The organism is Streptomyces sp. NPDC000941, from assembly GCF_053599555.1.
The window spans coordinates 1-57,300 of record NZ_JBSFMM010000050.1 but is presented as its reverse complement, the minus strand read 5'-3'; the positions used below and the strand labels follow the sequence as shown (position 1 = coordinate 57,300).

Here is a 57,300-nt window from a genome sequence, read left to right as displayed (position 1 = left end):
CCCGAAGAGGCGTACCGCTCCTTGAACCGGGCCACCTGCCGGGGGTTGATCGCGTAGACCTGGTAGCCGGAGGCGATCAGGGCCTGCACCCACGAACCTCGGTCGGTCTCGATGCCGACGACCACCTCGCCCGGCTCCAGGCCCTCGCCGCCGTGGCGGGCGACGAGTTCGTGGAGTCTGGCGATGCCCGCCACCCCTTCGGGCAGGTTCACGGCGGCCAGCTTGCGGCCGGTCTCGTCCTGGATTTCGACATCGTGGTGATCTTCGGCCCAGTCGTCACCGATGAGCAGCAACACGTCCTCCCCAAGTGCGTTCCCCGTTCTGCGGCGCAGCCTGCGGAAGGCACGGCACGCGGCCTAATGGATCCAGTGCTCACGCCCAGCGGGGCAGGCACGCCACCCCATCAGCGGTCTGGCCTCCCGGCCACCAGCAGGGGCACGGTCTGACCTCAGAAGTCAATGCTTCCGGCGGCCTGAGTGCTCACCTGCTGGCGGCTACGGAACCAAGCATTCCCCGGCTCCGTAGCTCCCATTAGGTCGGCCGGGGCTTGCGGTCGACCTTCACGGTCCAGCCGCCGCCCGTGGTGCGCCCGGTGACGCTCACGCGCACGTTGTCCTGGCGCGCGGACAAGGTCTCCCCGACACCCAGCGGGGCGTCGGCAAGTTCGGGGTAGACCGACTCGTTCCAGCACGCCCCGCTGCCGGGGTGGCCGTCCAGCACCTCGATGGGGCCGTCGCCCGAGGCGGTGTCATTGCGCACGCGGTAAATCAGCACGCCCTCGGTGCAGGTGGCGGCGTCGTTGCCGTAGGCGCCGCGTGCCTCGATGGCCAGCGCGGTGGTGGCGCCGGTGCGCACCACGACGAGGCGGGTGCGGCTGTCGTCGACCGGGCTGCCGCCCGCCATGGGCGCGTCGACGGGTTCAAGGGTGTGCAGGGTTGCGCCGGGGGCGCGCACACATTGGACCTGGCGCGGGCGCAACCATCCGAGCTTCCATTTGTGCCACCCGAAGGGATCGGGAGCCAGCCCGAATTGGCTGCCCATCAGGTCCCAGTCGCCGACATAGGTGTCCCAGTCGCCCTCGCCGTCGGAGCTCTTCGGCCGGTGGTAGAGGTCCGGGAGGTCGAAGACATGGCCGGTCTCATGGGCCAGCACATTGCGGTCCGGCGGGTGGTTCTCGAATACGGTCACGAGGCGGCGCAGCTCGACGCCGTCGGCGCGCAGCGGCTGCTCGAAGTTGACCACTTTTGTCGCGTCGGCGTCCACGCCTGGGGCGTCGGGGTCGGCGACGAGGTAGACGACGTCATAGCGGCCGAAGTCGATCGAGGGGTCGGCGGCAGCGATGGCATCGCGCAGATACGCGGCCCGCCGCCCGGCGTTCCAGTCGCGCTTTATGTCGTACGAGGTGGACGCCTCGGGCATGGTGATCCATCGCTTCGCGGCGTGCACCCGCAGCCTGAACTGCCCGTATGAGGCGCGCCGGAAGAATGCCGTGGTCGCGGGGATGTGATCGGCGGCCAGCCGTCGCGGAGTCACCTTGGGCGTGGCGTCCGGGAAGGAGAGGAAGACCATGGCCGCGTGGAGCGTGCGGGCGGGGCGGGGGTAGCCGGCGTTCCAGGTGTCCACGCCCTCGGAGTGGTGCGCCCCGGTGCGTTCGAGCGTGCACGGCCCGCCCGCGCCCGCCGCGAAGGCGGGGCCGGACACCACGGTGGTGGCGATCATGGCGCTGAGGGAGGTGAGCACGGCCCCGGTGCGGCGCAGCCGAGGCGGGCGCCCCACACCCTCGGGGAGTCGGCCCACCCCCGCGGGGAGTGGGCCCACCCCCTCGGGCGGCTGAGGACGCGCCATGTCGACCTCCCAGACCTGAACCGACCCACCCCATCCACCCTGAGGCGGATGTATGCGGTACGCCCTGTTCGGCTGGCCCAGTCGAGTGAACCGGCCCCGATGCGGGTACGTAACAGACGGTCACAGTCGGTCGTGAGGGCAGTGGGTCCGTGCAGAGTCGAACAGATACGACCAAACACATGTACAAGGCAACGATGGTCGCGATCGCATGGTTGGAACGGCCGGAGCATGAGCCTCTATGATCGGCACATTTCCAGCGGGGACTTCCTATTCGGGCAGGCATTCAGGGCCCGCCCGGCACCCGGTGTGAGACATGCACAAGATGTGTACGACAGACCTGTACGAGACGAGCGCCACGCGGGAGCGAGCGGTGAGCGGATCCCCTGACGGCCAGGGCCGCGCGCCCGGCGCGACTCTGCCAACGATCACGGAACGTAACGCGGCGCCCAGCGCGGGGCCGCCCGGCGGCACGCCACCGCCCGGCCCCGCGCCGAGTGACTACCGCGCCGCGTTCAGCGCGGCGCGGCTCGCCATGGCCGTCATCAACCGCGAGGGCATAGTGCTCGACGCCAACCCCGCGCTCGGCGCGCTGCTGGGCGCCGAGCCGGGCCGGCTGATCGCGCGCAGCGCCGCGGACCTGGCCGATCTGCGCGAGGATCCGCGCGTCTGGAGCGAGTACCGCGATGTGTTGCACGGCCGCCGCGGGCGGCTGTGCTGCACCCGCCGGCTGCAGCGCCCCGACGGCCATGCCCTATGGGCGGAGATCACCGTCGAGCCGGTGCCGGACAGCTGCAGTGTGCTGCTGTCGATGGCCGACGTCAGCGAGCGGCGCGATCTGCAGGGGCGGCTGCGCCATCTGCAGATGCACGATCCGGTGACCCGGCTGCCCAACCGCAATCTCTTCTTCGAGCGGCTGGCCTCCGCGCTGGAGGCCGCCGCATACGACCGGGGCGGCACCGGGCGGATCGGGCTGTGCTATCTCGACCTCGACGGCTTCAAGGCCATCAACGACACGCTCGGCCACCGCGTCGGAGACCGGCTGCTCGGCGCGGTCGCCCAGCGGCTCACCGAATGTGCCGCGCCCGACGGCCATCTGGTGGCGCGGCTCGGCGGCGACGAGTTCGCCCTGCTGGTCCGGGACTCCACCGGTACGGAGCAGCTGTGCGAACTGGCCAAGTCCGTACTGGCGGCGCTGCAGCAACCGTTCGACGTGGCCGGGCAGCGGCTGTCGGTGTCGGCCAGCATCGGCGTGGTGGAGCGGCCCGCCGCCGGGACGCACACCACCTGGCTGATGCAGGCCGCGGACACCACGCTGTACTGGGCCAAGGAGGACGGCAAGGCGCGCTGGACACTCTTCGACCCGGAGCGCAACGCCCACCGGATGACCCGGCAGGCGCTGTCCAGCACGCTGCGTCCGGCGGTCGAGCGGGAGGAGTTCGTGCTCGACTACCAGCCGTTGGTCGGGTTGGTCGACGGCGTGGTGAAGGGCGTGGAAGCGCTGGTGCGCTGGGAGCATCCGCGCTTCGGCAGGCTGTCGCCGAATCGGTTCATCTCGCTGGCGGAGGAGAACGGCGCGATCGTCCCCCTGGGGCGCTGGGTGCTGCGGACGGCCTGCCGCCAGGCTCGCGAGTGGCAGTTGGCCCACCCCCTCAACCCGCTGATCGTCAGCGTCAATGTGGCGGTCCGACAGGTCTGGGACTCGGATCTGGTCGCGGAGGTCGGCTCGATCCTCGCCGAAACCGGACTGCCGCCGCATCTGCTGCAGTTGGAGCTGACCGAGTCCGCCGTGATGGGCTCGGCGGGACGGCCGCTGCAGGCGCTGCTGCAACTCAGCGAGATGGGGGTGGCCATCGCCATCGACGACTTCGGCACCGGCTACTCCAACCTCGCCTATCTGAGCCGACTCCCCGTCTCCACGCTCAAGCTCGACGGATCGTTCGTCCAGGGGTTCCGGGCGGAGGAACACCCGAACCCGGCAGACGAAACGATCGTCCAGGCGCTCGTCGAGCTCGCGCACCGGCTCGGTCTCACGGTGACCGCCGAATGCGTGGAGAGCGCCGAGCAGGCGGAGCGACTGGCCCGGATCGGCTGCGACACCGGACAGGGCTGGTTCTACTCCCGCCCGGTGCCGCCGGACCGTATCTCCGCCATGATCGGCGGCCATCCGGCGGCCACGGGCGCGCAGTGAGCAGTGAGCAGTGAAGTCGCGCGGTAAGGAGTGAAGCAGGGGTGAGCGTCGGTCAGGCTGTGGCCGTCGGCAGATCGTAGGCGTCGGCGATCAGCTCGTACGAGCGCAGCTTGGCCTCGGGACCATGGACGTTGGCCGTTATCTTGATCTCGTCCACACCGGTCCGCTTGATCAGCCCGTCAAGCCCCTCGCGCACCGCGTCCGGGGTGCCGTACACGACATTGGTCAGCCAGCTGTTGACGAAGTCCTCCTCAATGACATTGAACTCATGCGCCTCCGCCTCCTCGGGGGTCGGTATCAGACCTGGCCGCCCGGTGCGCAGCCGCACCATCGACAGCGCACCGGTGAGCACCTGGCGGCGCGCCTCCTTCTCGTCCTCGGCCGCGAACGCCGAGACCCCGATCGAGGCATACGGCCGGTCGAGGATCGCGGACGGCCGGAAGGACTGGCGGTAGAGGTCGAGCGCGGGGACGGTGTTCGCCGCGGAGAAGTGGTGGGCGAAGGAGAAGGGCAGGCCGAGCGCCCCGGCGAGCCGGGCGCTGAACCCGCTGGACCCCAGCAGCCACACCGAGGGCCGGTCGGCGGACTGCACCCCGCCGGGCGCCGTGCCCTGCACCGGCCCGGGGACGGCGTGGATGCGCGCGTAGCGGTGGCCGTCCGGGAAGTCGTCGTCGAGGAACCGGAGCAGTTCGGCGAGCTGCTGCGGGAAGTCGTCGGCGCCCTCGTTCAGCCGCTCGGTACGGCGCAGCGCGGCGGCCGTGGCCCCATCGGTCCCCGGCGCCCGCCCCAGCCCCAGGTCCACCCGTCCGGGCGCGAGGGCCTCCAGCGTCCCGAACTGCTCGGCGATGACGAGCGGTGCGTGGTTGGGCAGCATGACCCCGCCGGAACCGAGCCGGATCCGCTCCGTATGCGCGGCCAGGTGGGCCAGGATCACCGCCGGGGAGGAGCTGGCGACGCCGGGCATGGAGTGGTGCTCGGCCACCCAGAACCGGTGGAAGCCCCGCCCCTCGGTGAGCTTGGCGAGCGCCACGGTGCTCCGCAGCGCCTGGGCGGCGGTCAGCCCGCTGCCGACGGTCGCCAGGTCCAGCACCGACAGCGGGATGGGGGCGCTGCCCTGGGCCGTGGCATAGACGCCATGGTGCTGTGCCCCGCCCTGCTCACCCTGCGGGTCGCGCCCGCCCTGTGCGCTTGCTCGTCCTTCCGCGCCTTGCTGCTGGTTCCGCTCGCCCTGCCGGTCCTGCTGCTCGCCCTGCCGGTCCTGCTCGTCGGCCACGGTTGCCCGCCTCCCTGTCGCCCTGTCTGCGCCGCTCAGTGTGCGTCGTTCCGCACCGCAGACTGCCAACCGGAGAATGGCTCCGCTTTATTCCCGTGGGTCTCCTGCTCGTCTCAGCGGGGCTCCTGCTCGTCTCACGCCGCGCGGAAGAGCTCCCCGAGCCGGTCGGACGGCACCTCCCTCCCCAGCAGCCGCAGCCCCTCCCAGACCGTGACCTGGTTCGCCGTGAGCACCGGCTTGCCGACGGCCTCCTCCAGGTCGGGTATCCAGGCGGCGGTGTGCAGGGCGGTATCCGGAAGGAGCACCGCCTGGGCGTCGGGGTGGTCGCCGACTCGGGCCAGCCGCAGCACCTCTTCCCGGCCCCAGGTGCCGACCTCGGCGGCGGTGATGATCCCGCTGCCGCGCATCGCGACGACCTCCGCGCCCGCCGCCTTGAGAAAGGCCCTGAAGTGATCCGCGACATCCTCCGGATAGGTCGCGGCGATGGCCACCCGTTCCACCCCGAGGGCCCGCACGGCGCGCGCGAAGGCGAAGGATGTGCTGGAGGCGGGCAGCCCCGCCCTCTCCGACAGCTCGCGCACCTGCTCATGCGCGCCGTCCCAGCCGAAGACGAAGCTGGCGCTGGTACAGGCCCAGACCACGGCCTGGGCGCCGCGCGCCTTCAGCTCCTCCACTCCGGCGGCGAGCCGGGCGGCCGAGCCCATCTCCAGCAGGGCGTCCACCCGATGGGCGTCCTCACCGATGTCGGTATGCACGAGAGGAAGCCGAACACCGGCGCCACCGGCATCGAGGATGGCTTCGAGCCGCGGATAGTCGTCCTCGGCGGAATACCCCGGGTAGAGGAAGCCCACGGTGTCGCCCACCGACTCGCCCTCAGCCCTGCCCGTCGCCGCTTCCACCATGGCTGCCTCCCTCTCAAGCGACCCCCACCGGCGCCGCCCCGTTCGCCTGACACTTCTCATACACCGCGGCCGCCCATCGCGTTCCCTCACACCATCGGCGGATTACCTCCCGACTCGTCCCGGTACGGGGCGTCCCCCATCCCGGAGCCGGACGCCGAGTCCGGGCCGCCACCAGGGCTGCCCGGCTCCCCGTCCGGCGCCGACGGCGGCCCGGCCAGCGCCGCCTCGGGCTCCGGCAGGGGCAGGGGCAGGGACGGGGCGGGATCGGTCAGCGGCACGGAGGGAATCACCACCGGCTCCACCGGCCCGACCAGGTGGTCCATCGCCCCCGCGACGGGTCCCACCGGATCGACGCCCGGACCGCCCGGACCCGCCGGCCCCGACGTACTCGCCAGCCCCGCCGTATCCGCCGCACCGGCCGAGTCGGCCAGCCCGGCCGGACCCGACATCCCCGCCGGGCCGCGCCGCGCCGCCAGGTCCAGCAGGGCCTGGTACGGCCCGACCGCCCGTTCGCCGATCCCCCGCAGCGCCGCCCACATCGTCACCTGGTTCGCCGAGAGCACGGGCATCCGCAGCTCGGCCTCCAACTGCGGGATCACGTCGTACGTGGGGAGGTTGGTGCAGCTGATGAAGAGCGCGTCGGCCGCGCCGACCACCGCCTGCCGCGCCATGTCGACCACGTCGCGGTAGGGCACCCTCCAGATGTGCCTGGTCAGCCCCAGGTACGCCCGCCCGGTGACGGTGATCCCGGCCTCGCCCAGGTACTCCTCCAGGGAGTCGGTCACCGACTTCGTATAGGGCGTCACCACGGCGATGCGCCGGGCGCCGATCTCCCGCAGCGCGTCGAGCAGCGCCCCCGACGTGGTGAGCGACGGCAACTCGCCCGCCTGCGTCATCGCCGCGCACATGGCACGCTCACCGGCGACGCCGCCGACGAAGCTGCCCGAAGTGCAGGCATACGCCACCACCTCGGGCGCGACCGCGCACAGGGCGCGCACCGCATCGTGCAGAGTTTCATGCTCGCTGACGAGCCGCGCCAGATCGAGGCTCACCTCGACCGGCACGAACGGAGTGCGCGTCAGATGCAAGGAGACCTGATCGGGCACCCAGCGCCACAGCTCACGATCAAGTGCGAAATCGAATGGTGCTACGACGCCCACGCCGCGCTGCGGCTGTGGGCCACCCAGAAAAGAGACGTCCATGAGCGAGCCCCAATACACAACGGAGGGCTGGACCATTGGCCAGAGGGAAAGAGCCGGCCTGAATGCCGGGACGTCGGGACAGATGCCGGAGCGATGCCGTTATTGACGACGGTAGTTTCCGCTGCCTAGCGTGGTCAATCCTCGCTCTGAGGCGACTTCCCGACACCCTCGACAGCCAAGCGCACCTACGTTTCGAAACGGTTTCTCGCCCATGACCGAAAGCACTGTGGTCGTCTTCGGCGACGACCCTCCTGTCCGTCTCGACCGGCTGGCCGGCCGCGCCAAGATCCTTGTGTGCGACGAGTCCTCGCTGCCCGAACTGCTCCCCTTCGCCGACGCCCTGCTCGTCTGGGACTTCACCTCCGACGCGGTACGCGCCGCCTGGCCCGGCAGCGGGCCCAGGCCGCGCTGGGTCCACACCGCGAGCGCGGGCGTGGACCGGCTGATGTGTCCTGAACTGATCGAAGCCGACACGGTGCTGACCAACGCCCGGGGCGTCTTCGAACAGCCGATCGCCGAGTATGTCGCGGGGATCGTCATCGCCATGGCCAAGGACTTCTACGGAAGTTGGGAGCTCCAGCGGCAGCGCCGCTGGCGCCACCGCGAGACGATGCGGCTCGCCGGGACCCGGGCGGTCGTCATCGGCGCCGGCCCGATCGGCCGGGCCATCGGCCATACGCTGGCCGCGCTCGGCATCGTGGTCGACCTGGTGGGACGTACGGCGCGCGCGGGTGTACGCGGCGCCGACGAGCTGAACGGGCTGCTGTCGGAGGCCGACTGGGTGGTCTGTGCGGCACCGCTGACCGACAGCACCCGCGGCATGTTCGGGCGGGACGCCTTCGCCCGGATGAAGTCGAGCGCCGTGTTCATCAATGTGGGGCGCGGTCCGCTGGTTGTCCAGGACGACCTGGTGGCGGCGCTGGTCGCGCGGCATATCGCGGGCTCGGTACTGGATGTGTTCGAGCATGAGCCGCTGGCCGCCGACGACCCCTTGTGGGACGTTCCGGGGCTGTTCGTCTCACCCCATATGAGCGGCGACACGGTCGGCTGGCGGGACCAGCTCGCCGAGCAGTTCCAGGACAACTACGACCGCTGGGCCGCGGGAGAACCGCTGCTCAACGTGGTCGACAAGCGCCTGGGATACGTACCGGTCGACTAAAAGGAGAGGGTGGATGACCGATATCCACGATCTGACAGCCGTTCAACTCCTCGAGCGGTACGCCTCCGGCGACCTCTCCCCCGTCGAGGCCACCCGCGCCGCGCTGGAACGGATCGAACAGATCCAGCCAGAGGTCAACGCGTTCAGCCGGGTAGACGCGGAGGCCGCGCTGCAACAGGCCGAGGAGTCGGCCGAGCGGTGGCGGCGCGGCGAACCCGCCGGTCTGGTGGACGGGGTGCCGGTGTCCGTGAAGGACATCCTGCTGCAGCGCGGCGGCCCCACGCTGCGCGGCTCGCTGACCGTCGCGGCCGACGGCCAGGCGTGGGACGAGGACGCGCCCTCGGTGGCCCGGCTGCGCGAGCACGGCGCGGTGTTCCTGGGCAAGACGACGACCCCGGAGTTCGGCTGGAAGGGCGTCACGGACAGCCCGGTGTACGGGGTGACCGGCAACCCGTACGACCCGCGGCGCACCGCGGGCGGCTCCAGCGGGGGCAGCGCCGCCGCGGTGGCGCTGGGCGCGGGTCCGCTGAGCCTGGGGACGGACGGCGGCGGTTCGGTGCGTATCCCGGCATCCTTCTGCGGCATCTTCGCGTTGAAACCCACCTATGGGAGGGTTCCGCTGTATCCGGCGAGCGCGTTCGGAACGCTCGCTCATGTGGGCCCGATGACCCGCGACGCGGCAGACGCGGCGCTCCTGATGGATGTGATCTCCGGCGCGGACTGGCGCGACTGGTCCCAGCTCGCGCCCCCGGAAGGCAGCTTCCAAGAGGCGATCACGGCGGGCGGGGGCGGTGTGGACGGGCTGCGCGTCGCCTACAGCCCGGCGCTCGGCGGATCCGCGGCGGTCGACCCGGAGGTGGCGGCGGCGGTACGGCGGGCGGTGGACCTGCTGGCGGACCTCGGCGCGTCCGTGGAGGAGATCGATCCGGGGATCGAGGACCCGGTCGAGGCGTTCCACACGCTGTGGTTCAGCGGGGCGGCGCGGGTGGTGCAGCCGCTCGGGCAGGACAAGTGGGAGCTGCTTGACCCGGGGCTGCGCGAGATCTGCGCCCAGGGCGCCGCGTACAGCGCGCTGGACTATCTGGCCGCCGTGGATGTGCGCATGGCGCTCGGGAAGGCCATGGGCCGGTTCCACTCCGCGTACGACCTGCTGGTCACCCCGACGCTGCCGATCACCGCCTTCGAGGCGGGGGTCGAGGTGCCGAAGGGGTCCGATCACACGCGGTGGACGGGCTGGACGCCCTTCACCTATCCCTTCAACATGACCCAGCAGCCCGCGGCGAGCCTGCCCTGCGGGCTGTCCGCGGACGGGCTGCCGATCGGGGTGCAGCTGGTGGCCGCCCGCCATGCGGACGCGGTGGTGCTGCGGGCTGCGCACGCGCTGTACGAGGCGGGTCTCGCGGACGGCGTCAGGCCGCCGACAACGGCCGGCTGACGAGGGCGTTCGGCTGACGACGGACGACTCAGGACGCCCGTCGGCCGGCTGACGACGGCGGCCGGCTGACAACCGACCGGCGGGGCCGCCATCCGCCCAACGACGGCGACCCCCGCCCCTCCCGTCCCACCCGGGCCGCACAGCCCGGATGGGACGGGACCGGCCGCCTACACGCGCCGGAAGCTCAGCGTCTCCCCCAGCGCCCCGGCCCGCCACAGGTCCTGGCAGGCGTCGGCCATCCGGTCGAGGCCGTCGACGACCGCGCCCCAGACGATGCCCGGCACCCACCCCGCGTCGCCGTTGATCAGCAGGTTGTTGCGCTCGTAGAAGAGCGCGAGGTCGACGACCCGCTGCTGCCCCTGGTGCTTGGCCTGCTGCTCATAGCCGTAGGAGGCGGTGCCCAACTGGGTGTCGGTGAAGCTGAAGTAGCACAGGTCGCCGGGGATGGGGGTGATGGTCGGGTTCTCCAGGGGCGGCTCCTCGGGGGCGAAGGGAGGCAGCAGCGCGTAGATCTCGTTGCGCGCGTACTTGGCGTGGTAGACGTCGCCGCCCAGAGGCAGCGCGTTCCACACCGCCTCGCAGGTGATGGGCGCGCGGTCGTCGAGGAGTTTCGCCGTACAGCTCACGCCCCGCTTAGCGAGCGAAACCTCGATAAACCGGTCAGCCATGACATTCCTCCCACTCGTTTCCGGACCAGTTGCCGGGAGCCCCTACCCAGACCGGCCAAGCGTCAAGGGCCGAAAAGGATCTGCATATATTCCGCGCGGTCGGGTAGCCGCGCGCCCATGGCTCCACCACGAGGGATACACAAGGACATCAGCGGAAGACGGCTGAACCGCCGCGCGCTTCTGGCGGGCGGGGCGGCCATGGGTCTGCTGGGCGCCACGGCCTGTAGCCGGGTGTCCAGCGCCGATTCCAAGGACGGGGGAAACCTGCTGAATCGCCTGCGGTCGCAGGGGACGGTACGTCTGGGTATCGCGGGTGAAATCCCGTTCGGCTACATCGACAAGAACGGCGACTTCACCGGCGAGGCGCCGGAAATCGCGAAGGTGATCTTCAAACGGCTGGGGGTGGCACATGTCCAGCCGGTTCCGACCGAGTTCGCGTCGCTGATACCGGGGCTGCGCTCGCAGCAGTTCGACGTGGTCTCCGCCGGTATGTACATCAATCCGGACCGCTGCCAGCAGGTGATCTTCTCGGACCCCGACTACCGCGTCGGTGACTCGTTCATCGTGCGCAAGGGGAACCCCAAGAACCTGCACAAGTACGAGGATTTCGCCAAATCGGGGGCAAAGCTCGCCAGCGGCTCCGCGTACGCCCAGATCGGCTACGCGGTCAACGCCGGGGTGAAGGAGAGCGACATCATGGTGCTCCCCGACCAACTGGCCGGGCTGCTCGCGGTCGAGCAGGGCCGCGCGGACGCCTTCGCGGGTACTGCGGTGACGGTGCGCAATGTGATCCGGCAGAGCGGGGGCCGCCGGGTCGAGGCGACCGAGCCGTTCCAGGCGCTGCTCGACGGCAAACCGGACATCGGCGCGGGCGGTTTCGCCTTCCGCCCGGAAGAGACCAAGCTCCGGGACGCCTTCAACGTCGAGCTGCACAAGATGAAGAAGAGCGGCGAACTTCTGCGCATCGTGGGCCCGTTCGGCTTCACCAAGGCCGAGATGACGGATCTGACCGCCAAGGAGCTGTGCCGATGACGTCCGGACTGTGGGAGAAATGGCTCCTTCCAGGGATCTGGATCACCATCCAGCTCACCCTCTACAGCGCGCTCTTCGCCACCGTCGTCGCCTTCGGCGTCGGCATCGCCCGTAACTCCAGGCTGTGGATCGTCCGCTTCCTCACGGGCTTCTACGTCGAGATCTTCCGGGGCACCTCGGCCCTGGTGCTGATGTTCTGGCTGTTCTTCGTGATGCCGCTGGGATTCCAGTTCCAGCTGCTGCCGATGTGGGCGGCGGTGCTCGCCCTGGGCCTGACGTACGGCGCGTACGGCTCCGAGATCGTGCGCGGCGCGGTCGCCGCCGTGGCCCCGGCGCAGCGCGAGGCGGCGATCGCACTCAGCTTCACGCCCGCGCAGCGGATGCGGCGGGTGATCCTGCCGCAGGCGATCCCCGAGATGATCCCGCCGTTCAACAACCTTCTGATCGAGCTGCTGAAGGCGACGGCGCTGGTCTCCGCGGTGAGCGTCGCGGACATCACCTTCGCAGCCCAGCTCTCGCGGCTGGCGACCGGTGACAGCCTGGAGATCTACTCGATCATCCTCGTCCTCTACTTCGTGCTGGCCTTCGTCCTCACTCGCCTGATGCGACTGCTGGAGCGGCGCGCCAAGGCAAGCATCGGGCAGGCGCCGGAACGGCGCAGGAAGGGCCCGCTGGTGACCTGGAAGCTGTCCGCCGCCCAGGAGACCGAGCAGTCCGCCAATCTGACCACGGTGGGAGGTGCGCAGTGAACTGGGATTGGGACGTCGCCAAGGACTTTCTCCCCCAGCTGGGCGACGGGCTGCTGATCACCCTCGAGGCGACCGTCCTGGGCTCGGTGCTCTCGTTCGCGCTCGGCCTGGTGTGGGCGCTGGCCTTCCGCTCGCCGACGCGCTTCGTACGCTGGCCGGTGGCCGCGGTGGTGGAGTTCATCCGCAACACCCCGCTGCTGGTCCAGCTGTTCTTCTTCTACTACGTGCTGCCGACCTGGGACATCAAGTTCTCCGCGCTGACCACCGGGGTGATCGCGCTCGGCCTGCACTACTCGACGTACACCGCCGAGGTGTACCGGGCCGGTATCGACGGGGTGCCCAAGGGCCAGTGGGAGGCGTGCACCGCGCTCAGCCTCTCGCGCGGCCGCACCTGGATCTCGGTGATCCTGCCGCAGGCGATCCGCCGTGTGGTGCCAGCCCTCGGCAACTACGTGATCGCGATGCTCAAGGACTCGCCGATGCTCGCCCTCATCGGAGTCGTCGACATGCTCCAGAAGGCACGGGCGCACGGCGCCACGTCCTTCGAGTACATCGAGCCCTACACGATGGTCGGCATCGCCTTCATCCTCATCGCCTATCCGGCATCCCTTCTCATGCGAGCCCTGGAGCGTCGCCTTGGCCACTGAAACCGAGCACAAGAACCCTGCCGTGGACGGCAGTGAACTGATCCGATTCGACCGGGTGACCAAGCGCTTCGGCGACAACACGGTCCTCGACGACCTCGACTTCTCGGTGTCCTCCGGGAAGCATGTGACCCTCATAGGCCCGTCCGGGTCCGGCAAGACCACGATCCTGCGGCTGCTGATGACGCTGATCAAACCGGACCAGGGCAAGATCCAGGTCGACGGCGAATGTCTCACCCACGAGAACCGCGGCGGGAAGCTGGTCGAGGCGAGCGAGAAGCACACCCGCGAGGTGCGCAAGAAGATCGGGATGGTCTTCCAGCAGTTCAACCTCTTCCCGAACATGCGGGTGCTGCGGAACATCACCGAGGCCCCGGTGCATGTGCTGGGCCTGAGCAAGGACGAGGCCGAGGAGCGGGCCCGCGAGCTGCTGGACCTGGTCGGGCTCGGCGACAAATGCGACGCCTACCCGACGCAGCTGTCGGGCGGGCAGCAGCAGCGGGTGGCGATCGCGCGGGCGCTGGCGATGCGGCCGCAGGTGATGCTGCTCGACGAGGTGACCTCGGCGCTCGACCCGGAGCTGGTGGCCGGGGTGCTGGACGTACTGCGTGATATCGCTCACACGACGGACATCACGATGCTGTGCGTCACGCACGAGATGAACTTCGCCCGGGACATCTCCGACGAGGTGCTGATGTTCGACTCGGGCCGGGTGATCGAGGCCGGGCCGCCGGAGAAGATCTTCACCGAGCCGGAGCACGAGCGTACGCGGGAATTCCTGAGCGCCGTGCTCTAGCGGCGCTCTAGCGGGCGCGAGGGAGGCGGACCGGCGGCAGCCCCGCCGGTCCGCCTCCCACAGAGCATGCCTATGGCATATGCCAGGGTGGTGCACCGCTGTTGAGCGGGCCCGTCGCACACCATCAATATGCTCAACACCCGCACCGAATCGCCCGCTTGGCGGCTATCGTGGTACGAAGCCGCGCCGCGTAAAGCTGCCATTCGGTGACCCTTGGGCCGATCCCAAGGTGCTGACCCTATGGCCATGACCTGCGGCGACGGCGCCGACGCAAGCGGTCACAACCTGCTAGGGGGGAAACCGTGGCGCTCAAGCCCGAGTCGACCGCGCCGTTCCACTCGGTACGGCACGCCCTCCGGGTCCTCGAAGTCGTCTCCCACCACACCAACGGCGTGACCGACGCCGGCATCGCCCGCGAAACCGGCCTCCCACCCGCGCACCTCGCCCAGCTGCTGCGGATGCTGCGGCGCGAGGGCTATGTGGAGCAGGTCGCCGACGGGGCCTATGTCGCCGGCACCTCCCTGTCCCTCCTGGGCTCCGCCGGCCCCGACCGCCAGACCGCGGTCGAGCACAAGCTCCAGAAGTCGCTCGCCGCCCTGCGCGACTCGGTCGGCGCGGCGATCTACCTCAGCCGCTATATCGACGGCGAGGTCCGGATCACCCAGTACGCCGACAGCCCCCACACCCCCAAGGTCAACGAGTGGGTCGACTTCCGCTCCGCTGCCCACGCCCTTGCCGTCGGCAAGTGCCTGCTCACCCAGCTCGACCATGACGGCCGCCGCGACCATTTCTCCCGCCACAAGACCGTGCGGTTCACCTCCCGCACCACGACCAACGAAAAGGTCCTCTTCCACAAACTGGAGAGCCAACCCGCCACGGTCCCCGTCCTCGACCTGCAGGAATACGCCGTCGGCACCGTCTGCGCCGCCGTCCCCATAACCGCCGGCCGCGCCGCCGGCTGCCTGGCCCTCTCCCTCCCCCTGGAGCACGCCCACCGCCTGCGCCAGGCCGCGTACACCCTGAACCGGGAGGCGGCGCCGGTGCTGCTGTCCCTCACGATCTGAGGGGCGGGCGGTGGCCGGATGGTCAGGAGTACCCCTCGAGGGCGGGTAGTATTTATGACGTCAGCAGGCGCCGCTAGCTCAGTTGGTTAGAGCAGCTGACTCTTAATCAGCGGGTCCGGGGTTCGAGTCCCTGGCGGCGCACCTTGGCTTTCAGAGCCACTGACCTGGGGTTTCTCGGTTCTCCGAGAAACCCCAGTCTTGTTTTCGGCCACGGTGGTGAATCTCTGTTGCCTCGGACCTGGGGCACGGCGATGATCCCCGTTTATGTCCGAGTTCATGTTCGACATCGCGTCTGATGGCGCTGCGTGAGTTGCTGGGCGATGACGGGCTGGACGGTTTCTTCGGCGTCAGCAGGATCTGGCCGGCGCTGTCGGTGGCGGCGGCCCGGTTCGCCTCGGTGCTGCGGGCCACGTGGGGTGCTGCCGCGGTGGTGACGGTCTACGGGGAACTGGCCGGCGGGTGCTATCCACATCCGGATGTTCCCGCCGCTCCCGGCGTCGAGCCGGTGCGGACCGGTGTGTGGTACGCGCCGGGCCTGCACTGGCTGCTGTTCGACGCCTCGGTCGACACCGCGGAAGGCCGCTGCTGGATCTCCGACCGTGCGCTGCGCGATGCCGCTGCTACTGCCGGGCTCACCTGCGTTCCCGCGCTCGGGCAGGGCCCGCTGAACAGGATCCAGGACCTGCCCTGCGCCTTTCCCACCAGGGTGCCTGCTCTCTTCGGGCTTCCCGAGCTGGCCGACAACCTCGCCGAGGGCTATGTCCTCAAGCCGGGCGGGGAATGGTGGGACTCGGGCCCTTCGGGCGCTCGCGGGCGTCCGGTGGCCAAGGTGAAGCAGAAGGCCTTCGCCGAGGACGAGCGCTTCGACGGCTCACGCCCCTATCTGGCACCGGCGGAGGGAGCGGCCGGGGTGCCGGCCTGGCTACTGGTCCAGGCCTCGGCACTCCTGACCCCCGCCCGTGCGGCCGCCGCGGTGAGCAAGCTCGGGTCTGATGCTTCCGCCGACGACGTGGCAGAAGAGATCACGCGGGATGTCGCGGAGGAGATCTCCGAAGCGGTGGGGGGACTGGAGGACTCGCTCCTGCGCTGCCTGGACCAAGCCGTCCGGCCCGGGGCACGGTCCCTGGCGGTGTTCGACGCCGCGGACCGCCAGAGGGCCCGGTCCACTGGGACGCGCGTCACCGACTGATATCGAACAATCACTCGTGGGAGTGATCCGCCAGGGAACGCACCCCCGTCGTGCATACATCCGGAAACACTGGCTTCCACCAGGAAAGGGGTGCAACATGACGGTTATGACCGAGCGCACGTCACACATGCTGGTGGAGGAGTTCGAGGAGATCGCCTCCGCCGCGCCCGAAACCGTCAGGTTGGAGTTCATCAACGGACGGATTCAGGAGAAGCGCGTGGCCGACGGGGATCACGAGACGATCATCATGTGGCTGCTCAGGCAATGCATGCAGAGTCGCCCGGAGCTCGACCTGCATACGTCTCAGGGTCTGAAGGTCGAGAAGTACCGCGAAGGCCGGGCCCGACCGGATGGCTCATTGGCCCCCGTCGCACACTTCGCAGGGCAGGGCGAGTGGGCCAAGCCCGACGGAGTGCTGATGACCGTCGAGGTCACGTCGTACGACCGGGACACCGAACGCCGGGACCGCGTCGAGAAGCCCGCTGCCTACGCGGCCGCGGGCATCCCCGTCTATCTCCTCGTAGACCGTGACGCTTGCGCGGTCATGGTCCACACCAACCCCGACCCCAAGAGCGGCCGCTACCGCGATATCCACGAGGCCCCCTTCGGGGAGCAGGTCGTACTCCCCCAGCCGGTCGGCATCACGCTCGTCGACACGGACACCCTGAAGAGCTACGTGCGCTGACGCGCCCCCGCCGCAGTCGGCCCGACCGGTCGGCTGTCCGACCGGTCGGGACCTTGGCTCAGCCCGCCTTCTTCACGAACTCCGTGGTGTACGTCTTGTTCAGGTCCACCGTCGCGTTCTTCAGGTTCGGGTTGAAGGACTTCAGGACGCGCTCGACCGTCGCCGGGCCGTCCGCCGGCATCACGCCGTCCTTGGTGAACATCGGGAGGGTGGACTTGATCGCCTGGGCGTAGAGCTCCTTGCCGCCCTGGGCGTAGTCGGCCGGCATCTTGGCGGCGATTTCCTCGGGGGTGTGGGTGGACATCCACTTGAGGGTCTTCACGAAGGCATTGGCCAGCTTCTGGACCGTGTCCTTGTGGCTGTTCACCCAGGACGTGTTCATGTAGAGGCTGGAGGAGGGGTACGGGCCGCCGAGGGCGGCCTTGGAGCCTTCGGGGGTGCGCATGTCGAGGAGGATCTTGCCGAGCTTCTGGTCCATGATCTGGGCGACGGTGGGGTCGGTGGTCATACCGCCATCGATCGCGCCCTGCTTCAGGGCCGCGATGAAGGTCTGGCCCGCGCCGACCGCGACCGGGGTGAATTCGCTGGTCTCCACGCCGCTGTTCACGGCCAGGTACTTGGTGAGGAAGTCGGTGGAGGAGCCGAGGCCGGTGACGCCGAGCTTCTTGCCCTTGAAGTCCTTGGGCGAGGTGATCTCCCCCGCCGCCTTGTTGGAGACGATCTCCACCTCGCCGGGTGCGTGGGAGAACTGCACGACGGACTCCACCTCCTTGCCCTTGACCTGGAGGTCCAGCGTGTGGTCGTAGAAGCCGACCGCGCCCTGCACCTCGCCGGCCACCAGGGAGGTTTCGGCCTGGACGCCGGCCGGTTCGCTGAGGAGCTGGACGTCGAGGCCCTCGTCCTTGAAGTAGCCGAGTTGCTGGGTGAGCATCGCGGGCAGGTAGATGACCTTGTCCAGGCCGCCCACCATGATCTTGACCTTGCCGTCCTTGCCGTCCCCGCCCGAGTCGCTGCCGCATGCGGTGAGGGTGGTCAGGGAGAGCGCCGCGGCGACGGCCACCGCGGAGATCTTGGCGTAGCTGCGCATGTCACACGTCCTTGGGTGAAAGAGGGATTCAGAAGAGGGAGAGGGAGGGGAGGGAGAGGGCGAGAGGCGCGTCAGTGGTCGGCGCCCGGCTGGGCCGGCTTCCAGCGGAACAGCCGCCGCTCCAGGAAGGTCAGCACGCCCTCGGCCAGCAGGGCCACGACGGCGAGGATCACCATCGCCGCGTACACCCCGGCCGCGTTGAACGTGGACTGCGAGGTCGCGACCAGCAGCCCGATCCCCTTGGTGGCGCCGATGTACTCGCCGACGATCGCGCCGATCAGCGCGAAGCCGAAGCTGACATGCAGGCTGGTGAAGATCCACGAGGTGGCGGAGGGGATCACGACCTGAAGGGTGACCTGGCGGTTGCTCGCGCCGAGGATGCGGGAGTTGGCCACCAGGTTGCGGTCGACCTCCCGTGCGCCCTGGAAGGCGTTGAAGAAGACGGGGAAGAAGACCAGCACGACCGCCGAGGCGACCTTGGAGGCCGGTCCGAGGCCGAACCAGATGAGGAAGATCGGGGCGAGGACGATCCGGGGCAGTGCGTTGAGCACCTTGATGTAGGGGCCGAGTACATCGGCGAGGAAGTGGGCCCGGCCGAGGCCGATGCCCAGGACCACGCCGGCGGCCACGCCGATGGCCCACCCGATCAGCGCCTCCTGCAGCGTCGTCCAGACCTGTTCCCAGAGCGGGCCCTGGGCGGTGCCGTTCTGGATCCAGTCCTTCAGCTGGTCCCAGACCTTCGAGGGCATCGAGAAGTTGAACGGGTCGATGACCGAGGTACGGGCGAACCACTCCCACAGCCCCAGCACCGCGATCAGCACCAGCGCGCGGGTGCTCTGGACGAGGATCGCGCGCTTGCGGGCGGCCCTCGCTCTCGCTGTCGTACGGCTCGTGCCCTCTTTGGCCGCGTTGTGCTTGCGTACGGCAGTCGTCGTCGCCTCAGGCATTCGAGGCTCCTCTCTCGCGGGTGATCCGTACCTCTTCGCCGAGCGAGGCCCAGATCTCGCGGTAGATCTCGATGAACCGGGGCTCAAGACGCACCGACTCGACCTTGCGGGGCCGTGGCAGATCGATCTCGAACACTTCCTTGACGGTGGCCGGGCCGGCCGTCATGACCACGACCTTGTCGGCGAGGGCGATCGACTCCTCGAGGTCATGGGTGACGAAGACGACGGAGGCGCCGGTCCCCGACCACAGCTCGAGCAGTTCGTCGGACATCAGCGCCCGGGTCTGGACGTCGAGGGCCGAGAACGGCTCGTCCATGAGGAGGATCTCGGGGTCGTTGACGAAGGTGGCCGCGAGCGCGACGCGCTTGCGCTGGCCGCCGGACAGCTGGTGCGGATAGCGGTCCTCGAAGGACGTGAGCCCGACCCGGGCCAGCCATTCGCGCGCCCGTTCCTTGGCCTCCGCCTTCGGTACGCCGCGGAAGCGGGGCCCGGCCATCACGTTGGACAGCACGCTGCGCCAGGGGAAGACGGCATCCTGCTGGAAGACGAAGCCGACCTTGGATCCGATGCCGCTGACCGGCTCGCCGGTCACCAGCACATCGCCTTCCGTGGGCTCTTCCAAGCCGCTGACCAGCGTCAGCGTCGTGGACTTGCCGCATCCGGTGGGGCCGACCACGGCGACGAACTCGCCCCGCCCGACGATCAGGTCGAGATCCCTGACGGCGGTGTGGAGGCCACCGGACGGAGTCCGGAACACCTTGCTAGCGCCCCGCAACTCGATGGCAGGGCTCGTTTGTCTGCTCATGGCCGAGGAGGCTAGGAGTGGCGCGGGCCACACCGGCAGCCTTATGGGCACAACCCGCTCTTGTGCGCACAAGCCCCGTTCTGCTCGTTTAGCTCGCGCTACGGCAACGAATCCGCTACGGACCCTGTGCAACCAGCGCAGAGCGCCCTTACCGTGCGATTGCAGCGACGTAAACGGAATAGCTCCTACCGCATACGCGGCGGGGCCAGGAGACGGGGGTGACCGAGATGCGGATCCGCTGGCCCAGACGCGTCTCCGGCCAGGTGCTGGCCGTACAGCTGACCCTCACCGCCGGGGTGATGGTGCTCGCCACCGGGCTCTTCCTCGCCCCGCTCAGCTCCGAGATCGACGACCAGGCGATGCACAAGGCGCTCTCCATCGCCCAGGCCACCGCCGCCGACCCTGGCCTCGCCCACGATCTGCTGACCACCGAGCCCAGCGTGCGCGGCCCGGTGCAGCAGACGGCCGAGCGGATCCGCCGGGCCACCGGGGCGCTGTACGTCGTGGTGCTGGACCGGCGCGGGGTGCGCTGGTCGCACACCAACACCGGGCGCATCGGCGAACACGTCTCGACCGATCCGGAGGCGGCGCTCTCCGGTCAGGAGGTCATGCAGATCGACGTCGGCACCCTGGGCCGCTCGGCCCGCGCCAAGGTGCCGCTGCGCACCGCCGACGGGAAGATCGTCGGCGCGGTCTCGGTCGGCATCGGCTACGGCAGCGTCCGCGACCAGCTGCTCGCCACACTGCCCCGGCTGCTGCTGTACGCGGGCATGGCGCTCGCCGTCGGCGTGCTGGCCGCGATCGGTGTCTCGCGCAGTGTGCACCGCCGTACGCACGGGGTCGCGTTCGCCGATATCTCGGCGCTGCTCGACGAGCGCGAGGCGATGCTGCACGGCATCCGCGAGGGCGTCGTCGCCTTCGACCGGGAGGGCCGGATCCGGCTGATCAACGACGAGGCGCGGCGGCTGCTCGGCGTCGGCGCGGACGCCGCCGGCCACCCGCTGGAGGAGGCGCTGCCCCCGGGCCGTACCACGGAGGTGCTGGCGGGACGGGCGGACGGGGCCGATCTGCTGACCGTCAGCGGTGGCCGGGTCCTGGTGGCCAATCGCATGCCGACCAAGGACGGCGGTGCGGTGGCCACGCTGCGCGACCGTACCGAACTGGAGCTGCTGGGCCGGGAGCTGGACTCCACCCGCGGGCTGCTGGACGCGCTGCGCGCCCAGGGCCATGAACACGCCAACCGGCTGCACACCCTGCTCGGACTGCTCGAACTGGGGCTCCACCAGCGGGCGGCGGAATTCATCGCCGGCCTCACCGACACCCACCGGGCCTCCGCCGAGCAGATCTCCGAGCGGGTGCACGATCCGCTGCTCTCGGCGCTGCTCGTCGGGAAGGCCGCCATCGTGGCGGAGCGCGGGGTGTCCCTGCGCGTCTCGCCCCAGTCGCTGCTGTCCGAGCGGGTGGTCGACCCGCGCGACCTGGTGACCGTGCTCGGCAATCTGATCGACAACGCGCTGGACGCCGTGGCCTCGCAGCCGCGCCCCGACCCGTTCATCGAGGTCGAGCTGCGCGCCGAGGGCACCACCGCCGTACTGCGGGTCAGCGACAACGGGCCGGGGGTGCCGCCCGAGACGCGCGAGCAGATCTTCACCGAGGGCTGGTCCACCAAACAGGATGTCTCTGCGCCGACCCCGCGCGGGCGCGGCATCGGACTGGCCCTGGTGCGGCGGCTCGCCGAGCGGTACGGCGGGATGGCCCGGGTCACCGCCCGGGCGGGCGGGGGTGCGGTGTTCACCGTCATCCTCCCCGAAGCGCTCGACCTGGACGGAGCCCCAGCCACAGACCCGGAGCCGGCTCCGCCCCCGACTCCTGCCGTCCCCATCCAGCAGCTCACCGCAGCGGGAGAGTCACGATGATCGACGTCCTCGTCGTGGACGACGACTTCCACGTCGCCGAGATCAACTCCGCGTATGTGGCCCAGGTACCCGGCTTCCGGGTCGCCGCCCGCGCCCATACGGCCGCGCAGGCCCTGGCCACACTGGAGCGCACCCACGTCGACCTCGTCCTGCTCGACCACTACCTCCCCGACGAGACCGGCCTGACCCTCGTACGCCGGATGCGGCAGCTCGGCCACCACGCGGATGTGATCATGGTGACGGCGGCCTGCGATGTCGCCACCGTCCAGGCCGCCATGCGGTACGGCGCGCTGCAGTACCTGGTCAAGCCGTTCAACTTCGCGGGGCTGCGGGCCAAACTCGACGGCTATATGACGCTGCGTCACACACTGGAGGGGGTCGGCGGGCGCGGTGAGACGGGCCAGGAGCGGGTGGACCGTATCTTCGGTGCGTTCCGGACCGTCGACGCGACCGCCCGCTCCGCGCTTCCCAAGGGCCACTCCGCGCCGACCGTCGATCTCATCCGCCGCGCCCTTGACCAGGCCGACCATCCGCTGTCCGCGCATGAGGTCGCCGAGCGCACCGGTATCAGCCGCTCCACCGCCCAGCGCTACCTCAAGTACCTGGAACACGCGGGCCGGATCAGCCTCACCCTCAAATACGGCGACACCGGCCGCCCCGAGCACCGCTATTCGTGGGTGGCGGTGAGCTGACGGGGCGGCCGGTGTGACGCCCGCTGCCGCTAGCCGAACCAGGTGGCTTGCAGCACTACGATGCGCTCACCGCGGACATCGGTCAGATAGGTGAGCATGAGCTGCCCCTGGGCCTCGGTGCGCAGCCCGGGGCTGGAGCCGGTATACGAGGGTCCGTCGAGGAAAACCATGGACTCCCGCACGACGATTTCCTGTGCGAGTCGCTCGGCGTGCGTACGTGCCTGGGGCGGTAGGTCGTCGAGAAGATCGTCCGGGTCGGCTTCCCAGTGCCGGTCAGCCACCAGCGACCTCTCGGTGCGCCGCCCGTACGATCTCCCCCGCCTCGCGGATGGCGCGGGCCCGCATATCGGCATCGTCGCTGTCCATGGCCGCTTCGGCTGCGTGTAGCCGTCGGGCAGTCTGCGGGTGCCGCTCGATCTCCACGATCACCCCCCACTGGCGGTAGAACATCCGGATCGGCACGACGCTGTCCTCCTCACCTGCCCGGATGAACGCCTTCTGCATGTCGTCGAAGAACTCCGGCAATCGGGAGGGCGCCACCGTAGCCACGGCCTGGCGCAACGCAGGGAGTGTGAGGGCAGGTCTGGCGATCAGCGGGCCGTCACTCTCTGAATGCGGCACTGTCATGGTCAGCCCCTTCCCTCGCCCCGTGCACGTCCCGCAGCAGCGTATCGCCAGTCGCCCCGAGCACCGCTACTCCTGGGTCACGGTGAGGGTGTGATGCCACTGCCCGAGGAGCCACCCGCCCTTGCCGCCTCGGGGTAGGGACGGCAAGGGCAGGCGTCAGGCTCAGCTCGGCCACGGCAAGATGCCGGCCGCCGCTGCTGATCTGGAGCGGCAGCGCGAGGGCACCACCGTCGACGCGACGCAGACCCCGTCCCGGGACGGCGCTGATCTTCCAGTGGGTCACGATGTCTCCCGTCCGCTGCTTGACGCGCTGCCGCCGTCCACGCCGCCTTCAGGATCGCCCTGGCTGTCGTCATCCACAGGCAGCCGCGCTCCCCTGCTCTCGGCCACCCGGAGCACGTCGCACAGCGACTCGCACAGCCGCTCCGCCAGCGCTGGCCAGCAGGCGGCCGCTGGAGGACCAGGCAATGCGACTGATCCAGTCCTGGTGCCCTGTCAGGGCGCTGAGCTCCGCCCCGGCTTGGGCCGACCAGACCCGCACGGTTCCGTCATGGTCTCCGGTGGCGATACGGCTGCCGTCGGGGGACCAGGCGACGGACTCGACTACGGCTCCCCGGTGGTCGAAGGCGATGTCGGGCCCGAGGGCAGTCCGACCGCCGGGGACGCTGCCGAGTGCGCGTCCCTCGGGAGCCGAGGCATGGACGCTTGAGGCTCACCCCAGAATGCCGCGGTCGTACGCCACAGCCACTGCAGCCGCCCGGTCCTTGACCCCCAACTTCCTGTAAAGATGGGTCAGATGGGTCTTGACCGTCGCCTCGCTGATGAAGAGTTCCCGGGCGATCTCGCGGTTCGAGGTGCCCTTGGCTACCAGTTCGAGCACCTCGCGCTCACGGGCCGAGAGCACCTCGACTGTGAGGGTGGCGGGGTTCCTGACGGCACCGACGAGGCGGGATACGACGGCGGGCGACAGGACGGTGCGCCCTTCAGCGGCCGCGCGGACCGCCGTGAACAGCTCGTCGCGGGGTGCGTCCTTGAGGAGGTAGCCGGTGGCGCCCGCCTCGATCGCGGAAATGGTGTCGGAGTCCGTGTCGTACGTGGTGAGGACGAGGACCTTGGCGCGGGCGCCGCGCCGGGTGAGTTCGGCGATCGCCTCGACGCCGCTACCGGCAGGCATGCGCAGGTCCATCAGGATGACGTCCGGGTCCAGGTGCAGGGCGAGTTCGACCGCCTCGACACCGCCTGCGGCCTCGCCGAGGACGTTGAAGCCGGGTTCGGAGGCGAACATGCCGCGCAGGCCGTCCCTGACGACGGGGTGGTCGTCGACGATCAGCAGCGTGATGGTCCGGTCAGCCATGGCGCACCAACGGTACGCGGGCGCTGATCGCGGTGCCCTGGCCGGGTTCCGACTCGACGGCGACGGTGCCGGCGATGCGTTCGGCGCGGACGCGCATCCCGTCGAGGCCGAAGCCGCCGCTACTGGTGCGCGGCGCCGCGGCGAGGGGGTCGAAGCCGCGGCCGTCATCGCGTATGTCCAGGGTGACCTCGTCGCCCATGTAGGAGAGGGTGACGCCCGCGCGGGCGGCGCGGGCGTGGCGGCCGGTGTTGGCGAGGGCCTCCTGGGCGATCCGCAGGAGGGTGGCGGCGACCTCGTCGTGCAGCGGCTCCTCAGTGCCGGTGATGGTGAGCCGGGCCGTGACGCCGGTGCGTTCGGACCACTCGCTGACGGTTTTCTTCAGCGCCTCCGGGAGCGTGTCGTGCTCCAGGGCTGCGGGAGCCAGGTTCTGTACGGAGCGCCGGGCCTCGCCCAGGGAGCGGCGGGCCAGCGCCTGGGCGCGGTCCAAGTGCTCGCGGGCCAGGCCCGGATCGGCGGTGGAGGAGACCACCTGGAGCTGGGTGATGATGCCGGTCAGGCCCTGGGCGATGGTGTCGTGGATCTCGGCGGCGAGGCGGCGTCGCTCGTCGGCGACGCCGGCCTCCCTCGCCTGGAGGACGAGTTGGGCGTGCAGGGCCGCGTTCTCGGCGAGGGCCTTCTCCAGGGCGGCGATGGTCTCGGCCCGCTCCTCGGCCTTCTCGGCCTCCTTGGCACCGAGGTGGTTGAGGCCGATGGCGAGCGTCGCGTTGAAGACGAGCAGCGCGCCGAAGACGACCCATTGCATCGGCGAGTCCGGCGGCAGACCGCCGGACTGGGAGCCCGCCACGGCGACGGCGGACACCATGAGCCCGGCCCGGGCGGCGCGCGGCGGCAGCAGTCGCCCGGCGTCGAAGTAGCCGAGGCACGCATAGATCGCGAAGAAGGGATTGAGCCAGGTCAGGGCGAAGGCGAAGGCGGTGCGTAGCGCGAAGTGGACGCGACCGGCGTTGGTCCCCTCGGGTAGCACCGGGGCGCCGGCCTCCCGCTCGGCGTCGGCCGCGTGCTCGGCCAAGGTTGCCGCCAGCAGCCGCGGCATGGCCCGGGACCACCACGTCTGCAGGGCCAGCGCGGCGAAGAGCAGAGCCCCTGCGGCGTACATCTCCCGCCGGGTCATCATCAGGGGGGCGGCCACGGCTCCGAGGAGCGTGGCGAGGCCCAGCAGGGCGTACGGCCCGTACCGGAAGAACTGCGTCCAGCGCTCCTCGACCGTCATCGTCATGGATTGAGCTACTCCCACTTGAACCAGCGGCGGGCCGCGGCGATCAGCAGGACCGCCCACAGCGCCGTGACCCCCAGGTGTATCCAGCCCGGCCATTCTCCCGCAGCGGCCTCGTCGAGGGCCTGTGCGGCGGCGCCCAGCGGGGTGAGGGTCACGATGCGCTGAAGGACATCGGGCATGGCCGCGACCGGCAGCCAGACACCGGAGGCGAACATCGCCGGGAAGAACACTGCCGAGCCTACTGCCTGGGTAATCTTGGTAGTGCGGCAGACGGCGGAGATGGTGGCGCCGAGCGCCAGGGTGGCCAGTGTGACGAGAGCGAGCGCCACCAGGTATCCAATGAGCTGGCGGGGCAGGGCCACGTCGAACACGATCCGGCCCACGGCGAGGGCGAGCAGCACGGAGACCGCGATGGCGGCACCGTGCAGCGCAATCTGCGCGCCGATGAGGGAACCGGGCCGCACGGGGGTGCTGGACATTCGGCGCAGGATGCCGCGCTCGCGGTAGCCGGTGAGGACGGGCGGCATGGCCTGGAGGCCGGCCATGATCACAGCGAGCAGGATCGCGACGGGGACATAGAGGTCCACGACCCGCATGCCGCCCAGGTCGGCCGCATGCTCCCGGTTGGAGGGGATGGCGCCCAGGATGCACAGCAGGATCGTGGGGAAGGCCAGCACCCAGAAGAGGGCGGCGGGCTCGCGCAGGATCAGGCGTGCCTCGGCCTTGAGGACAGCGGTGGCACTGCCGTTGACGGCCGTCGTGCGGCTGCGGGTGAGGGTGGTCATGCGTCCGGTCCCGTCAGGTCGAGGTAGGCGTCGTCCAAGGTGGCCTCGGTGACGCGGAGCTGGCGGGCGGAGATGCCCCGCCCGGCGAGCAGCGAGAGCACGGCATGAACGGTCTCGTCCGTGCCGTTGACCACGATCCGGCCGTCCTTGTGCGTCACGGATGCGACCGAGGGCAGTTCCGCCAGCAGTTGCATCTCAAGCGGGGCCGAGGGCGTGAAGGAGATCGCCGTGCTGCCCGCGGTGCGTCCGATCAGCCCGGACGGGGTGTCCAGTGCGGTGATCCGGCCCTTGTCGATCAGGGCTATCCGGTCGCACAGGCGCTGTGCTTCCTCCATGAAGTGCGTGACCAGCAGCACGGTGACCCCGCTGTCGCGAATGTCCTGAATGAGCTGCCAAATGTCGCGGCGGGCACGCGGGTCGAGGCCAGTGGTCAACTCGTCCAGTACGACGATGTCGGGCTTGCCGACCAGGGCGAGCGCGATGGACAGGCGCTGCTTCTGGCCGCCGGAGAGCTTCGCGAACCGGGTGCGGAGCTTGTCGGTGAGTCCGAGGCGCTCGGCGAGGGCGCGCCAGTCGACGGGGTCCGGGTAGCAGGAGGCGTACAGCTCGAGCGCCTCGCTGACGGTGATCTTGGGCTGCAGGTCGCTCTCCTGGAGCTGCGCGCCCAGGATGCGGGTGACGGAGTCGCGGTCGGCGACGGGGTCGTACCCGGCGACGCGGACGCTGCCGCCGTCGGGGCAACGTAGTCCCTCCACACACTCGACCGTGGTGGTCTTGCCGGCGCCGTTGGGGCCGAGGATCCCGAAGATCTCTCCCTCCTCGACGTCGAAGGACACGCCGTCGACGACCTTGCGCTCGAGGGAGCATCAGCCGATCGGCTGATGGCGCGTGCCCGACTCACGGGCATAGGTGCATTCGGCGTATCGACGTCTCGGCGTGTTCCTTGTCCGCGAGGCGGACACCAGGAGGGAAACGTGAGTACTGACCATCCGGCAGCTACGGCGACACCGGCCGCCCCGAGCACCGCTACTCCTGGGTCGCGGTGAGCTGACGGGGCGGCCGGTGGACGAAATGGCGAGGGGTGGCTACCAGCGGGTGGTCTCGCCGAAGAAGTCGTCGATCGCGGTGGCCTCTCCCGCCTGCGTGGCGACGCGGTAGATATGCGCCCCGACCGCGAGGTCGAGGACGCCGAGGCCGAAGGGGGAGAAGATGACGGGCTTGTCCGGGCCCGTGGTGATCTCGCCGCGGATGTGCTGGGCGAGGGTGCCGGTGACGAAGTCGCGGTTGCCGTATTTCTGCTCGGCCAGGTGCGGGGAGGTGTTGGCCTTGAGGCAGTGGTCGATGTCGTCGACGATGTTGTACGAGTCGTGGATGATCTCGGGGCCGATGTCGCGCAGCGAGATGTTGAGGACGACCTGGCCGGGGGCGAAGGCGCGCGGGTCGAGGACGTAGGGCTCGCCGGCGGTGGTGGCGAAGACGATGACGTCGGCCACCTCAAGGGCGGTGCGCAGGTCGTCGGTGGTCTCGGCGCGGTAGTTGAGGGAGTCGGTGGCGTAGTCGGCGAGGGCCTGGCCGTATTCGGGGTGCTGGTCGTGGACGACCACGGTTTCGATGTCCCACTCCTGGGCGGCGAAGAACTCCAGGATGTTGCGGGCGATGATGCCGGCGCCGACCACGGCCAGCCGGCGGGCGGTGCGGCCGCCGGTCAGCTGTTCGGCGGCGAGGACGGCGGAGGCCGCGGTGCGGGCCGCGCTGATCTGGGAGGCTTCCAGGAGGGCGAAGGGGTAGCCGGTGGCGTAGTCGTTGAGCAGCAGGGCGGCGGAGGCGCGCGGGATGCCGTTCTTGATGTTGCCGGGGAAGCTGCCGATCCACTTGATCCCGGCGACGTCGTGCTTGCCGCCCAGGTAGGCCGGAAGCGCGATGATCCGGCTGTCCGGTTTCTCGGGGAAGCGCAGGAAGTAGCTGTCCGGGTTGACGGAGTCTCCGTCGCCATGGGTCAGATAGGTTTCCTTCACCTCCCGTACGATCTCCCGGCGGCTGCGGCCGATGATGTCGCGGGCCGTTTTGCCGCCGATCACGCTGAACTCGAACACGGGTTTCCTTCCGGTCGTTGGGCGGGCGGGGCCGGCTTGTCGCCGGCCCCGCCCGCTGTCGTTACCTCTGTACCTCTGTACGTTTGCTCGTGGCGAATGTGTCGATGTCACTTTCACCCAGCAGTGTCGTTCAGTACGTGACCGGCACGCCCTGGGTGTCGCGCGCCGCCACGTGGCTGGGGCCGCTGTAGCCGGCCTCGGCGGGGCGGGACTTGCGGAGGAAGCCGGGTGCGGCCCAGTTCGCCCGGCCCAGCAGGGCCATCACGGAGGGCAGCAGGATCGCCCGGACGACCGTGGCATCGAGCAGGACGGCCACCGCCAGGCCCACGCCCAGCTGCTTGAAGTCCTGCATGGCCAGGGTGCCGAAGACCGCGAACACGGCGACCATGATCAGGCCGGCGCTGGTGACCACCCCGGCGGTGGTGCGGATGCCGTGGGCGATGGCGTCCCGGGTGGTGGCGCCGCGGTCGTAGGCCTCACGGATCCGGGAGACCACGAACACGTGGTAGTCCATCGAGAGTCCGAAGAGCACCACGAACACGAACAGCGGCATCCAGGACTCCAGGGCACCCGGCGCCTCGGTGCCGACCAGGGAGGCGCCCCAGCCGTGCTGGAAGACGGCGGTCATCACGCCGTACGCGGCGCCCACCGACAGCAGGTTGAGGACGATCGAGGTCAGCGCGATGACCGGGGACCGGAAGGACACCAGCATCAGCAGGAAGGTCACGCCCATCACGAAGGCGAAGACCGGGACGATGCTGCTCTTGAGCTGGTCGTTGTAGTCCTCGGAGAAGGCCAGGTCACCGCGGACGAGCGTGGTGGTGTCCGAGACCTTGCCGAGGGTGTCGGGGATCAGGGTGTCGCGCAGTTCCTTGAGGGCCTTCTTGGAGGTGGCGTCGGTGCCGTTGCCGATCAGCGGGACGCTGATCTCGGCGATGTTCTGCTTGGCGTGCACCGTGACGTCGATCTGCTTACCGGTCTGCCCGGAGGCGAGCGCCGCCTTCTTGAAGTCGGCGATGGCCTGGGTGACCTGCGGGGAGTCGATGTCGTTGGACTTGATCACCACTCCGGCCGGGGCCGGGGCGCCGGGGAACTCCTTTCCGATCTGGGTCGAGATGGACACCATTGGGTTGTCGGCGGGCAGCAGCTTGTCGGTGCCCAGCTTCTCGGTCTTCATGCCCAGGGCCGGCGCGGCCAGGGCGAGCAGCAGTGCGGCGCCCAGGACGGCGAACACGCCGGGCCGGGCGAGCACCCCGCGCAGCAGGGCGTTGGTGCGGCGGCCGCCGACGGCCGCGGCGGCCGCGGCGCGGGCCTCGCGGCGGCGGGCGATGAAGGGGATACGGCCCTTCTCCACCCGGTCGCCGAGCATGGCCATCATGGCGGGCAGTACGGTCATGGAGCCGATGACCGCGATCAGGACCACCTCGATGGTGGCGAAGGCGAAGCCCTTGAACACGGTCAGCCCGGACAGGAACATCCCGGCCATGGCGACCACCACGGTGAGGCCGGAGATCAGCACCGAGTGTCCAGAGGTGGCGGCGGCGATGTGCAGGGCGGTTTCCTTGTCCCGCCCGGCGGCCCGCTCCTCCCGCTCCCGGCGCAGATAGAACAGGCAGTAGTCGACGCCGACGGCCAGGCCCATGAGGAACATCACGGAGCTGGTCATACCGTCGACCGGCACCACCTGGCTGGTCAGGGCCAGCAGGCCCATGGCGCCGACACAGGCGGTGGCGGCGAGCAGCACCGGCAGCACGGCGGCCACGAAGGCGCCGAAGACGATCAGCAGGATGCCGAGGGCGACCGGGAGCGCGGTCATCTCGGCCCGTGCGAAGTCCTCGCCGAGGCTGTCGTTGATGCCCTTGAGGCCGGTGGCGGCGCCGTACTGGCCGAGCGTCACCGCTTCATGGGCCTTGTCGGTCTTCTCGACGGCGTCGATGACGGGCTGGATACGGTCGGCCGCGGTGTCCGGGTCGCCCTTGACGTCGTACTGGATGAGGGCCGAGTGCTTGTCCTGCGAGACCACATGCGTGGTGTTCGGGTCGTGCAGGTTCTTGACCAGCCCGGTTTCCTTGAGCGCGGTCACCGTGGCGGTGACGGCGCCCTGGAACTCGGCATCGCCGGCGGTGAGTTTGTCGCTGTGGACCAGGACCAGCTCCGCGGCGGGCGGTGCCAGGTCGGCGTCCTGGAGGATACGCTCGGCCCGACCGGAGTCCCCCGTCCCGTAGTCGGCGTTGGTCAAGGTCTTCTGTCCTGCGGCGCCGCCCACGACGGTGACCAGGACGACCAGGATCAGCCAGCCGAAGACGGCCGTCTTTCGATGGCGGGCGCTCCAGTCACCGAGCGCGGCGGCGAAATTTCGATGACGTGCCATTACCTCTCCTGCGGTCAGCGGCGTTTGCCCCGTAGCCGCGGAGGCCGTGGGGGATTAACCAAAACGCTAGGCGCTGCGCAGGGGCTATGGAGCCCGTGGAGCTTGCAGCAAGCTGCGCCTGCAGAGTACTGCCAGTAGGATCCGGACATATCGGGCACCAAGCATGCGATTCCGCTGCTACATTTCCCAGCAGCTTGATACCCGAACTCCCATGTTTCGAAGGGAATTCGGATTTCCATCGAAAGGGAAAACTGGGAGAGGGGGATTCGTGGATATCGCCATCGCGGCAGAGAATCTTGGAAAGCGCTATGGAAATCACCAGGCGCTCGCCGGAGTTGATCTCGAAGTGCGGTCCGGAACCGTACTCGGACTGCTCGGGCACAACGGCGCGGGCAAGACCACCACCATCCGCATGCTGGCCACGCTGCTGGAACCGGACTCCGGCAGCGCCCGGGTCGCGGGCTTCGACGTCGTACGCGAACAGCGCGAGGTGCGCCGGAGGATCGGCCTGGCGGGCCAGTACGCCGCGGTCGACGAACTGCTGACCGGCCGGGAGAACCTGGTCCTGCTGGGCACCCTGCTGCGGCTTGGCCGCAGACGGGCGCGGCAGCGGGCAGAGGAGTTGCTGACGGCGTTCGAGCTCACCGGCGCGGCCGACCGTCCGGTGCACACCTACTCGGGCGGGATGCGGCGCCGGCTGGACCTGGCGGCCTGTCTGATCGCCTCGCCGACCGTGCTGTTCCTCGACGAGCCGACGACCGGGCTCGACCCGGCCAGCCGGATGGTGCTGTGGAAGATGGTGCGGGAGCAGGTAGCCCAGGGGGTGACCATGCTGCTGACCACGCAGTATCTGGAGGAGGCCGACTTCCTGGCCGACCGGATCATGGTCTTCGCCGCCGGTCGCACCCTGGCCGAGGGCACTCCGGACGAGCTCAAGCAGAAGGTCGGCGGGGAGTGGCTCGAGGTGGCCGTGGCCACCGCCGAGGACCTGCCCGCGGCCCTGTCCGCGCTGGGTCCGGTGGCCGGCGCCAGCCCCACCGTGGACGAGACGAGCCACCGGATTTCCGTCCAACTGGCGGACAGGATGGGCTCCATCGCGGCCGCCGCGGCCGCGCTGGAGGGCTGCGGGGCCGATGTCGTCGACTTCGCGCTGCGCCGCCCCTCGCTCGACGACGTGTTCTTCCATCTCACCGGGGAGAGCAAGCCGGGGCCGAACACGTCTGGTGAGAACCCCACAACCACGGCGGAGGACGAGTCATGAGCGGCTTGACGGGACCGGCGGAGTTCGGTGCCGGGGCTGCCGGGACGGCTGCTACGGGGGGCCGCTTCGCGGCTGTCGGAGATGTGCTGGCCCTGACCGGGCGGCATCTGCGGCATCTGCGCAGAACACCCGAGAAGCTGATCGCGGTGGCCCTGACGCCGGTGGCCATGGTGGTGATCCTGGGTTATCTGTTCGCCAGCGTCATCACGATCAAGAACAGCGGCGGGGTCGAGTACCACGACTACGTCATGGCCGGGGTCTTCGCCCAGATCGGGCTCACCTGCATCGGCATCACCGCGCTGGGGGTGGCCTCGGACATGGGCAAGGGGCTGATCGACCGGTTCCGTTCGCTGCCGATGGCGCGGTCGTCGGTGCTGGTCAGCCACACCGCGGCCGATCTCGTCCCGGTGGCGATCAGCATGGTCGCGGTGGGCGGGATCGGTCTGCTGGTCGGCTGGCGCACCGATGCGGGACCGCTGCCCATCCTGGGCGGCTTCGCGCTGCTGCTCGCCTTCGCGTACGCGATGCTGTGGCTGGGCGCGCTGCTGGGGATGGTGCTGCGCAACATGGAGGCCATCAACGGCATCTCAGCCCTGGCCCTGGTCATCCTCTCGTTCATGTCCAACTCCTTCATGCCGCTGTCCGGGCTGCCCGGCTGGCTGCGCACGGTGGTGGAGTGGAACCCGGTCAGCACGGTGTCCGAGGCCTGCCGGGTGCTGTGGGGCAACGCCCCCGCCTCTTCGGGCGGGAGCCTGCCGATGGAGCATCCGGTGCTGGTCTCGGCCATCACGGTGGCTGCGCTGATCGCCGTACTGATCCCGGTGGCCCTGCGGACCTTCCGCACGGCCGCCGTGCGCTGACGATGGCGGCCGCCCGCCGGTCACTCCGGTTCGGAGGACCCGTCCGCGCTGCCCTGCAGCCAGCCCCGCTCGCCGGCGATCACCCCGGCCTGGAAGCGGCTGCGGGCGCCGAGCTGGGTCATCAGTTCCGCGGTGATCCGGCGGGCGGTCCGCACCGAGATGCCCATCTTGCGGGCCACCACCTCGTCGGTGTGGCCCTGGGCCAGCAGGCTCAGCACGGCGCGGGCCTGGCTGGTGAGCCCGGTGTCCTCGTCGCGCCGGCGCGTGGCCCCGAACGGCGGCGCCTCCTCCCAGATGTGCTCGAACAGCGCACACAGGGCGGAGACCAGCCCGGTTCCACGCAGCAGCAGCGCCCCGACGGCGGTGTCCTCGGGGTTGCTCGGCACGACGGCCGCCTGCCGGTCGAAGATGACCATGCGCAGCGGCAGCGAGGGGACCACCCGGACCCGGCAGCCGAGGCCGGTCATCCAGTCCAGATAGGACACGGTCTGGGGGTGGTTGACCACGCTCTCCAGATAGACACAGCGCATCCGCACGCCGCGCTCCAGGAGCCCCTGGTCGATCGGCCTGCTGGCCTGCCGGGACTCGGCCGACTGCCCCCCGCCGGTGGTGAATTCCATGATCTCGGAGGTGCAGTCATGGGCCAGCTCCTCGAGCCGGACCCGGACCATGTCGATACCGCTCAGTTCCTCGACGTCCACCCGGCGCTTGTTCTGGACGGAGTCGACGTATTCGGCGACGATCTTGCTGATGGCGAGCTTGCCGGAGGTGATCTCCTGCTGCCGCTGGGTCAGTTCGACCTCCTGGCGCGCCAGCAGAGACACCAGGCTGATCTCGGGATTGATTAATAAGAGCCCGCCAGGCCGCTGGTCGGACTCGCGCACCAAGGAGAGCCCGGCCAGTTCGTCCAGGGCGCTCCTGACCTTCTCCTCACTCCAGCCGAGTTGTCCGGCCAGGCCTGATATGCCGAGTTCGGGCCGGCCCAACATCGCTCGGTAGACGCTCTCGGCCGCGGAACTGACACCGAGGATCTCCAGCACGTGTGTACTCCCTCGTCCCCCGCGCGCCCCCGCGCATGATCGAAACCCACCCCTACGTCCCGATCACTGCATGTTACGGCACGAACGGGGTGCGACCGCGCGGTAGTTGATTTATTCACCTGTCCTTCGGCAGCCCGGCATCGAACCGTGAGAGGTGGCCATGTACATCGTCATGGGACGCATGCTGCGCGGCCGTACGATCGTGGACGCAGGGCAGCTACGAGCACTGGTGTACGCCGCCGCCGAACCGGACGACGGTCTCGAGCACGTCTACGCCGAGACCGATCTGGAGGGCGCCGGTACCGTCCTCTTTCTGTGTGCCACTTCCGCAGAACGAGCTGAGGCCACCGCCGTCCGTATCGTGGACCGGCTGCTCGCCCAGGATGAACTCCGGGGCTGGGAATGGGAAGGCCGTCGAGGCGAAGTCTAGGGAGATCCCAAATAATCCCTGGCATTCTCCGGCCATCGCAGGACCCTGACAGCGTAAACACATGACACCGGGTCTACGGCGGTACAGACTCGTAACACCGGACAGGAATTCAAAACATTCTGGAATTCCCGCTTCCGAAACTCGAGAGTAACCAATCCCCAGCGAAAAGGGAATACCCATGCCTGCCATCAACCACCCCTCCGCCCGCATGAATGCGTTCATCTCGCTCGCTTTCGGAGCCGTCATTCTCGCCACTTCCCCGGCCGGGACCGGCGTCGGCTGGGACAGAGCCGGCGCATTCGGCACGGAGGTCGGCTGGGACAAAGTCGCCGTCGGCTGGGACCTGGCCCCGGCCCATGACCCCGGCGTGGGCTGGGACAACGTGGCGGCCGGCGCCCCGGACGTCGGCTGGGACAGCGCGGGCGCCGACCGCACGGACGTCGGCTGGGACCTGGCCCCGGCCCACGACCCCGGCGTCGGCTGGGACCGCAAGCCCCGCACCGACAACGTGGGCGACGTGGGCTGGGACTGAGCAGCGGTACGGATACGGCGATCAGGGGGAAGGTCTCGTGCCCATCATCACGACGCCGCAGGAGTTCAACGAAGAAGACCTCTTCGTGGACCTGCGGGAGATGTTCGGTTATCCGCTCTACCTGAAGTGCGAGGGGTTCAACTTCGCCGGCTCAATCAAGCTCAAGGCCGCCGCATCCATGATCGAAGCGGCGGAACGCGGCGGGCTTCTGGGCCCCGAATCGATCCTGGTCGAGTCCTCTTCGGGAAACCTCGGTATGGCGCTCAGCATGATCGCCGCCGCCAAGGGCTACCGGTTCATCTGCGTGGTGGACTCACGGACCAACCTGTCGACCCGACAGGTCATCGAATCCCTCGGCAGCGAGGTGCATGTCATCACCGAGCCGTCCGTCACCGGCGGTTTTCTCGGGGCGCGCCTCGATTTCGTACGCGGTCTCTGCACCACGGATCCGCGTTACGTCTGGCTGAACCAGCACGCCAACCAGAACAACTGGAAGGCGCACTACCGCACCACCGCGCCCGCCATTGAAAAGCAGTTCCCCAACCTGGACGTGCTGTTCGTCGGGGCGGGCACCACGGGCACCCTGATGGGCTGCGCACGCTACTTCAAGGAGCAGCCGAACTCCCCCGTCACGGTCGTCGGCATCGACAGCGTCGGCTCGGTCACCTTCGGCGGACCGGCCGGCCCCCGCATGATCCCGGGCCTGGGCGCCGGAGTGCGGCCCGCCCTGTTCGACCAGCGGTACCTCGACGACATGGTGCTGGTCCCCGAGATCGAGACCATCCGCACCTGTCACACCCTGGCCCGCGGCGGCTTTCTGTTCGGCGGCTCCACCGGCACCGTCGTCAACGGCGCCGTGAAGTGGCTGGCCGAACACCGCCCCGGCCAGGACGTCACCGCCGTGGCCATCTCGCCCGATCTCGGCGACCGCTACCTGGACACCATCTACCGGCCCACCTGGGTCCGGGACCTCTACGGCCTGGACGCGCTGGAGCCGGCTCCCCGTCCGGGCGCCGTCACATCAGGAGTGCACTGACGATGAGAGAGACCGACCTTTTCGAGCTACCGCTCTCCGGTGCGCAACGGGAGATGTGGTACGCGCAAGCGCTCGACCCCGGAAACCCCGTCTACACCATGGCCGACCATCTCGACCTGGACGGGCCGCTGGACCTGGCGCGGTTCGAGCGCGCCTGGTGGCAGCTGATCCACGAAACCGAGTGCGTACGGGCCCGGTTCGGCGAGCGCGACGGCGAGCCCGTACAGACGGTCCATCCGCTCGGGGAGCGGACGCTCGCGGTACGGGACTACCGCGCCGCCACCGACCCCGACGCGGCCTCCCGCCACCGGATCGCTACGGATCTGCGGCTCCCCTCGTCCCTGGGCGCCGAGGCGTTCCACAGCGAGCTGCATCTGCTCGGGCCGCGGCGCACCCGGCTCTACGCGCGGGCCAACCACATCCAGATGGACGGCTACAGCCGCTCGGTGTTCTACCAGCGGTTCTCCGCTCTGTACGAGGACGGTGGGGACGCACATGCCCCGCTGCCGCCGCTGGCCGAACTGCTCGCCGACGAGGAGGCGTACCTCGCCTCCCCGGCCCACACCCGCGACGCCCGGTTCTGGTCCGGCCGGTTCGACACCGCCCCCGAGCCCACCCGGCTGTCCCGGCGGCGCGCGGCGCACGCCCACCACACCCTGCGCCGCACCGCCCCGCTGCCCGAGGCCACCGTGGCTCGCTTGAGCGAACTGGCCTGGCAGTCACGGGTGACCTGGCCCACCACGCTGATCGCGGCCACCGCCGCCTGGGCCGCCCGGGCCAGTGGCGACGGGGAGGTGCTGCTGACCCTGCCGGTGCCCGCCAGGACGGGCGTGACCGCGCGTGCCGTGCCCGGGATGCGCGCCAACTTCCTGCCGCTCGCCCTGTCGGTACGCCCCTCGATGACCCGCGCCGATCTGCTCAAGCACACGGCGGCCGAGCTGCGCGCGACCGTCCGCCACCAGCGGTACCGCGGCGACGAGCTGCGGCGCGAGCTGGGCATGACCGGCGACGCGGACACCACGTACGGGCCCACGGTCAATGTGCTGGAGTCCGGGGTGGACTTCACCTTCGGCGACGCCTGCACCGGCCGGCTGCACAACCTGTCCACCGGGCCGGTGCCCGATCTGCAGATCATCTTCCTCGACACACCGGGCGACGGCTGGATGCTGCGCCTGGACGCCAACCCCAGCCTGTACACCGACGCCGAGCTGACCGCCCACCAGGACCGGCTGCTCGCCGCCATCGAGGCTTTCGCGCACGGCGCCGACGACGTTCCGCTGGGCCGTGCCGATGTCACGCTGCCCGCCGAGCGGGAGCGGCTGCTGGTCGACTGGAACGCAACCGAGCGCACCGACGGCTTCACGGACGTGGTGGAGCGGGTACGGGAGCTGGCCGGTCTCGCGCCGCACGCGGTGGCCGTCGACGACGGCACGACCCGGCTGAGCTACGCCGAGCTGGTCGCCCGCGCCGACGCCCTCTCCCGCACCCTGACCACCTCCGGGCTCGGAGCCGGCTCCCTGGTCGCGCTGGCCGCGGGGCCCAGCGCGGCCTTTGTGACGGCGGTCCTCGGCGTGCTGGGCGCGGGGGCCGCGTGGGTGCCGCTCGACGTACGGGCCCCCGTCGCCCGCGGGGCCACGCTGCTGGCCGACAGCGGGGCGCAGGCGCTGCTGTTCGGCCGCGACCAGGAGGAGTTCGCCCATCAGGTGCTCGCCGCCTGCGGCAGCTGGCCGCAGGTGGTCGAACTGGAAGGGTCCGCGGAAGGGTCCGGGAATGCTGCGGCGGATCTTCTACCGGTTGCGGGCAAGGGCGACGACCTGGCTTACGTGATCTTCACCTCGGGCTCCACCGGCCGCCCCAAGGGCGCGATGGTCCACCGCCACGGCATGGTCAACCACCTCCTCGCCAAGGTCGAGGACCTGGATCTGACCGCCGCCGACTCGGTGGTCCACAACGCGCCCGTCACCTTCGACATCTCCATCTGGCAGATGCTCTCCGCGCTCGTCGTGGGCGGCCGCACCCGGGTGGTGCCCCGCGAGGTGGCCGGCGATCCGCAGACGCTGTTCGCGCTGGCCGACGCCGAGCGGATCACCGTGCTCGAAGTGGTGCCCTCGCTGCTGCGGGTGGCCCTGGACGAATGGGACGCCGGAGCGGCCCGGCCCGAACTGGCCGCGCTGCGCCACCTGGTGGTCACCGGCGAGACCCTGCCGGGCGACCTGTGCCGCCGCTGGCTCGCGCACTACCCCGGCGTACCGCTGGTCAACGCGTACGGGCCCACCGAGTGCTCGGACGACGTCACACACGCCTTCATCCGCTCCGAGGACGACCTGGGCCCGGTGCGGGCGCCGATCGGCTCGGCGGTGCGCAACACCAGCCTGTACGTCCTCGGCGACGGGCTGCGCCCGGTGCCCGCCGGGGTGCCGGGCGAGCTGTACGTCGGCGGGTTCGGGGTCGGCCGCGGCTATCTGGACGATTCGCGCCGCACCGCCTCCGTGTTCGTCGCCGACCCGTACTCGCCGGTGCTCGGCGCCCGGATGTACCGCACCGGGGACCGGGTGGTGCACCGGCCGGACGGGCAGCTGGAGTTCCTGGAGCGGGTCGACCACCAGGTCAAGATCCGCGGCCATCGCATCGAGCTCGGCGAGATCGAGGCCGTGCTGCGCACCGTGCCCGGCGTCATCGACGCCGTGGTGACCGTGGCCGTGGACCGCGAGGGCAACTCCCGGCTGGCGGCCTTCCTGTCCGGCACCGCCGATGTGGTCGCCGCGCGCGACCGGGTCGCGGGCGCGCTGCCCGACTACATGGTGCCCGCGGCCTTCGTCGTCCTGGACGCCCTGCCGCTGACCGTCAACGGCAAGGTGGACCGCAAGGCGCTGCCCGAGCCGGACTTCGCCGCCGCGGCGGCGGGTTCGGGCCGCGCCCCGCAGGGTCCGCGCGAGGAGGTGCTGTGCCAGCTGTTCGCGGATGTGCTGAACCTGGAGCGGGTGTCGATCGACGACGACTTCTTCGGGCTCGGCGGCCACTCGCTGCTCGCCACCAAGGTGATCAGCCGGCTGCGCGTACTGCTCGGCATCGAACTTCCCATCAAGGCCCTGTTCGACGCGCCCACCGTGGAACGGCTCGCCGCCGCGCTGGACGGCGCCGGCCAGGCGCGGCCCGCGCTCGTCGCGGCGGACCGCCCCGCCGAACTGCCGCTGTCCTTCGCACAGCAGCGGCTGTGGTTCCTCGGCCACCTGGACAACCGCAGCGCCACCTACCACCTCCCCCGGGCGCTGCGGCTGTCCGGCGAGCTCGACCAGGCGGCGCTGGCCGAGGCGCTGGCCGACGTGGTCGCCCGGCACGAGAGCCTGCGCACCGTCTTCCCCGAGGTGGACGGGCGCGCCACCCAGGTCGTCCTGGCCGCCGAGGTGGCCCGGCCCGGCCTGCCCGTGACCGAGGCCGCCGAGGACGAGCTGGAGTCGCTGCTCGCCGAGCGGGCGGCGCGCCCGTTCGACCTGGCGGCGGAACTGCCGCTGCGCGCCGAGCTGTTCCGGCTCGCCGAAGAAGAACATGTACTTCTGGTGGTGCTGCACCACATCGCCGGGGACGGCTGGTCGGTGCTGCCGCTGGCCCAGGACCTGCGCGAGGCGTACGCGGCGCGGCTGCGCGGCCGGGCGCCCGCGTTCCGGCCACTGCCGGTCCAGTACGCCGACTACACGCTGTGGCAGCGCGAGCTGCTGGGCGACGAGAAGGACCCGGACAGCCTGGCCGCCAAGCAGCTGGAGTTCTGGCGCGAGACGCTGGACGGCCTGCCGGACGAACTGGAGCTGCCCACCGACTTCCCGCGCCCCGCGCTGCCCTCCTACCGGGGCGGCACGGTGGACTTCCGCCTGGACCCCGAGCTGCACACGGCCGTGGTGGCGCTGGCGCGCTCCTCCGGGGCCAGCGTGTTCATGGTGCTACAGGCGGCGCTCGCGGCGCTGCTGTCCAAACTGGGCGCCGGGGAGGACATCCCGCTGGGCACACCCGTCGCGGGCCGCGGCGAGGCCGCGCTCGAGGGGCTGGTCGGCTTCCTCGTCAACACGCTGGTGCTGCGCACCGATGTATCCGGCGACCCGACCTTCCGAGAGCTGGTGGGGCGGGCGCGCTCAGCGGACCTCGCGGCCTTCGACCACCAGGACGTGCCGTTCGAGGCGCTGGTCGATGCGGTCAGCCCGGCCCGTTCGCTGTCGCGGCAGCCGCTGTTCCAGGTGATGCTGGCCTTCCAGAACAACGCGCCCGCCGACTTCGGGCTGCCGGGCCTGATCACCACCATGGCCCCGGTGCCCACCGGCACCGCCCGCTTCGACCTGGCCTTCGAGCTCACGGAGGACAACACAGGCGGTGGCATCGGCGGACAGCTGGAGTACAGCGCGGACCTGTTCACCGAGGCGAGCGCGGCGGTGATCGCCGAGCGGCTGGTGGAGCTGTTGCGCAAGGCCACCGCCGAACCGGACCGGCCGCTGAGCCGGCTGGACGCCCTGCTGCCCGAGGAGGCCACACACATCCTTGGCGCATGGGCCGGCAGCGGCGCCCAGGCCCCCGAAGCGGGCACGCTCCCCGAGCTGTTCGCCGCCCGGGTGGCGCTGGACCCGGACCGTACGGCGCTGCTGGCCACCGGCGTCGGCCCGGTCACGTACGGGGAGCTGGACGAGCGGGCCAACCGGCTCGCCCACCATCTGATCTCCCTCGGCGTGGGTCCCGAGGACACCGTCGCGCTGGTCCTGCCCCGCACCGTCGAGGCGGTGGCGGCGGTGCTCGCGGTGCTCAAGGCGGGTGCGGCGTATCTGCCCGTCGACCCCGCGTATCCGCAGGACCGCGTCGACTACGTTGTCGACGACGCCCGGCCGGCCGCGGTGCTCACCACGGTGGAGCGGGCGGGGGCCTTCCAGCGGGCGGACGGCATCCTCGCGCTGGACTTGCCCGAGACCGCCGCCCGGCTTGCCGCGGCCCCCGCGCACGACCCGACGGACGCCGACCGGCGGGCGCGGCTGACGCCCCAGCACCCCGCGTACGTCATCTACACCTCGGGCTCCACCGGCCGCCCCAAGGGCGTGGTCGTACCGCACGCCAATGTGTCGGTGCTGGCCGCGCAGGGCGAGCCGTTCGGGGTACGGGAGGGCGTCCGGGTGCTGCAGTTCGCCTCGTTCAGCTTCGACGCCGCGGCCTGGGAGGTCTGCACCTCGCTGCTGACCGGCGCGGTGCTGGTGCTGGCCGGCGAGGAGGACCGGGCGCCCGGCGAACCGCTCGCCGCGCTGATCGCCGAGGCCCGCATCGACGTGGTCTGCCTGCCGCCGACCGTGCTCTCGGCCTGGCCCGAGGATCTGCCCATGCCCGAAGGGATCACGGTCATCACGGCGGGCGAGGCCTGCCCGCCCGAGCTGGTGGAGCGGTGGTCGGCCGGGCGCCAGATGATCAACGCGTACGGGCCGACCGAGACCACCGTATGCGCCACCCTCAGCGAACCGCTCTCCGGGGCCGTCAAACCGCCCGTCGGCCGCCCGCTGCCCGGCACCCACGTACGGGTCCTGGACGCGGCGCTGCGGCCGGTGCCGGCCGGGGTCACCGGGGAGCTGTACGTGGCGGGCGCCGGTCTTGCCCGCGGCTATCTGGGGCGGGCGCGGCTGACCGCCGAGCGGTTCGTCGCCGACCCGTACGGGCAGCCGGGCTCGCGGATGTACCGCACCGGGGACCTGGTGCGGTGGCTGCCCGACGGGACGCTGGACTACGTCGGCCGCTCGGACGACCAGGTCAAGCTGCGCGGCTTCCGGATCGAGCCCGGGGAGATCGAGAGCGCCCTGCTCGCGGACCCCGGTATCGCCCAGGCCGCGGTGATCGTGCGCTCGGACCGCCCCGGGGAGAAGCGCCTGGTCGGCTACGTCGTACCGGCCGCGGACGAAGCACCCGACGCGGCGCGGCTGCGGGAGCGGCTGGCCGACCGGCTGCCCGACTACATGGTCCCCGCCGCCTTCGTCACCCTCGACGCCCTGCCGCTGACCGGCAACGGAAAGCTGGACCGCACGGCCCTGCCCGCGCCCGACTTCACCGCAAGCGCCACCGGCCGGGCGCCGGTCACCGCACAGGAGGAGACGCTGTGCCAGGTCTTCGCCGACGTACTGGGCCTTGAGCGGGTCGGCGCCGACGACAGCTTCTTCGACCTGGGCGGCGACTCGATCGTCTCGATCCAGCTGGTGGGCCGGGCCCGTAAGGCCGGACTGCTGATCACCGCGCAGGACGTGTTCACCCACCGCACCCCGGCGGCGCTCGCCGCCGCGGCCAAGCCCGCCGCCGAACAGGTGGTCCTCGGCACGGACGACGGCGTCGGCGCCCTGGCGCCCACCCCGATCGTCCACTGGCTCCAGGAGCTGTCGCAGGGCGCGGAGTTCGCCGGGTTCCACCAGGCGGTCGTGGTGCACACCCCGGCCGGCGCCACCCAGGCCACCCTGGCCGCGGCGCTGCAGGCCCTGCTCGACCACCACGACGCACTGCGGATGAACCTTGAATCCGCTGACGGGCGCTGGACGCTGCGGATCGCCGAACCCGGCGCGGTGCGCGCCAAGGAGCTGCTGAGCCGCGTCGGTGTCGCCTCGCTGCCCGAGGAGTCCTGGGCCGAGGCGGTGGCCGGTTCGGCCACCGCGGCCCAGGCCCGGCTCGACCCGCGCGCGGGCGTCATGGTCCAGGCGGTGTGGTTCGACGCGGGGCCCCGGCGCACCGGACGGCTGCTGCTGACGATGCACCACCTGGTCGTCGACGGGGTGTCCTGGCGGATCCTGCTGCCCGACCTGGCCCAGGCGTACGAGGCGGTCACGCACCGCACCCCGGTGGCGCTCCAGCCCGTGGGCACCTCGCTGCGCCACTGGTCCGGGCTGCTGGCGGCCGAGGCGCGCACGGTGCGCCGCGGCGCCGAACTGCCGTACTGGCGCGAGGTGGTCGCCACCTGCGATCCGCCGCTCGGCACCCGGCCGCTCGACCGCGCCCGGGACACCACGGCCACCGCCCGCACCCTGCGGCTGTCCCTGGACACCGGCACCACGGCGGCGCTGCTGACCGAGGTCCCGGCCGCCTTCCACACCGAGGCCAACGACGTGCTGCTGGCCGGACTCGCACTGGCCGTGGCCGACTGGCGGCGGCGCAGGGGCGAGGAGAGCTCGGCCGTGCTGGTGGAGCTTGAGGGCCACGGCCGGGAGGAGTTCGCGGAGGGGGTGGACCTGAGCCGGACCGTCGGCTGGTTCACCACCACCTCCCCGGTCCGGCTGGACGTAGGCGCCGTCGACTGGGCCGAAGCCTGGTCGGGCGGGCCCGCGGCCGGTCTCGTCCTCAAGGCGGTCAAGGAGCAGCTGCGCGCCGTGCCCGACCACGGCCTGGGCCACGGTCTGCTGCGCCGGCTCGCCCCGGACACCGCGCCCGAGCTGGTCGCGGCCGACCCGCCGCAGTTGGGCTTCAACTACCTGGGGCGGCTGCCCGCCCCGGTGGCCGAGGACTGGTCCGTCGCCCCCGAGGCGGCGCTGGTCGCGGCCGGCACGGACCCGGACCTGCCGCTGCCGCACGTACTCGGGCTCAACGCGCTCACCGAGGACGGCCCGGACGGGCCGCGGCTGGTGGCCGCCTGGACCTGGGCCGCCGGGCTCCTGTCGGAGGACGACGCGCGCGCCATCGCCGAGGGCTGGTTCCGCGCGCTGGGGGCGCTGGCCCTGCACGCCCAGAGCCCGGATTCGGGCGGGCACACCCCTTCCGATGTCGACCTGGTGGAGCTGAGCCAGGACGAGATCGACGAGTTCGAAGACGAGATGGATGAGTGGTCTCTGTGAGCGGAACCCTGAGTCAACCGGAAGGCGCGCTGCGAACACCGGCGCGCACCGCCAAGCGGTCCAACTTCCAAGATGTCCTGCCGCTGACCCCGCTGCAGGAAGGGCTGCTCTTCCACGCGGTGTACGAGCAGCAGGCCGATCTTGACGTGTACGCCATCCAGCTGGTGCTCGACCTGGAGGGCCCGCTGGACGCGGGCCGCCTCAAGGCCGCGGCCGGCGCCCTGCTGCGGCGCCACCCCAACCTGCGGGCGGCCTTCCGCTACCGCAAGAACGGCGACCCGGTACAGCTGATCCCGCGCACCGTCGAGGTGCCGTGGACCGAGACCGATCTGCGCTCGCTCGCCCCCGGGGAGCGGGCCGCCGAGGCGCGGCGCCTCACCGACGAGGACCGGGTGCGGCGGTTCGACGTACACCGCCCGCCGCTGCTGCGGTTCATCGTGATGAATCTGGGCGGGGGCGCGCACCGCGTCGTGCTGACGGCCCACCAGATGGTGTTCGACGGCTGGTCCATGCCGCTGATCGTGCGCGAGCTGTTCACCCTGTACGGCGAGAACACGGCGGCTCTCGCGCCCGCCGCCCCGTACAAGTCGTATCTGGCGCATCTGGCCGGGCAGGACCGGGCCGCGGCCGAGGAGGCGTGGCGCGGGGCGCTGACCGGGCTCGACGAGCCGACCCTGGTGGCCCCGGGCGCTTCCGGGCGCCCGGCGGCGCTGCCGGGACACTGCGCGGTGGAGCTGCCCGCGGCGTTCACCGCCGAGCTCACCGCCTGGGCGCGCGGCCGGGGCCTGACCCTGAACACCGTGGTGCAGGGCGCCTGGGCGGCCACCCTCGGCGCACTCACCGGGCTGCGCGACGTGGTGTTCGGCGGCACGGTCTCCGGCCGGCCGCCGGGGCTGCCCGGGGTCGAGACGATGGTCGGCCTGTTCATCAACACCCTGCCGGTCCGGGTCGACCTGGACCCGGCCCGCTCGTTCGCCGACATCCTCACCGCGCTCCAGGACCGGCAGACCGCCCTGCTGCCGCATCAGCATCTGAGCCTCACCCGGATCCAGCAGACCGTCGGCGCCGGGGAACTCTTCGACACCGTCCTGGTCTTCGAGAACTATCCGCTCGACCCCTCGCAGATGGAGGAGCCCGCCCCCGGGCTGCGCATCACCGGGCTCGAGGCCAAGGACGCCACCCACTACCCGCTCAGCCTGATGGCACTGCCCGGCGAGCGGCTACGGCTGGACGTCGGCTACGCCCCCGACCTGTACACGGCCGAGGAGGCGGCCGCCGTGATGGACCGGCTGACGGGGCTGCTGCGCACCCTGCTCGACCACCCCGACCGGCCCTTCGGCCGGCTCGACGCGCTGCTGCCCGGCGAGCGCGAGCGGGTGCTCGACCTGCCCGCCGACCCGGCGCCCGCGGACCCGTTCGCGGATGTGGTCGAACGGGTGCGGGCGCTGGCCCGCGAGCAGGCGGAGGCGCCGGCGGTCACCGACGGCCGGGAGACCCTGAACTACCGCGAGCTGGTCGGCCGGGCCGGCGCCCTGTCCCGGGAGCTGACCGGGCGGGGCATCGGCCCGGGCTCGCTCGTGGGCGTGCTCGCCGCGCCCGGGGCCCGGTTCGTCACGGCGGTGCTCGGCACGCTGGGTGCGGGCGCGGCGTGGGTGCCGCTGGATGTCACGGCGCCGATGGCCCGTACAGCCGCGCTGGTCGCGGACGCGGGCGTGGCCCTGCTGCTGACGGATGCCGAACACACCGCGCTCGCCGCCGAGGTGGCCGGCGCACTGCCCGTCCTGACGGTGAACGGCCACTGCGATGCCCCCGGCCACCTCGTACCCGTGGCCGGGGCGGGCGACGACCTGGCGTACGTCATCTTCACCTCGGGCTCCACCGGCCGCCCCAAGGGCGCGATGGTGCACCGCCGGGGCATGGTCAACCACCTCCTCGCCAAGGTCGAGGACCTGGATCTGACCGCATGTGACACGGTCGTGCACAACGCACCCGTCACCTTCGACATCTCGGTGTGGCAGATGCTGTCCCCGCTGGTCGTGGGCGGTCTGCTGCGCGTGGTGCCCAAGCGGACGGCGGCCGACCCGGCCGAGCTGTTCGGGCTGGTCGGCCCGGAGCGGATCAGCGTCCTGGAGGTCGTGCCCTCGCTGCTGCGGGCGGCACTCGACAGCTGGGACGCGGGCGCGGCGGTCCCCGACCTGACGCGGCTGCGCCGGCTGGTGGTCACCGGCGAGGCGCTGCCCGCCGAGCTGTGCCGCCGCTGGTTCGCCTACTTCCCCGGCATTCCACTGGTCAACGCGTACGGGCCCACCGAGTGCTCGGACGATGTCACCCACGCCGTGATCCATGACGCCGACGAGGTGCCCGGGGTACGGGCGCCGATCGGGTCGGCGGTCCGCAACACCGGCCTGTACGTCCTGGACGACGGGCTGCGCCCGGTGCCCGCCGGGGTGCCCGGCGAGCTGTACGTCGGCGGGATCGGGGTCGGCCGCGGCTATCTGCACGATCCGCGCCGCACCGCCTCCGTGTTCATCGCCGACCCGTACTCGCCGCTGCCCGGCGCCCGGATGTACCGCACCGGGGACCGGGTCGTACGGCGGGCCGACGGGCGGCTCGAGTTCCTGGAGCGGCGCGACCACCAGGTCAAGATCCGCGGCCATCGCATCGAGCTCGGCGAGATCGAGGCCGTGCTGCGCACCGTGCCCGGTGTCACCGACGCGGTGGTGAACGTCGCGAAGGACACCCGGGGCGAGGGCCGGCTGGTCGGCTATCTGGCGGGCACGGCGGACCCGGCGGCGGCGCGGGCATCGGTCGCCGAGCGGCTGCCGGAGTACATGGTGCCGTCCGCGTTCGTGCTGCTCGACGCCCTGCCGCTGACCGCCAACGGCAAGGTGGACCGCAAGGCGCTGCCCGCCCCCGAGATCGCCACCTCGGCCGGGCGCGGCCCGCGCACCCCGCGCGAGGAGCTGCTGTGCCAGGCGTTCGCGGAGGTGCTTGGCCTGGACCGGGTCTCCATCGACGAGGACTTCTTCGACCTCGGCGGCCACTCGCTGCTCGCGACCCGGCTGATCAGCCGGGTTCGGTCGCTGCTTGACGTCGAGGTTCCGCTGCGTACGGTCTTCGAGGCGCCGACCCCGGCCGCCCTCGCCGCCCGGCTGACCGGCGCCGACGCGGCCCGGCCGGCGCTCACCGCGGCGACCGCGGGGGCGCGGCCGAAGCGGCTGCCACTGTCGTTCGCCCAGCGGCGCATGTGGTTCCTGGGGCGACTTGAGGGCCCGTCCGGCACCTACAACCTGCCGTGGACCCTGCGGCTGACCGGAAAGGTGGACCGGCCCGCGCTGCGCGCCGCGCTCGGCGATGTGGTGATGCGCCACGAGGCGCTGCGCACGGTCTTCCCCGAGTCGGCCGACGGCCCGTACCAGCGCATCCGCCGCCGGGCCCGGATCACCCTGCCGGTGCACCATGTCACCGAGGCCGAACTGGACCGATCTGTCGGCGAGTTCGCCTCGCGCGGGTTCGACCTGTCCCGCGAACTTCCCTTCCGGGCGGCGCTGTTCGCGCTCGGCAAGGACGACCACGTACTGGTGACGGTCATCCACCACATCGCGGGCGACGGCTGGTCCAACGCCCCGCTGGCCCGCGACCTCAGCCGCGCGTATACGGCCCGGCTGCGCGGCGAGGAGCCGCGGTGGAGCCCGCTGCCGGTGCAGTACGCGGACTACGCGCTGTGGCAGCGCGAGCTGCTGGGCGACGAGAACGACCCGGAAAGCCTGGCCGCGCGGCAGCTGGCGTACTGGCGCGAGACGCTGGACGGGCTGCCGGACGAGCTGGAGCTGCCCACCGACTTCCCGCGCCCCGCGCTGCCCTCCTACCGGGGCGGCACGGTGGAGTTCACCGTCCCGGCCGCCACCCACGCCCGCGCCGCCGCGCTGGCCAGGGAGTGCGGGGCGAGCCTGTTCATGGTGGTGCAGGCCGCGCTGGCCACGCTGCTGTCCAAGCTGGGCGCCGGGGAGGACATCCCCGTCGGCACCCCGGTGGCCGGGCGCACCGACGACGCGCTGGACGACCTGGTCGGCTTCTTCGTCAACACCCTGGTGCTGCGCGGCGATCTGTCGGGGGATCCGACCTTCCGGGAGCTGGTGGGCCGGGTGCGCTCGGTATCGCTGGCCGCCTTCGCCCACCAGGACCTGCCGTTCGAGCGGCTGGTGGACGCCCTGTCCCCGGCCCGGTCGATGGCCCGGCACGCGCTGTTCCAGACGATGCTGGCGTTCCAGAACAACGCGGCGGCGAAGCTGGAACTGCCCGGCCTGGAGGGGAAGGTCGGGGCGGCGCGCACCGGCAAGGCCCGGTTCGACCTGGCCTTCGACCTGGCCGAGGAGCACACCGAGGCCGGGGCGCCGGGCGGGATCGCCGGGCGTCTGGAGTACAGCGCCGATCTGTTCACCGAGGAGACCGCGCGCACGCTGGCCGCCCGCCTGGCCCATCTGCTCGACCGGCTCACCGCCGCCCCCGACGGCCGCCTCGCCGAAACGGACGCGCTGCTGCCGGGCGAGCGGGAGCGGCTGCTGGTGGACTGGAACGGCGCGCCCGCGCACCCCGCAGAACCGCCGCTGTACGAGCGGTTCCAGGCCCGGGTGGCCGCCACGCCCGACCATCCCGCGCTGCTCTTCGAGGACCGCCGGATCAGCTATCGCGAGCTGAACGAGCGGGCCAACCGGCTGGCGCGGGCCCTGGTCGCGCGGGGCGCGGGCCCCGACGGGCTGGTCGCCATCGCTCTGCCGCGCTCCCCCGAGATGGTGGTGGCGGTGCTGGCGGTGCTCAAGTCGGGCGCCGCGTATCTGCCCATCGACCCGGCGTACCCGGCCGACCGGATCGGCTACATGGCCGAGGACGCCCGGCCGGTGCTCGCCCTGACCGATCGCGAGGTGGCGCGGGCGGTGCCCGGGCTGGCCGCCGTACCGCAGCTGCTGCTCGACGACCCATCCGCACAGGTGGAGATCGCCGCCCTCCCGGCGGACGATCTGCGGCCGCATGAGCGCCGTGCCGCGCCGAGCGCCGGCCACACGGCGTATGTCATCTACACCTCGGGCTCCACCGGCCGCCCCAAGGGCGTCGTCGTACCGCTCGGCGCTTTTGCCAACTTCCTCGCTGAAACCTCGCGTCTGCTGAATCTCGGCGCGGACGACCGGCTGGTGTCGGTGACCACCTTCGGCTTCGACATCGCCAACCTGGAGCTGTTCGTCCCGCTGCTGTCCGGCGCCACCCTGGTGCTGGCCCCGCCCGCGGCCGTACGGGACCCGCAGGCGCTGGCCGCGCTGCTGGTCGAGGCCCGCGCGACCGTCGTGCAGGCCACCCCGACGCTGTGGCACGCCCTGGTCAGCGGGCACCCGGGGGCGCTGCGCGAGGTGCACGCGCTGACCGGTGGCGAGGCGATCGGCCAGGACCTGGCCACCGCGCTGCGCGGCGCGGCGCGCAAGGTGACCAATCTGTACGGGCCGACGGAGACCACCATCTGGTCCACCGCCGCCGAACTGGACGGCACCGGCACCCCGCCCATCGGCCGCCCGCTGGCCGGCAACCGGGCGTACGTCCTGGACGCGGCGCTGCGGCCGGTGCCGGCCGGGGTGACCGGCGAGCTGTATCTCGGCGGGGCGTCCCCGGCCCGCGGCTACCACGACCGGCCGGGGCTGACCGCGCAGCGGTTCGTCGCCGACCCGTACTCCCCGGTGCCCGGCGCCCGGATGTACCGCACCGGGGACCTGGTACGGCGGCGGCCGGACGGCACGCTCGACTATCTGGGCCGGGCGGACCACCAGGTCAAGGTGCGCGGCTTCCGGATCGAGCCGGGTGAGATCGAGACCACCCTGCTGAGCCATCCCCGGGTGGCACAGGCCGCGGTGGTGGTACGCGAGGACACACCCGGCGAGCCGAGGCTTGCGGCGTACGTCGTGCCGCGCGGCGAGCCCGGCCTGGACCTGGCGGAGCTGCGGGCCCATGTGGCGGGCGCGGTGCCCGACTACATGGTCCCGGCGTTCCTCACCGAGCTGGAGCGGATGCCGCTGACACCCAACGCGAAGGTGGACCGCAAGGCCCTGCCGGCCCCGGGGCTGCCCCGCGCGGCCACCGGCCGCGGGCCGCGCACCCCGCTGGAACAGACGCTGTGCCAGGCCTTCGCCGACGTACTGGGCCTGGACCGGGTCGGCGCCGAGGACAGCTTCTTCGAGCTGGGCGGCGACTCCATCCGCTCCATCCGCCTGGTCGGCCGCGCCCGTGAGCTGGGCGTCGGGCTCACCCCCGCCGATGTGTTCCTGCACCGGACGGTGGCGGGCCTGGCCACGGCGGCCACCGCGGCGGGCTCGGCGCCGGATGTGCCCGACGCCTTCGCCCGGGTGCTGCCGATCCGCTCCCGGTCCCAGTCCCAGGGGACGCGGCCACCGCTGTTCTGTGTGCACGGCGGGGTCGGGCTCTCCTGGCCGTTCCTGGAGCTGGCCGGTGCGCTCACCGAATTTCCCGTGTACGGATTCCAGGCGGGCGGAATTCTGTCGCCGACCCAACAGCCCGCCTCCGTACGGGAAATGGCTGCGGAATACATCCGGAGTCTAGTGGAAATCCAACCCAATGGCCCTTACCATATTATTGGATGGTCTTTCGGAGCGCTGGTCGCCCATGAAATGGCCGTCCAATTGCAGAAGCAGGGGCGCGAAGTGGCGCTGCTGGCCAACCTGGACGGCTTCCCGGCGACGGAGTCCGACCCGGACGAGGATCTGAGCGATCAGGCCCTGCTCGCCCAGATCCTGCTGCGCTGCGGCCTCGATCCGCAGGGCGGCGCCGAGGGCGGGGACAAGCTGGACGCCGCCGGGGTGCTGGCGCTGCTCGCCCGGGACGGCAATCCCCTCGCCGAGCTCGACGAGGCGCAGCTCGGCCATCTCATCGGGGTGATCCGCCACTTCAGCGCCCTGGGCTCGGCCCACCGGCCGGGCCGCTACCGCGGAGAGCTGCTGTTCTTCGCGGCCACCCGGGGGCTCGCCTCGTCCGCACCGGCCGACGACCCCTGGTCGGCGCATATCGAGGGCGCCGTCGTCCGCCACGAGGTCGACGCCGACCACGACGGAATGCTGGCTCCACAGCCCGCTTCCCATATCGCCAAAGTCATTTCCGAAGCGCTCGGCGGCTAGCCGAGAAGACTTCCCGAAGAGAATGTGAATTATTTCCGAGGGATGCCCATGCCAGAAATCGAGCAGCGAGAGAGGAAAGCATCCGGATATGACAAACCCCTTCGACGACGAGACCGGAACCTTTCTGGTCCTGGTCAACCACGAGGGCCAGCACTCCTTGTGGCCCGCGTTCGCCGAGGTCCCGGCCGGCTGGACGGCGGTACTCGCCGAGACCAGCCGTGAGGAGGCCCTGGCCTATGTCGAGCGCACCTGGACCGATCTGCGCCCGAAGAGCCTGATCGACGCGGCCTAGCCCGCTCACACCCGACCGATACCCGACCGACACCCGACCGACGCGGACCGGTCCCAACCGGACCGGTCCGCCCGAGGACACCACCCAACCCCCCACCCCACCGCACATCAATTTCCCGACGGAGGAATTCGCAATGAGCGCCATCACCATCGACGCCACCGCCGAGGCCAAGGTCCGTGACATCCTCGCCAACTCCCTCGACCTGGAAGGCGAGGAGCTGACCCGCACCGGGCTCTTCGTGGACGAGTACGGGGCCGACTCGCTGTGCGCGATCGAGATGCTGTCCGCCCTCGAGGTGGCCTTCGGCGTCACCATCGAGCAGGACGAGCTGGAAAACATGGTCCACTTCGAGGCCGTCCTCGAGGTGCTCTCCCGGGCCGAATCGCGATGACCGCCCAGCGAGTGGTGCTGACCGGACTCGGCGTCCTGTCCAGCATCGGCAATGGCGTCACCGAGTTCACCAAGGGGCTGCGCGAAGGCCGGTGCGGCGCCGGGGAGATCACTCTCTTCGACGCCACCGGCTTCCGCCGCCAACTGGCCCACGAGGTCAAGGACTTCGAACCGGCCGAGTGGATCCGCCACACCCCGCTCGAAGAGCTCGGCCGGGCCAGCCAGTTCTCGGTGGCTGCCACCCGGCTGGCCGTCCAGGACGCCGGGCTCGACCTGGAAGAGCTGCGCGGCCGGCGCGGCCTGGTCACCATCGGCACCACCGACGGCGAGGCCAGGGAGCTCGACCACCTCGTCGAGTCCGAGCTGGCCGTGGGCATGGCGGGCCTGGAGCCGACCGCGGTACGGCGGCTGCCGGCCCACCGGCTGGCGCTGGCCGTCGTCCGGGAACTGCGGCTCCCGCAGGCGGTGCCCTCCGTACTCGGCACCGCCTGCGCGGCGGGCAACTACGCCATCGGCGACGGCTTCGACGCCGTACGGTTCGGCGAGGCCGACTACGCGCTGGTCGGCGGGTCGGACGCGCTGGCCCGCCGCACCTTCGCCGGCTTCTCCCGGCTCGGCCTGGTCGCCTCCGACCGGTGCCGGCCGTTCGACGCCGAACGGGAGGGGCTGCTGACCGCCGAGGGCGCCGGTGTCCTGCTGCTGGAGACCCTGGAGTCGGCGCGGTCGCGCGGCGCCCGGATCTACGCCGAGCTGCTGGGCTACGGCCTCAACTGCGACGCCCACCACCCGACCGCGCCCGACCAGGAGAGCGTCGCCCGCTGCATGGGCCTGGCGCTCGCCGACGCCGGAATCAAACCGGAAGAGGTCGATCTGGTGTCCGCGCACGGCACGGGCACCAAGACCAACGACATCACCGAGACGCGCGCGATCCGCGAGCTGTTCGGCGACCGGCCGCCGCGCACCGTGGCCCTGAAGTCCATGCTCGGCCACTCCATGGGCGCGGCCAGCGCCCTGGGCGCCGCGGCCTCGGCCGTCGCCCTGGCCCACGGCTTCATCCCGCCCACCGTCAACCACCGCTCCACCGATCCCGAATGCGGCATCGACTGCGTGCCCAACCACGCCGTCCCGGCGCCGCTGCGGATCGTGGTCAACAACGGCCTGGCCTTCGGCGGCAACAACGCCTCCGTCGTCCTCGGCCGCTATGAGGAGGACCAGCGATGACCCCCGTACCCACCGAGGAGGTCACCACCGGGACCCGGCCGCCCGCCCGTACCGACCGCGCCGTCATCACCGCCTGGTCGGCCGTCTCCCCGTACGGCATGGGCCGTGCGGCGTACGCGGAGGGGATCACCGGGCGCCGCCCCACCGAGTCCGTACCGGACCCGGCGGCCTGGCAGACACCGGACGCCGCCGCCTGCCTGGTGCCCGGTTTCGACATCCGCCAGATCCTCGGCCGGGCCGGCACCCGCACCATGGACCGGGCCATGGGGCTCGCGGTCACCGCCGTACGCGAGCTGTTCGACGAGGCCGAGGCCGACGAGCGCCCGGTGACCCGCGGGACCGGCACCGCGCTCGTCCTCGGCACCACCCTGGGCAGCGCGGCCAGCCAGCAGAACTTCAGCCGGGCCTCGTATCTCGGGGAGAAGCCGTACGACGTACCGGCCCAGCTGATGCCCAACACCCTGATGAACAGCCCGGCCGGGGCCAGCGCCATCCGCTTCGGCCTCAAGGGCCCCAACACCACCCTGGCCGGCGGCCGTCCGACCGCGCTGCTCGCCCTCGCCTACGCCCGCCGGCTGCTGGCCGCGGGCCGGGCCGAGCGGGCGCTGGTGGGGGCGGTGGAGGAGTACTCCGGGACCCGTTCCTGGCTGGAGCGCCACAGCCGTGGCGCGGACGAGGAGCAGACCGCGCCGCTAGGGGAGGGCTGCGCGGTGCTGCTGATCGAGCCCGCCGACACCCTCCCCGAGGACCGCACGCCGCTCGCCGAACTCCTGGCGATCGACGTACGGGTGGACGTCGGCGGCGATCTGCCCGGCACCCTGCGGGAGAGCGTGCGCCACGCCCTGGCCGAGTCCGGGATCGGCCCGGACGAGGTGTGGGCGGCGTCCGGGGGCGGGCTGAGCGGCGACGCGGGCGACCACGAACGGGCCCTGCTGACCGAGCTGTTCGGGCGCGAGGCCGCCACCCGGGCGGCGTGCCACGAGCTCATCGGCGACACCGCCTCGGCCCAGGCCGCGTTCCAACTCGCCGCGGTCCTGGTCACGGCCGGGGCCGACCCGGCCTCGGCGGGCCGGGCCGCAGTGATCACCTCGGTGGACCGCGAGGGCCTGGTGGCCTGCGGGGTGCTGCGGCTGCTGGGCGGTGCGCGATGAGCGGCGCGCCCCCGCCGGTCGCGCTGGTCAGCGGCGGCTCCCGGGGCATCGGCCGGGCGGCCGCGCTGCGGCTGGCCCAGGACGGCTATGCGATCAGCTTCTGCTACCGCTCGGACGAGGAGGCGGCCCGGCAGCTCGGCAAGGAACTGGCCGAGCTGGGGGTCGGCTCCCTCGCCCAGCGCCTGGACATCAGCGACGGCGAGGCCGTACGCGAATGGGTCGCGCGCACCGAGCGCGAACTGGGCCCCGTCGCCGTCGCCGTGGCCAGCGCGGGCATCACCCGCGACAAGCCGATGCTGATGATGTCCGACCAGGACTGGCGGGCGGTCGTGTCCACCAACCTTGACGGCGCGTCCAACGTCTGCCGGGCCGTGCTGTTCCCGATGGTCAAGCGCAAGGCGGGCTCGATCATCACCCTCTCATCGGTGTCCGGGGTCTACGGCAACCCGGGCCAGGGCAACTACTCGGCCTCCAAGGCCGGGATGGTCGCCATGACCCGGGCGCTGGCCAAGGAGGTTGGCCGCTACGGCATCCGCGCCAACGCCGTGGCCCCCGGAATGATCGACACCGATATGACCGGCGCCCTCAGCGGAAGCCAGCGCGACCGTGCCGTGGCGGCCATTCCGCTTGGCCGGTTCGGCACCGCGGAGGAGGTCGCGGAGGCCGTGTCCTTCCTGGCCTCCGACAAGTCCGCGTACATCACCGGATCCGTGCTGCAGATCGACGGCGGGATCGTCCTGTGACGTCCCCGCCCACTGTTCGCTACAGCCCTGTTGTCCCCACTCGACACTCCAAGGAGCCGGCCTCATGACCGTTCCCACCACCACCGCCTCGGCCAACCTCACCCCGCTCGTCGACACCACCGCCTTCCCGGCGGCCGTGGACGGCGAGGTCCGCGCCGCCCACCGGCTGTACGAGCACCTGATCGGTATGTGGGCGCCCGGTGTCATCGAGGCCGCCCAGGACCTCGGCGCCTTCGCCGCCCTCACCGTCGGCCCGGCCACCGCCGCGCAGCTCGCCGAGGTGCTGGACACCGATCTGCGGGCCACCCGGGTCCTGCTGGACGGCCTGTACGCGTACGACGTCGTCGAGCGCAGCAGAGGGGAGGACGGCCAGGCCGTCTACACCCTCCCGGCCGAACTGCACGGCGTGTTCGCGCCCGACGGGCTCTTCAGCCTCGCCGGGAAGATCGGCCACGACCGCAATGTGGCCTGGAACGCGTGGCGCCGGCTCGCCGAGAACGTACGCTCCGGCGCCCGCACCGCCGAGGGCGCGCAGCAGCTCAACCAGATATCGGAGGAGGACTACACCTCGCTGGTCCGCGGCATCAACTTCTGGGCGCCGCCGATCACCCGCTCGCTGGCCGGCGCGCTGCGCGAACTCGGCTGGACCACGGGCCGCTCCGCGACCCTCCTGGACGTCGGCTGCGGCACCGGTATCTACAGCCACCTGCTGCTCCGCGAGTTCCCCGAGCTGACCGCCCGCGGCCTGGACGCCGAGCGGATCATCCCGATCGCCACCCGGCAGGCCGGGCAGCTGGGGGTCGCCGAGCGGTTCCAGGGCGAGACCGTGGACTTCTGGAGTGAGGACTGGGGCAGCGGCACCGACCTGGCGCTGTTCGTCAACATCTTCCACCTCCAGACCCCCGAGTCGGCCCGCGAGTTGCTGCTGAAGGCGGTCAAGGGGCTCAGCGAGGACGGGGTGATCGCGATCGCCGACCACATCGTCGACGAGGACGGCGGCGAGGGCTCGGTCCAGAACAAGTTCTTCCGGCTGTTCGCCGCGTCGATGCTGGCCACCGGCGGCGGCGACGCCTTCACCGTCCACGACTACGACCAGTGGCTGGCCGACGCGGGGCTGCGCCGGATCGGCCTGCTCGACACCCCGATGCACCGCGTGCTGCTCGCCCGCCGCTCCTGATCACCAGTTGTTCCTGCCCCGGCCACCTCCCCAGCTCCCCGGCGTGACCCCGCGCGCCGGGGAGCACCTCTCTCATCCCACGTAAGGGAGTACGCACCATGTCCGTACGCCTCTTCACCTCCGAATCGGTGACCGAAGGCCACCCCGACAAGATCGCCGACCAGATCAGCGACACCATCGTGGACGCGCTGCTCGCAAAGGACCCGCGCGCCCGGGTGGCGGTGGAGACGCTGCTCACCACGGGCCAGGTGCATATCGCGGGCGAGATCTCGACCACGGCCCGGAACGTGGACATCGTGTCCCTGGTCCGCCAACGCATCCTGGACATCGGCTACGACCGCTCCACCAAGGGCTTCGACGGCGCCACCTGCGGTATCTCGGTCTCCCTCGGCGCCCAGTCGCCGGACATCGCGCAGGGGGTCGACACGGCGTACGAGATCCGCGAGACCTCGGACGCGACGGGCTCGGCGGGCTCGGGCCCGGTGGTCGATGAACTCGACCGCCAGGGCGCGGGCGACCAGGGCCTGATGTTCGGCTACGCATGTGACGAGACACCCGAGCTGATGCCCCTCCCGATCATGCTGGCCCACCGGCTGGCCCGCCGCCTGACGGCCGTACGCAAGAACGGCACCGTGCCGTATCTGCGCCCGGACGGCAAGACACAGGTGACCGTCGAGTACCGGGGCAGCAAGCCGCTGAGGCTCGACACCCTGGTGGTCTCCAGCCAGCACGCCGCCGATGTGGACCTCGCCGGCCTGCTCGCCCCCGACATCCGCGCCCATGTCGTCGAGCCCGAGTTGGATGCCCTGCGCGCCGACGGCATCCGGCTGGCCACCGACGACGTAAGGCTGCTGGTCAATCCCACCGGCCGGTTCGAGATCGGCGGCCCCATGGGCGACGCCGGGCTGACCGGCCGCAAGATCATCGTGGATACGTACGGGGGCGTGGCCCGGCACGGCGGCGGCGCGTTCTCCGGCAAGGACCCGTCCAAGGTCGACCGCAGCGCCGCGTACGCCATGCGCTGGGTCGCCAAGAACGTGGTGGCCGCGGGGCTCGCGGACCGCTGCGAGGTGCAGGTCGCGTACGCCATCGGCAAGGCCGAGCCGGTCAGCCTGTTCGTCGAGACCTTCGGCACCGCCCGGGTGGCCGTGCGGCGGGTCACCGACGCCATCAGCGAGGTGTTCGACCTCAGGCCCGCGGCCATCATCCGCGACCTGGACCTGCTGCGCCCCGGCTACGCCAGGACCGCCGCGTACGGCCACTTCGGGCGCCCGGAGTTCACCTGGGAGCGCACCGACCGGGCGGCGAAGCTGCGGGCGGCCGCCGGCCTGTGAGCCATTTGCGGTGAGTATGGGACAGCGACACGCCGTGGCGTCGGCGTGTCGCTG

44 protein-coding genes, 1 tRNA gene and 1 pseudogene are annotated in these 57,300 nt (G+C 71.1%); 27 read left to right on the top strand and 19 right to left on the bottom strand.

Annotation, left to right across the window (positions count from 1 at the left end):
* On the bottom strand, window positions 1–293 hold a 293-nt coding region (locus ACWDSL_RS18460), incomplete at its 3' end, for an IS110 family transposase (RefSeq protein ID WP_450486570.1).
* A 238-nt stretch (window positions 294–531) separates the two neighbouring features.
* Window positions 532–1,845, bottom strand: coding sequence for a M6 family metalloprotease domain-containing protein (locus ACWDSL_RS18455; RefSeq protein ID WP_450486568.1), 1,314 nt, complete (start codon window positions 1,843–1,845; stop codon window positions 532–534).
* A gap of 313 nt (window positions 1,846–2,158) precedes the next feature.
* Between ACWDSL_RS18455 and ACWDSL_RS18450 the strand changes: the two genes are divergently transcribed.
* Complete coding sequence (locus tag ACWDSL_RS18450) at window positions 2,159–4,033, top strand: putative bifunctional diguanylate cyclase/phosphodiesterase (protein ID WP_450486566.1); 1,875 nt, start codon at window positions 2,159–2,161, stop codon at window positions 4,031–4,033.
* Between the two features lie 52 nt (window positions 4,034–4,085).
* Here ACWDSL_RS18450 and ACWDSL_RS18445 read toward each other — a convergent pair whose 3' ends face one another.
* The 3 genes and pseudogenes from ACWDSL_RS18445 to ACWDSL_RS18435 all read right to left on the bottom strand — a co-directional run.
* Window positions 4,086–5,135: an LLM class flavin-dependent oxidoreductase gene (locus tag ACWDSL_RS18445; RefSeq protein ID WP_450486577.1), complete on the bottom strand. Its 1,050-nt coding sequence runs from the start codon at window positions 5,133–5,135 to the stop codon at window positions 4,086–4,088.
* Window positions 5,136–5,440: 305 nt separating this feature from the next.
* Window positions 5,441–6,208: a maleate cis-trans isomerase family protein gene (locus ACWDSL_RS18440; RefSeq protein WP_450486564.1), complete on the bottom strand. Its 768-nt coding sequence runs from the start codon at window positions 6,206–6,208 to the stop codon at window positions 5,441–5,443.
* A gap of 445 nt (window positions 6,209–6,653) precedes the next feature.
* Window positions 6,654–7,410 (bottom strand): annotated as a pseudogene (locus ACWDSL_RS18435) (maleate cis-trans isomerase family protein); the annotation flags it as partial.
* 211 nt (window positions 7,411–7,621) lie between these two features.
* Here ACWDSL_RS18435 and ACWDSL_RS18430 point away from each other — a divergent pair.
* Window positions 7,622–8,569: a D-2-hydroxyacid dehydrogenase gene (locus tag ACWDSL_RS18430; protein ID WP_450486562.1), complete on the top strand. Its 948-nt coding sequence runs from the start codon at window positions 7,622–7,624 to the stop codon at window positions 8,567–8,569.
* A gap of 13 nt (window positions 8,570–8,582) precedes the next feature.
* The gene (locus ACWDSL_RS18425; protein WP_450486560.1) at window positions 8,583–10,004 is read left to right on the top strand and encodes an amidase; all 1,422 of its coding nucleotides are present in this window, start codon (window positions 8,583–8,585) and stop codon (window positions 10,002–10,004) included.
* A gap of 167 nt (window positions 10,005–10,171) precedes the next feature.
* Here ACWDSL_RS18425 and ACWDSL_RS18420 read toward each other — a convergent pair whose 3' ends face one another.
* On the bottom strand, window positions 10,172–10,672 hold the full coding sequence (locus ACWDSL_RS18420; RefSeq protein WP_450486558.1) for a DUF3830 family protein: 501 nt from the start codon (window positions 10,670–10,672) through the stop codon (window positions 10,172–10,174).
* A gap of 117 nt (window positions 10,673–10,789) precedes the next feature.
* On the opposite strand from ACWDSL_RS18420, the gene ehuB reads away from it, so the two are divergent.
* The 8 genes from ehuB to ACWDSL_RS18380 all read left to right on the top strand — a co-directional run bounded on the left by ehuB (window position 10,790) and on the right by ACWDSL_RS18380 (window position 16,831).
* Window positions 10,790–11,704 (top strand): ectoine/hydroxyectoine ABC transporter substrate-binding protein EhuB, encoded by a 915-nt coding sequence (gene ehuB, locus ACWDSL_RS18415; RefSeq protein WP_450486556.1) that lies wholly within the window; start codon window positions 10,790–10,792, stop codon window positions 11,702–11,704.
* Window positions 11,701–12,453 carry an ectoine/hydroxyectoine ABC transporter permease subunit EhuC gene (ehuC, locus tag ACWDSL_RS18410; protein ID WP_450486554.1) on the top strand — a complete coding sequence of 251 codons (753 nt, stop codon included), beginning with the start codon at window positions 11,701–11,703 and terminating at the stop codon, window positions 12,451–12,453. Before ehuB ends, ehuC begins: the two co-directional genes overlap by 4 nt.
* Window positions 12,450–13,100: an ectoine/hydroxyectoine ABC transporter permease subunit EhuD gene (gene ehuD / locus ACWDSL_RS18405; RefSeq protein WP_450486552.1), complete on the top strand. Its 651-nt coding sequence runs from the start codon at window positions 12,450–12,452 to the stop codon at window positions 13,098–13,100. The genes ehuC and ehuD overlap by 4 nt, the downstream gene beginning before the upstream one ends.
* A 22-nt stretch (window positions 13,101–13,122) precedes the next feature.
* Window positions 13,123–13,893, top strand: coding sequence for an ectoine/hydroxyectoine ABC transporter ATP-binding protein EhuA (gene ehuA / locus ACWDSL_RS18400; protein ID WP_089512927.1), 771 nt, complete (start codon window positions 13,123–13,125; stop codon window positions 13,891–13,893).
* A gap of 302 nt (window positions 13,894–14,195) precedes the next feature.
* On the top strand, window positions 14,196–14,957 hold the full coding sequence (locus tag ACWDSL_RS18395) for an IclR family transcriptional regulator (RefSeq protein WP_450486550.1): 762 nt from the start codon (window positions 14,196–14,198) through the stop codon (window positions 14,955–14,957).
* Between the two features lie 67 nt (window positions 14,958–15,024).
* Window positions 15,025–15,098: transfer RNA gene (locus ACWDSL_RS18390), tRNA-Lys, on the top strand.
* 154 nt (window positions 15,099–15,252) lie between these two features.
* On the top strand, window positions 15,253–16,146 hold the full coding sequence (locus tag ACWDSL_RS18385) for an RNA ligase family protein (protein WP_450486548.1): 894 nt from the start codon (window positions 15,253–15,255) through the stop codon (window positions 16,144–16,146).
* 97 nt (window positions 16,147–16,243) lie between these two features.
* Window positions 16,244–16,831 carry a Uma2 family endonuclease gene (locus ACWDSL_RS18380; RefSeq protein WP_450486546.1) on the top strand — a complete coding sequence of 196 codons (588 nt, stop codon included), beginning with the start codon at window positions 16,244–16,246 and terminating at the stop codon, window positions 16,829–16,831.
* A gap of 58 nt (window positions 16,832–16,889) precedes the next feature.
* Here ACWDSL_RS18380 and ACWDSL_RS18375 read toward each other — a convergent pair whose 3' ends face one another.
* The 3 genes from ACWDSL_RS18375 to ACWDSL_RS18365 all read right to left on the bottom strand — a co-directional run bounded on the left by ACWDSL_RS18375 (window position 16,890) and on the right by ACWDSL_RS18365 (window position 19,670).
* Window positions 16,890–17,918, bottom strand: coding sequence for an ABC transporter substrate-binding protein (locus tag ACWDSL_RS18375; RefSeq protein WP_450486544.1), 1,029 nt, complete (start codon window positions 17,916–17,918; stop codon window positions 16,890–16,892).
* A 71-nt stretch (window positions 17,919–17,989) separates the two neighbouring features.
* On the bottom strand, window positions 17,990–18,865 hold the full coding sequence (locus ACWDSL_RS18370; RefSeq protein ID WP_450486543.1) for an ABC transporter permease: 876 nt from the start codon (window positions 18,863–18,865) through the stop codon (window positions 17,990–17,992).
* Window positions 18,858–19,670: an ABC transporter ATP-binding protein gene (locus tag ACWDSL_RS18365; RefSeq protein ID WP_450486541.1), complete on the bottom strand. Its 813-nt coding sequence runs from the start codon at window positions 19,668–19,670 to the stop codon at window positions 18,858–18,860. Before ACWDSL_RS18365 ends, ACWDSL_RS18370 begins: the two co-directional genes overlap by 8 nt.
* A 227-nt stretch (window positions 19,671–19,897) precedes the next feature.
* Between ACWDSL_RS18365 and ACWDSL_RS18360 the strand changes: the two genes are divergently transcribed.
* Entirely contained in the window at window positions 19,898–21,586 is a 1,689-nt protein-coding gene (locus ACWDSL_RS18360; protein WP_450486574.1) for an ATP-binding protein, read from the top strand.
* The gene (locus ACWDSL_RS18355; RefSeq protein WP_014179385.1) at window positions 21,583–22,278 is read left to right on the top strand and encodes a response regulator; all 696 of its coding nucleotides are present in this window, start codon (window positions 21,583–21,585) and stop codon (window positions 22,276–22,278) included. The genes ACWDSL_RS18360 and ACWDSL_RS18355 overlap by 4 nt, the downstream gene beginning before the upstream one ends.
* Before the next feature lie 29 nt (window positions 22,279–22,307).
* On the opposite strand, the gene ACWDSL_RS18350 is transcribed toward ACWDSL_RS18355, so the two are convergent.
* From ACWDSL_RS18350 to ACWDSL_RS18310, 9 genes are all read right to left on the bottom strand, one after another.
* Complete coding sequence (locus ACWDSL_RS18350) at window positions 22,308–22,559, bottom strand: hypothetical protein (protein WP_450486539.1); 252 nt, start codon at window positions 22,557–22,559, stop codon at window positions 22,308–22,310.
* On the bottom strand, window positions 22,552–22,839 hold the full coding sequence (locus ACWDSL_RS18345) for a hypothetical protein (protein WP_450486537.1): 288 nt from the start codon (window positions 22,837–22,839) through the stop codon (window positions 22,552–22,554). The genes ACWDSL_RS18350 and ACWDSL_RS18345 overlap by 8 nt, the downstream gene beginning before the upstream one ends.
* A gap of 418 nt (window positions 22,840–23,257) precedes the next feature.
* On the bottom strand, window positions 23,258–23,536 hold the full coding sequence (locus ACWDSL_RS18340) for a WD40 repeat domain-containing protein (RefSeq protein ID WP_450486572.1): 279 nt from the start codon (window positions 23,534–23,536) through the stop codon (window positions 23,258–23,260).
* An 81-nt stretch (window positions 23,537–23,617) separates the two neighbouring features.
* A complete protein-coding gene (locus ACWDSL_RS18335) occupies window positions 23,618–24,259 on the bottom strand; it encodes a response regulator (RefSeq protein WP_450486535.1) in 642 nt (213 codons plus the stop codon).
* Window positions 24,252–25,535 carry a sensor histidine kinase gene (locus tag ACWDSL_RS18330; RefSeq protein WP_450486533.1) on the bottom strand — a complete coding sequence of 428 codons (1,284 nt, stop codon included), beginning with the start codon at window positions 25,533–25,535 and terminating at the stop codon, window positions 24,252–24,254. The genes ACWDSL_RS18335 and ACWDSL_RS18330 overlap by 8 nt, the downstream gene beginning before the upstream one ends.
* Window positions 25,536–25,543: 8 nt before the next feature.
* Entirely contained in the window at window positions 25,544–26,320 is a 777-nt protein-coding gene (locus ACWDSL_RS18325) for an ABC transporter permease (protein ID WP_450486531.1), read from the bottom strand.
* On the bottom strand, window positions 26,317–27,156 hold the full coding sequence (locus ACWDSL_RS18320; RefSeq protein WP_450486529.1) for an ABC transporter ATP-binding protein: 840 nt from the start codon (window positions 27,154–27,156) through the stop codon (window positions 26,317–26,319). The genes ACWDSL_RS18325 and ACWDSL_RS18320 overlap by 4 nt, the downstream gene beginning before the upstream one ends.
* 249 nt (window positions 27,157–27,405) lie before the next feature.
* Window positions 27,406–28,413, bottom strand: coding sequence for a 2,3-diaminopropionate biosynthesis protein SbnB (gene sbnB / locus ACWDSL_RS18315; protein ID WP_450486527.1), 1,008 nt, complete (start codon window positions 28,411–28,413; stop codon window positions 27,406–27,408).
* Window positions 28,414–28,543: 130 nt separating this feature from the next.
* A complete protein-coding gene (locus tag ACWDSL_RS18310; protein ID WP_450486525.1) occupies window positions 28,544–30,784 on the bottom strand; it encodes an MMPL family transporter in 2,241 nt (746 codons plus the stop codon).
* A gap of 268 nt (window positions 30,785–31,052) precedes the next feature.
* Between ACWDSL_RS18310 and ACWDSL_RS18305 the strand changes: the two genes are divergently transcribed.
* Both ACWDSL_RS18305 and ACWDSL_RS18300 read left to right on the top strand, forming a co-directional pair.
* Window positions 31,053–32,045 carry an ATP-binding cassette domain-containing protein gene (locus tag ACWDSL_RS18305; protein ID WP_450486523.1) on the top strand — a complete coding sequence of 331 codons (993 nt, stop codon included), beginning with the start codon at window positions 31,053–31,055 and terminating at the stop codon, window positions 32,043–32,045.
* The gene (locus ACWDSL_RS18300) at window positions 32,042–32,905 is read left to right on the top strand and encodes an ABC transporter permease (protein ID WP_450486521.1); all 864 of its coding nucleotides are present in this window, start codon (window positions 32,042–32,044) and stop codon (window positions 32,903–32,905) included. Before ACWDSL_RS18305 ends, ACWDSL_RS18300 begins: the two co-directional genes overlap by 4 nt.
* A 20-nt stretch (window positions 32,906–32,925) precedes the next feature.
* Here ACWDSL_RS18300 and ACWDSL_RS18295 read toward each other — a convergent pair whose 3' ends face one another.
* On the bottom strand, window positions 32,926–33,945 hold the full coding sequence (locus ACWDSL_RS18295; RefSeq protein WP_450486519.1) for a LuxR C-terminal-related transcriptional regulator: 1,020 nt from the start codon (window positions 33,943–33,945) through the stop codon (window positions 32,926–32,928).
* Between the two features lie 160 nt (window positions 33,946–34,105).
* On the opposite strand from ACWDSL_RS18295, the gene ACWDSL_RS18290 reads away from it, so the two are divergent.
* From ACWDSL_RS18290 to metK, 12 genes are all read left to right on the top strand, one after another.
* A complete protein-coding gene (locus ACWDSL_RS18290; protein ID WP_450486518.1) occupies window positions 34,106–34,375 on the top strand; it encodes a hypothetical protein in 270 nt (89 codons plus the stop codon).
* 178 nt (window positions 34,376–34,553) lie between these two features.
* Window positions 34,554–34,907, top strand: coding sequence for a hypothetical protein (locus tag ACWDSL_RS18285; RefSeq protein ID WP_450486516.1), 354 nt, complete (start codon window positions 34,554–34,556; stop codon window positions 34,905–34,907).
* A 37-nt stretch (window positions 34,908–34,944) separates the two neighbouring features.
* The gene (sbnA, locus tag ACWDSL_RS18280; RefSeq protein ID WP_450486514.1) at window positions 34,945–35,943 is read left to right on the top strand and encodes a 2,3-diaminopropionate biosynthesis protein SbnA; all 999 of its coding nucleotides are present in this window, start codon (window positions 34,945–34,947) and stop codon (window positions 35,941–35,943) included.
* Between the two features lie 2 nt (window positions 35,944–35,945).
* The gene (locus tag ACWDSL_RS18275; protein WP_450486512.1) at window positions 35,946–43,766 is read left to right on the top strand and encodes an amino acid adenylation domain-containing protein; all 7,821 of its coding nucleotides are present in this window, start codon (window positions 35,946–35,948) and stop codon (window positions 43,764–43,766) included.
* Window positions 43,763–50,938, top strand: coding sequence for an amino acid adenylation domain-containing protein (locus tag ACWDSL_RS18270; RefSeq protein ID WP_450486510.1), 7,176 nt, complete (start codon window positions 43,763–43,765; stop codon window positions 50,936–50,938). Before ACWDSL_RS18275 ends, ACWDSL_RS18270 begins: the two co-directional genes overlap by 4 nt.
* Before the next feature lie 88 nt (window positions 50,939–51,026).
* Window positions 51,027–51,230: an MbtH family protein gene (locus ACWDSL_RS18265; RefSeq protein ID WP_014179368.1), complete on the top strand. Its 204-nt coding sequence runs from the start codon at window positions 51,027–51,029 to the stop codon at window positions 51,228–51,230.
* Window positions 51,231–51,363: 133 nt separating this feature from the next.
* The gene (locus tag ACWDSL_RS18260; RefSeq protein WP_450486508.1) at window positions 51,364–51,621 is read left to right on the top strand and encodes an acyl carrier protein; all 258 of its coding nucleotides are present in this window, start codon (window positions 51,364–51,366) and stop codon (window positions 51,619–51,621) included.
* On the top strand, window positions 51,618–52,841 hold the full coding sequence (locus tag ACWDSL_RS18255) for a beta-ketoacyl-[acyl-carrier-protein] synthase family protein (RefSeq protein ID WP_450486506.1): 1,224 nt from the start codon (window positions 51,618–51,620) through the stop codon (window positions 52,839–52,841). Before ACWDSL_RS18260 ends, ACWDSL_RS18255 begins: the two co-directional genes overlap by 4 nt.
* Entirely contained in the window at window positions 52,838–53,992 is a 1,155-nt protein-coding gene (locus ACWDSL_RS18250; protein ID WP_450486504.1) for a beta-ketoacyl synthase N-terminal-like domain-containing protein, read from the top strand. Before ACWDSL_RS18255 ends, ACWDSL_RS18250 begins: the two co-directional genes overlap by 4 nt.
* Entirely contained in the window at window positions 53,989–54,735 is a 747-nt protein-coding gene (gene fabG / locus ACWDSL_RS18245) for a 3-oxoacyl-ACP reductase FabG (protein WP_450486502.1), read from the top strand. The genes ACWDSL_RS18250 and fabG overlap by 4 nt, the downstream gene beginning before the upstream one ends.
* Before the next feature lie 64 nt (window positions 54,736–54,799).
* Window positions 54,800–55,912 carry a class I SAM-dependent methyltransferase gene (locus ACWDSL_RS18240; protein WP_450486500.1) on the top strand — a complete coding sequence of 371 codons (1,113 nt, stop codon included), beginning with the start codon at window positions 54,800–54,802 and terminating at the stop codon, window positions 55,910–55,912.
* Window positions 55,913–56,010: 98 nt separating this feature from the next.
* On the top strand, window positions 56,011–57,246 hold the full coding sequence (gene metK, locus ACWDSL_RS18235) for a methionine adenosyltransferase (RefSeq protein WP_450486498.1): 1,236 nt from the start codon (window positions 56,011–56,013) through the stop codon (window positions 57,244–57,246).
* Window positions 57,247–57,300 lie beyond the last annotated feature (54 nt).

What these genes read in the sequence shown, in the direction of transcription:
- ACWDSL_RS18310 (WP_450486525.1), bottom strand. Translation starts at nt 30,784, where the DNA reads ATGGCACGTCATCGAAATTTCGCCGCCGCGCTCGGTGACTGGAGCGCC.
- ACWDSL_RS18380 (WP_450486546.1), top strand. Translation starts at nt 16,244, where the DNA reads ATGACGGTTATGACCGAGCGCACGTCACACATGCTGGTGGAGGAGTTC.
- ACWDSL_RS18355 (WP_014179385.1), top strand. Translation starts at nt 21,583, where the DNA reads ATGATCGACGTCCTCGTCGTGGACGACGACTTCCACGTCGCCGAGATC.
- fabG (WP_450486502.1), top strand. Translation starts at nt 53,989, where the DNA reads ATGAGCGGCGCGCCCCCGCCGGTCGCGCTGGTCAGCGGCGGCTCCCGG.
- ACWDSL_RS18275 (WP_450486512.1), top strand. Translation starts at nt 35,946, where the DNA reads ATGAGAGAGACCGACCTTTTCGAGCTACCGCTCTCCGGTGCGCAACGG.
- ACWDSL_RS18425 (WP_450486560.1), top strand. Translation starts at nt 8,583, where the DNA reads ATGACCGATATCCACGATCTGACAGCCGTTCAACTCCTCGAGCGGTAC.
- ACWDSL_RS18330 (WP_450486533.1), bottom strand. Translation starts at nt 25,535, where the DNA reads ATGACGATGACGGTCGAGGAGCGCTGGACGCAGTTCTTCCGGTACGGG.
- metK (WP_450486498.1), top strand. Translation starts at nt 56,011, where the DNA reads ATGTCCGTACGCCTCTTCACCTCCGAATCGGTGACCGAAGGCCACCCC.
- ACWDSL_RS18440 (WP_450486564.1), bottom strand. Translation starts at nt 6,208, where the DNA reads ATGGTGGAAGCGGCGACGGGCAGGGCTGAGGGCGAGTCGGTGGGCGAC.
- ACWDSL_RS18450 (WP_450486566.1), top strand. Translation starts at nt 2,159, where the DNA reads ATGCACAAGATGTGTACGACAGACCTGTACGAGACGAGCGCCACGCGG.
- ACWDSL_RS18365 (WP_450486541.1), bottom strand. Translation starts at nt 19,670, where the DNA reads ATGAGCAGACAAACGAGCCCTGCCATCGAGTTGCGGGGCGCTAGCAAG.
- ACWDSL_RS18375 (WP_450486544.1), bottom strand. Translation starts at nt 17,918, where the DNA reads ATGCGCAGCTACGCCAAGATCTCCGCGGTGGCCGTCGCCGCGGCGCTC.
- ACWDSL_RS18370 (WP_450486543.1), bottom strand. Translation starts at nt 18,865, where the DNA reads ATGCCTGAGGCGACGACGACTGCCGTACGCAAGCACAACGCGGCCAAA.
- ACWDSL_RS18255 (WP_450486506.1), top strand. Translation starts at nt 51,618, where the DNA reads ATGACCGCCCAGCGAGTGGTGCTGACCGGACTCGGCGTCCTGTCCAGC.
- ACWDSL_RS18260 (WP_450486508.1), top strand. Translation starts at nt 51,364, where the DNA reads ATGAGCGCCATCACCATCGACGCCACCGCCGAGGCCAAGGTCCGTGAC.
- ACWDSL_RS18325 (WP_450486531.1), bottom strand. Translation starts at nt 26,320, where the DNA reads ATGACCACCCTCACCCGCAGCCGCACGACGGCCGTCAACGGCAGTGCC.
- ehuC (WP_450486554.1), top strand. Translation starts at nt 11,701, where the DNA reads ATGACGTCCGGACTGTGGGAGAAATGGCTCCTTCCAGGGATCTGGATC.
- ACWDSL_RS18360 (WP_450486574.1), top strand. Translation starts at nt 19,898, where the DNA reads ATGCGGATCCGCTGGCCCAGACGCGTCTCCGGCCAGGTGCTGGCCGTA.
- ACWDSL_RS18430 (WP_450486562.1), top strand. Translation starts at nt 7,622, where the DNA reads ATGACCGAAAGCACTGTGGTCGTCTTCGGCGACGACCCTCCTGTCCGT.
- ACWDSL_RS18385 (WP_450486548.1), top strand. Translation starts at nt 15,253, where the DNA reads ATGGCGCTGCGTGAGTTGCTGGGCGATGACGGGCTGGACGGTTTCTTC.
- ACWDSL_RS18265 (WP_014179368.1), top strand. Translation starts at nt 51,027, where the DNA reads ATGACAAACCCCTTCGACGACGAGACCGGAACCTTTCTGGTCCTGGTC.
- ACWDSL_RS18420 (WP_450486558.1), bottom strand. Translation starts at nt 10,672, where the DNA reads ATGGCTGACCGGTTTATCGAGGTTTCGCTCGCTAAGCGGGGCGTGAGC.
- ACWDSL_RS18285 (WP_450486516.1), top strand. Translation starts at nt 34,554, where the DNA reads ATGCCTGCCATCAACCACCCCTCCGCCCGCATGAATGCGTTCATCTCG.
- ACWDSL_RS18455 (WP_450486568.1), bottom strand. Translation starts at nt 1,845, where the DNA reads ATGGCGCGTCCTCAGCCGCCCGAGGGGGTGGGCCCACTCCCCGCGGGG.
- ACWDSL_RS18250 (WP_450486504.1), top strand. Translation starts at nt 52,838, where the DNA reads ATGACCCCCGTACCCACCGAGGAGGTCACCACCGGGACCCGGCCGCCC.
- ACWDSL_RS18335 (WP_450486535.1), bottom strand. Translation starts at nt 24,259, where the DNA reads ATGGCTGACCGGACCATCACGCTGCTGATCGTCGACGACCACCCCGTC.
- ACWDSL_RS18290 (WP_450486518.1), top strand. Translation starts at nt 34,106, where the DNA reads ATGTACATCGTCATGGGACGCATGCTGCGCGGCCGTACGATCGTGGAC.
- ACWDSL_RS18240 (WP_450486500.1), top strand. Translation starts at nt 54,800, where the DNA reads ATGACCGTTCCCACCACCACCGCCTCGGCCAACCTCACCCCGCTCGTC.
- ehuB (WP_450486556.1), top strand. Translation starts at nt 10,790, where the DNA reads ATGGCTCCACCACGAGGGATACACAAGGACATCAGCGGAAGACGGCTG.
- ACWDSL_RS18300 (WP_450486521.1), top strand. Translation starts at nt 32,042, where the DNA reads ATGAGCGGCTTGACGGGACCGGCGGAGTTCGGTGCCGGGGCTGCCGGG.